General features: G+C 70.9%; 49 protein-coding genes and 8 pseudogenes (1 of these 57 cut by a window edge). 22 read left to right on the forward strand and 35 right to left on the reverse strand.

The features are described from left to right. Positions 1–6: 6 nt before the first annotated feature. Positions 7–1,171: pseudogene (locus Pflav_RS42270) on the reverse strand (cytochrome P450). Between the two features lie 219 nt (positions 1,172–1,390). On the opposite strand from Pflav_RS42270, the gene Pflav_RS42275 reads away from it, so the two are divergent. The 5 genes from Pflav_RS42275 (at position 1,391) to Pflav_RS42295 (ending at position 10,285) form a co-directional block, all read left to right on the forward strand. Beyond that, positions 1,391–1,822, forward strand: a complete 432-nt coding sequence (locus Pflav_RS42275; protein ID WP_173042065.1) for a toll/interleukin-1 receptor domain-containing protein — start codon at positions 1,391–1,393, stop codon at positions 1,820–1,822. Further along, on the forward strand, positions 1,822–2,631 hold the full coding sequence (gene fsxC, locus Pflav_RS42280) for an FxsC protein (RefSeq protein WP_173042066.1): 810 nt from the start codon (positions 1,822–1,824) through the stop codon (positions 2,629–2,631). Before Pflav_RS42275 ends, fsxC (Pflav_RS42280) begins: the two co-directional genes overlap by 1 nt. Positions 2,632–2,676: 45 nt before the next feature. Beyond that, complete coding sequence (fxsT, locus tag Pflav_RS42285; protein WP_173042067.1) at positions 2,677–6,594, forward strand: FxSxx-COOH system tetratricopeptide repeat protein; 3,918 nt, start codon at positions 2,677–2,679, stop codon at positions 6,592–6,594. Between the two features lie 344 nt (positions 6,595–6,938). Beyond that, positions 6,939–8,162, forward strand: coding sequence for an IS110 family RNA-guided transposase (locus Pflav_RS42290; RefSeq protein ID WP_173032861.1), 1,224 nt, complete (start codon positions 6,939–6,941; stop codon positions 8,160–8,162). A gap of 1,340 nt (positions 8,163–9,502) precedes the next feature. Continuing rightward, positions 9,503–10,285: an IS5 family transposase gene (locus Pflav_RS42295; RefSeq protein ID WP_173038893.1), complete on the forward strand. Its 783-nt coding sequence runs from the start codon at positions 9,503–9,505 to the stop codon at positions 10,283–10,285. 548 nt (positions 10,286–10,833) lie between these two features. On the opposite strand, the gene Pflav_RS42300 is transcribed toward Pflav_RS42295, so the two are convergent. The 10 genes and pseudogenes from Pflav_RS42300 to Pflav_RS42340 form a co-directional block, all read right to left on the reverse strand. Next, positions 10,834–12,192 (reverse strand): aKG-HExxH-type peptide beta-hydroxylase, encoded by a 1,359-nt coding sequence (locus Pflav_RS42300; RefSeq protein ID WP_232072560.1) that lies wholly within the window; start codon positions 12,190–12,192, stop codon positions 10,834–10,836. Positions 12,193–12,502: 310 nt separating this feature from the next. Beyond that, positions 12,503–13,657 (reverse strand): FxsB family cyclophane-forming radical SAM/SPASM peptide maturase, encoded by a 1,155-nt coding sequence (locus Pflav_RS42305; protein ID WP_173042069.1) that lies wholly within the window; start codon positions 13,655–13,657, stop codon positions 12,503–12,505. A gap of 20 nt (positions 13,658–13,677) precedes the next feature. Continuing rightward, the gene (locus Pflav_RS42310; protein ID WP_173042070.1) at positions 13,678–13,878 is read right to left on the reverse strand and encodes a hypothetical protein; all 201 of its coding nucleotides are present in this window, start codon (positions 13,876–13,878) and stop codon (positions 13,678–13,680) included. Positions 13,879–13,987: 109 nt separating this feature from the next. Further along, positions 13,988–15,049, reverse strand: coding sequence for an FxSxx-COOH system tetratricopeptide repeat protein (fxsT, locus tag Pflav_RS42315; RefSeq protein ID WP_173042071.1), 1,062 nt, complete (start codon positions 15,047–15,049; stop codon positions 13,988–13,990). Next, positions 14,995–15,285: pseudogene (locus Pflav_RS48270) on the reverse strand (tetratricopeptide repeat protein); the annotation flags it as partial. The pseudogene Pflav_RS48270 and the gene fxsT (Pflav_RS42315), both read right to left, overlap by 55 nt. After that, the gene (gene fxsT / locus Pflav_RS42320; protein WP_173042072.1) at positions 15,257–17,911 is read right to left on the reverse strand and encodes an FxSxx-COOH system tetratricopeptide repeat protein; all 2,655 of its coding nucleotides are present in this window, start codon (positions 17,909–17,911) and stop codon (positions 15,257–15,259) included. The gene fxsT (Pflav_RS42320) and the pseudogene Pflav_RS48270, both read right to left, overlap by 29 nt. A 69-nt stretch (positions 17,912–17,980) precedes the next feature. Further along, positions 17,981–19,171, reverse strand: a complete 1,191-nt coding sequence (fsxC, locus tag Pflav_RS42325; protein ID WP_173042073.1) for an FxsC protein — start codon at positions 19,169–19,171, stop codon at positions 17,981–17,983. Positions 19,172–19,328: 157 nt separating this feature from the next. Further along, positions 19,329–20,492: an FxsB family cyclophane-forming radical SAM/SPASM peptide maturase gene (locus tag Pflav_RS42330; protein ID WP_173042074.1), complete on the reverse strand. Its 1,164-nt coding sequence runs from the start codon at positions 20,490–20,492 to the stop codon at positions 19,329–19,331. 14 nt (positions 20,493–20,506) lie between these two features. Then, the gene (locus Pflav_RS42335; RefSeq protein ID WP_173042075.1) at positions 20,507–20,752 is read right to left on the reverse strand and encodes a hypothetical protein; all 246 of its coding nucleotides are present in this window, start codon (positions 20,750–20,752) and stop codon (positions 20,507–20,509) included. A 50-nt stretch (positions 20,753–20,802) separates the two neighbouring features. Next, positions 20,803–21,450, reverse strand: a complete 648-nt coding sequence (locus tag Pflav_RS42340; protein WP_173042076.1) for a class I SAM-dependent methyltransferase — start codon at positions 21,448–21,450, stop codon at positions 20,803–20,805. A 105-nt stretch (positions 21,451–21,555) separates the two neighbouring features. Between Pflav_RS42340 and Pflav_RS42345 the strand changes: the two genes are divergently transcribed. Further along, on the forward strand, positions 21,556–22,695 hold the full coding sequence (locus tag Pflav_RS42345) for a Glu/Leu/Phe/Val dehydrogenase dimerization domain-containing protein (RefSeq protein WP_197938881.1): 1,140 nt from the start codon (positions 21,556–21,558) through the stop codon (positions 22,693–22,695). Here the strand turns inward: Pflav_RS42345 and Pflav_RS42350 are convergent. From Pflav_RS42350 to Pflav_RS48275, 7 genes and pseudogenes are all read right to left on the reverse strand, one after another. Next, entirely contained in the window at positions 22,684–22,980 is a 297-nt protein-coding gene (locus Pflav_RS42350) for a carbohydrate-binding protein (protein WP_173042077.1), read from the reverse strand. The genes Pflav_RS42345 and Pflav_RS42350 overlap by 12 nt on opposite strands. Positions 22,981–23,566: 586 nt before the next feature. Beyond that, positions 23,567–25,006, reverse strand: a complete 1,440-nt coding sequence (locus Pflav_RS42355; RefSeq protein ID WP_173042078.1) for a rhamnulokinase — start codon at positions 25,004–25,006, stop codon at positions 23,567–23,569. Continuing rightward, on the reverse strand, positions 25,003–27,114 hold the full coding sequence (locus Pflav_RS42360) for a bifunctional aldolase/short-chain dehydrogenase (protein WP_173042079.1): 2,112 nt from the start codon (positions 27,112–27,114) through the stop codon (positions 25,003–25,005). The genes Pflav_RS42355 and Pflav_RS42360 overlap by 4 nt, the downstream gene beginning before the upstream one ends. Before the next feature lie 4 nt (positions 27,115–27,118). Then, positions 27,119–27,604, reverse strand: coding sequence for a hypothetical protein (locus Pflav_RS46980; protein ID WP_232072562.1), 486 nt, complete (start codon positions 27,602–27,604; stop codon positions 27,119–27,121). After that, positions 27,529–28,278: a TIM barrel protein gene (locus Pflav_RS46985; protein ID WP_232072564.1), complete on the reverse strand. Its 750-nt coding sequence runs from the start codon at positions 28,276–28,278 to the stop codon at positions 27,529–27,531. The genes Pflav_RS46980 and Pflav_RS46985 overlap by 76 nt, the downstream gene beginning before the upstream one ends. After that, positions 28,271–28,615 carry an L-rhamnose mutarotase gene (locus tag Pflav_RS42370; RefSeq protein WP_173042080.1) on the reverse strand — a complete coding sequence of 115 codons (345 nt, stop codon included), beginning with the start codon at positions 28,613–28,615 and terminating at the stop codon, positions 28,271–28,273. Before Pflav_RS42370 ends, Pflav_RS46985 begins: the two co-directional genes overlap by 8 nt. An 86-nt stretch (positions 28,616–28,701) precedes the next feature. Next, positions 28,702–29,780 (reverse strand): annotated as a pseudogene (locus Pflav_RS48275) (LacI family DNA-binding transcriptional regulator). A 59-nt stretch (positions 29,781–29,839) separates the two neighbouring features. Between Pflav_RS48275 and Pflav_RS42380 the strand changes: the two are divergent. The 5 genes from Pflav_RS42380 (at position 29,840) to Pflav_RS47005 (ending at position 35,196) form a co-directional block, all read left to right on the forward strand. Then, positions 29,840–30,625 carry a DUF6807 domain-containing protein gene (locus Pflav_RS42380; RefSeq protein ID WP_332107847.1) on the forward strand — a complete coding sequence of 262 codons (786 nt, stop codon included), beginning with the start codon at positions 29,840–29,842 and terminating at the stop codon, positions 30,623–30,625. Positions 30,626–30,784: 159 nt separating this feature from the next. After that, entirely contained in the window at positions 30,785–32,176 is a 1,392-nt protein-coding gene (locus tag Pflav_RS42385; protein WP_173042082.1) for a class II 3-deoxy-7-phosphoheptulonate synthase, read from the forward strand. Beyond that, complete coding sequence (locus Pflav_RS42390; protein WP_173042083.1) at positions 32,169–33,203, forward strand: threonine aldolase family protein; 1,035 nt, start codon at positions 32,169–32,171, stop codon at positions 33,201–33,203. The genes Pflav_RS42385 and Pflav_RS42390 overlap by 8 nt, the downstream gene beginning before the upstream one ends. 1,460 nt (positions 33,204–34,663) lie before the next feature. Continuing rightward, complete coding sequence (locus Pflav_RS47000; RefSeq protein ID WP_232072568.1) at positions 34,664–35,008, forward strand: SRPBCC domain-containing protein; 345 nt, start codon at positions 34,664–34,666, stop codon at positions 35,006–35,008. A gap of 14 nt (positions 35,009–35,022) precedes the next feature. Then, positions 35,023–35,196: an SRPBCC family protein gene (locus Pflav_RS47005; protein WP_232072569.1), complete on the forward strand. Its 174-nt coding sequence runs from the start codon at positions 35,023–35,025 to the stop codon at positions 35,194–35,196. A gap of 9 nt (positions 35,197–35,205) precedes the next feature. On the opposite strand, the gene bfr is transcribed toward Pflav_RS47005, so the two are convergent. The 5 genes and pseudogenes from bfr to Pflav_RS47010 form a co-directional block, all read right to left on the reverse strand. Further along, a complete protein-coding gene (bfr, locus tag Pflav_RS42400) occupies positions 35,206–35,688 on the reverse strand; it encodes a bacterioferritin (protein WP_173042084.1) in 483 nt (160 codons plus the stop codon). Positions 35,689–35,742: 54 nt separating this feature from the next. Beyond that, entirely contained in the window at positions 35,743–35,934 is a 192-nt protein-coding gene (locus Pflav_RS42405; RefSeq protein ID WP_173042085.1) for a (2Fe-2S)-binding protein, read from the reverse strand. 57 nt (positions 35,935–35,991) lie between these two features. Next, positions 35,992–36,902: pseudogene (locus Pflav_RS42410) on the reverse strand (deoxyribonuclease IV). Next, positions 36,889–38,844, reverse strand: a complete 1,956-nt coding sequence (gene pknB, locus Pflav_RS42415) for a Stk1 family PASTA domain-containing Ser/Thr kinase (protein ID WP_173042086.1) — start codon at positions 38,842–38,844, stop codon at positions 36,889–36,891. Before pknB ends, Pflav_RS42410 begins: the two are co-directional and overlap by 14 nt. 42 nt (positions 38,845–38,886) lie before the next feature. Continuing rightward, complete coding sequence (locus Pflav_RS47010; protein ID WP_232072571.1) at positions 38,887–39,483, reverse strand: hypothetical protein; 597 nt, start codon at positions 39,481–39,483, stop codon at positions 38,887–38,889. Between the two features lie 71 nt (positions 39,484–39,554). Between Pflav_RS47010 and Pflav_RS47015 the strand changes: the two genes are divergently transcribed. The 4 genes from Pflav_RS47015 (at position 39,555) to Pflav_RS42440 (ending at position 41,183) form a co-directional block, all read left to right on the forward strand. Further along, positions 39,555–39,926, forward strand: a complete 372-nt coding sequence (locus Pflav_RS47015) for an Rv2175c family DNA-binding protein (protein ID WP_232072573.1) — start codon at positions 39,555–39,557, stop codon at positions 39,924–39,926. Positions 39,927–39,928: 2 nt separating this feature from the next. Next, entirely contained in the window at positions 39,929–40,258 is a 330-nt protein-coding gene (locus Pflav_RS42430) for a lycopene cyclase domain-containing protein (RefSeq protein WP_173042089.1), read from the forward strand. Next, positions 40,255–40,563 (forward strand): lycopene cyclase domain-containing protein, encoded by a 309-nt coding sequence (locus Pflav_RS42435; RefSeq protein WP_173042090.1) that lies wholly within the window; start codon positions 40,255–40,257, stop codon positions 40,561–40,563. The genes Pflav_RS42430 and Pflav_RS42435 overlap by 4 nt, the downstream gene beginning before the upstream one ends. Before the next feature lie 164 nt (positions 40,564–40,727). Continuing rightward, a complete protein-coding gene (locus tag Pflav_RS42440) occupies positions 40,728–41,183 on the forward strand; it encodes a barstar family protein (RefSeq protein ID WP_232072817.1) in 456 nt (151 codons plus the stop codon). Positions 41,184–41,226: 43 nt separating this feature from the next. Here Pflav_RS42440 and Pflav_RS42445 read toward each other — a convergent pair whose 3' ends face one another. Together Pflav_RS42445 and Pflav_RS47020 are read right to left on the reverse strand one after the other, a co-directional pair. Next, the gene (locus Pflav_RS42445) at positions 41,227–42,312 is read right to left on the reverse strand and encodes a polyprenyl synthetase family protein (protein WP_173042092.1); all 1,086 of its coding nucleotides are present in this window, start codon (positions 42,310–42,312) and stop codon (positions 41,227–41,229) included. 9 nt (positions 42,313–42,321) lie between these two features. Further along, a complete protein-coding gene (locus tag Pflav_RS47020; protein ID WP_232072834.1) occupies positions 42,322–43,122 on the reverse strand; it encodes a hypothetical protein in 801 nt (266 codons plus the stop codon). A gap of 99 nt (positions 43,123–43,221) precedes the next feature. Between Pflav_RS47020 and Pflav_RS47025 the strand changes: the two genes are divergently transcribed. Then, positions 43,222–43,518, forward strand: coding sequence for a hypothetical protein (locus Pflav_RS47025; protein ID WP_232072835.1), 297 nt, complete (start codon positions 43,222–43,224; stop codon positions 43,516–43,518). Positions 43,519–43,670: 152 nt separating this feature from the next. Here the strand turns inward: Pflav_RS47025 and Pflav_RS48280 are convergent. Next, a pseudogene (locus Pflav_RS48280) lies at positions 43,671–43,877 on the reverse strand (helix-turn-helix domain-containing protein); the annotation flags it as partial. A 295-nt stretch (positions 43,878–44,172) separates the two neighbouring features. On the opposite strand from Pflav_RS48280, the gene metF reads away from it, so the two are divergent. After that, a complete protein-coding gene (metF, locus tag Pflav_RS42455; RefSeq protein ID WP_173042093.1) occupies positions 44,173–45,093 on the forward strand; it encodes a methylenetetrahydrofolate reductase [NAD(P)H] in 921 nt (306 codons plus the stop codon). 27 nt (positions 45,094–45,120) lie between these two features. Further along, positions 45,121–45,795 carry a CDP-alcohol phosphatidyltransferase family protein gene (locus Pflav_RS42460; protein WP_232072575.1) on the forward strand — a complete coding sequence of 225 codons (675 nt, stop codon included), beginning with the start codon at positions 45,121–45,123 and terminating at the stop codon, positions 45,793–45,795. Positions 45,796–45,847: 52 nt separating this feature from the next. Here the strand turns inward: Pflav_RS42460 and Pflav_RS42465 are convergent, their stop codons facing one another. The 7 genes and pseudogenes from Pflav_RS42465 to Pflav_RS42495 form a co-directional block, all read right to left on the reverse strand. Beyond that, positions 45,848–47,251, reverse strand: a complete 1,404-nt coding sequence (locus tag Pflav_RS42465; protein ID WP_415624411.1) for a phytoene desaturase family protein — start codon at positions 47,249–47,251, stop codon at positions 45,848–45,850. Continuing rightward, on the reverse strand, positions 47,242–48,318 hold the full coding sequence (locus Pflav_RS42470) for a glycosyltransferase family 2 protein (RefSeq protein ID WP_173042095.1): 1,077 nt from the start codon (positions 48,316–48,318) through the stop codon (positions 47,242–47,244). The genes Pflav_RS42465 and Pflav_RS42470 overlap by 10 nt, the downstream gene beginning before the upstream one ends. Next, a pseudogene (locus tag Pflav_RS42475) lies at positions 48,315–49,093 on the reverse strand (carotenoid biosynthesis protein). The gene Pflav_RS42470 and the pseudogene Pflav_RS42475 overlap by 4 nt, the downstream one beginning before the upstream one ends. 4 nt (positions 49,094–49,097) lie before the next feature. Next, positions 49,098–49,640 (reverse strand): GNAT family N-acetyltransferase, encoded by a 543-nt coding sequence (locus Pflav_RS42480; RefSeq protein ID WP_173042096.1) that lies wholly within the window; start codon positions 49,638–49,640, stop codon positions 49,098–49,100. After that, positions 49,637–50,346, reverse strand: a pseudogene (locus Pflav_RS42485) (monooxygenase). Before Pflav_RS42485 ends, Pflav_RS42480 begins: the two are co-directional and overlap by 4 nt. Then, a complete protein-coding gene (locus tag Pflav_RS42490; RefSeq protein WP_173042097.1) occupies positions 50,343–50,831 on the reverse strand; it encodes a YbaK/EbsC family protein in 489 nt (162 codons plus the stop codon). The pseudogene Pflav_RS42485 and the gene Pflav_RS42490 overlap by 4 nt, the downstream one beginning before the upstream one ends. Before the next feature lie 17 nt (positions 50,832–50,848). Then, positions 50,849–51,817, reverse strand: a complete 969-nt coding sequence (locus tag Pflav_RS42495; protein ID WP_197938882.1) for an EamA family transporter — start codon at positions 51,815–51,817, stop codon at positions 50,849–50,851. A 375-nt stretch (positions 51,818–52,192) separates the two neighbouring features. On the opposite strand from Pflav_RS42495, the gene Pflav_RS42500 reads away from it, so the two are divergent. Beyond that, positions 52,193–52,645: an SAV_6107 family HEPN domain-containing protein gene (locus Pflav_RS42500; RefSeq protein ID WP_173042098.1), complete on the forward strand. Its 453-nt coding sequence runs from the start codon at positions 52,193–52,195 to the stop codon at positions 52,643–52,645. Positions 52,646–52,714: 69 nt separating this feature from the next. Continuing rightward, positions 52,715–53,464 carry a hypothetical protein gene (locus tag Pflav_RS42505; RefSeq protein WP_332107848.1) on the forward strand — a complete coding sequence of 250 codons (750 nt, stop codon included), beginning with the start codon at positions 52,715–52,717 and terminating at the stop codon, positions 53,462–53,464. A gap of 30 nt (positions 53,465–53,494) precedes the next feature. Here Pflav_RS42505 and Pflav_RS42510 read toward each other — a convergent pair whose 3' ends face one another. After that, entirely contained in the window at positions 53,495–53,818 is a 324-nt protein-coding gene (locus tag Pflav_RS42510; protein WP_197938883.1) for a hypothetical protein, read from the reverse strand. Positions 53,819–54,137: 319 nt separating this feature from the next. Beyond that, a complete protein-coding gene (locus Pflav_RS42515) occupies positions 54,138–55,559 on the reverse strand; it encodes an AAA family ATPase (protein WP_173042099.1) in 1,422 nt (473 codons plus the stop codon). A gap of 79 nt (positions 55,560–55,638) precedes the next feature. Here Pflav_RS42515 and Pflav_RS42520 point away from each other — a divergent pair, with 79 nt between their 5' ends. Continuing rightward, positions 55,639–57,177: a DNA polymerase Y family protein gene (locus tag Pflav_RS42520; protein ID WP_173042100.1), complete on the forward strand. Its 1,539-nt coding sequence runs from the start codon at positions 55,639–55,641 to the stop codon at positions 57,175–57,177. 11 nt (positions 57,178–57,188) lie between these two features. Beyond that, positions 57,189–57,671 (forward strand): annotated as a pseudogene (locus Pflav_RS42525) (error-prone DNA polymerase); it runs 2,844 nt beyond the window's last position.

Consider the following 57,671-nt stretch of genomic DNA (forward strand, 5'->3'; position numbering starts at 1 on the left):
CCCTGATCAACCAGCACGGATCACGAAGGCGTCCGGCATGCGGAAGGAGAGGTTGTCGGGGCACCACGGGGGCGGACTACCTCGGTGTCTCGTAGCAGGGGGTGGTTTCGGCCACCACTACCGCGGCTTCCATGCGGGAGAGCTGGGCGCCTACGCACCGGTGAGCTCCTGCGCCGAAGGCGAGATGCCGCCGCGAACCCCGCTGACCCGGGCGGAACTCGTCCGGATCCGGCACGATCGACCCGTCGCGCCCGGCCTGCGCCAGCCACAGCACGATGCTCGTACCGCGCGCGACCGGTGTGTCGCCGAGCACCGTGTCTCGCGCGGCCACCCGCCGCCACGTCACGATCGGCGGCACCAGGCGCAGCCCCTCCTCGACCACGTCGTCCACGGCGACGCTGCCGTCCCGTAGCCCGTCGAGCACCGCCGGCTCACCGGCCAGCCGGTGCAGCAGCAGCGTGAGGAACTGCGAGGTGGTCTCCTGCCCGGCGACGAGGAGGAAGAAGAGCGCGCCCACCACGACGTCGAGGCTGTCCGCGCCCGCCCGGAGGTCGGCGGTAAGCCCCGGCCCGTCCTTCGCGAACTCCCGCAGTACGGCGTGGAAGCGTCCCACGATCTCGGCCAGGGCGAGCTGGCGGTCGAGCGCCACCGGTGCCCAGAAGAGCTCCAGTGCCGCCCGGGTGAACTCCTTGACCACCGCGGCCTCGGCGTCGGGGAGCGCGACGAGCCGGGCGAGTACCAGCAGCGGCAGGTCGGCGGCGAGTTCCGCGTACAGGTCGACGGACAGCCCGCGCTCGAGATCGCCGGCCAGCCGCCCGACCCGCTCCCGTACCACGCCGGTCAGCCACGCCCGCTGCTCCTCCACCCGCCGCGGGTGCAGCGCCTCGGCGACCGTCGCCCGGATCGCGGGGTGGCTCGGATGCCCGTTGTTGGCCAGCGTGGGCGGCAGCCGGAAGCCGTGGCTCGTGAGGATCCGCAGGGCGGCCACGGGGATCGGGGTGAGCGCGTCGAGCGCGTTGTCCGGCCGGAAGGTCTCCTGGTCGGCCAGCACCTGCCGGACCAGGGCGTGCCGCGTCACGACGAGGTGCTCGACCCCGACGTGGTCAGCGACGGTCGCGACGTCGGGCCACTCCCGCGTCGTCTCCCAGGTCCGGAACAGCACGCCGGCCACGCTACCCCGCACCGCACGGGGAAGATCCCACTGGTGTCGACCTCACCTGGGGCGGCACGTCGAATTGCGGACACGTCGCGTTGTGTCGGCGCCTATATACTCGCCGCAAGCGATTTCGTACCGGCTGTTCGTACGGGCAACCCAGAGTCGTGTCTGCCTCCTTCCACATCGGACCTCCGGGGCGAGTCTCGACGATGCGACGCTGCCGGGAGGGCGGGTTTGCTCTACTTTTTCCTCAGCTATGCCCGGGGTGACGACGATCTCTCCGTCCAGAAGTTTTTCCATGACCTGTCCGCCGAGGTCCGTGCGCACGCCGGCTTGGCGTCGGGTGAGGAAGTCGGCTTTTTCGATGTGCACAGCCTGGAGGTCGGCGCGAGCTGGTCGCCGCGGCTGGTCGACGCGCTGTCCCAATGCCAGTCGTTCATCGCGCTGGTGTCGCCGCGCTATCTGCTGAGCGAGCCGTGCGGTCGAGAGTGGGCCGTCTTCTCAGATCGAATCCGGCGCTACGAGAGGGAGGTCGGCGTCACGCCCTCGGCGCTGCTCCCGCTCCTCTGGCTGCCCCACCCCAGCTGCCCAGCGCCGTCGCCTCACTCCAGTACCACAACGACACCCTGCCCGAGGCGTATGCGCGCACCGGGCTGCGCCAGCTGATGCGGCTCCAGCGCAACCAGGACAGCTACTACGACCTCATCGTCGAGCTGGCCCGGCAGATCGTGCAGACGGCCGACGCGCACCAGGTGCCGCACGCGGCGATGGACGTCGACTTCGAGGGCATCCCGAGCGCGTTCCACTCGGCGGAAACCAGCCCCGTGAAGGTGCCGAGCCAGCCGGGCCAGTCGCGACACGTGCAGTTCGTCGTGGCGGCGCCGGCACGGGGCGAGCTCACCTACGACGACCTCGCCACGGTCGAGCGCGACATCCGGTACTACGGCGCCACGTCGGTGGAATGGGCGCCGTACCGGCCGACGCTGGCCGTCCCGATCGCCGACTTCGCCCGCACCGTGGCCGAGCGGCGCAGCTTCCGCTCCGATGTGGCCGACACGGCCGGGCTGGCCCAGAAGATCGGCGAGGCCCGCCGGAGCAACCAGATCATCGTCCTGCTGGTCGACGTGTGGTCCACGATGCTCCGTGAGTACCGCCAGGCGCTCGCCGAGTGCAACCAGCTCGACGAAAACGTGGAGGAGCCGGTCACCGCGATCATGGTGCCGCTCAACCACGACGACCAGCAGGCACAGGTCCACCGGCGGCAGCTGACCGACTCCCTCAGGGCGATCTTCTTCCGCCGCACCGTGCACGGCGACGACGTGATGTTCCGGTCCAGCATCCTCACGCACCAGGCGTTCGACGCGGACCTCCAGGTCGTGCTCGAGGCCGCGCGCAACCGGGTCTTCTCCAGCGGCACCGTCCACAACCGACCCACCGGCCAGACCGTCAACCGCCCCATCCTGCAAGGCCCCTGACGCCCCCCGCCGTCCCCCTCGTCCCCACCCTCGGGAGCCCCCGCCATGAATGGCCGCATCCTTACGTTCTATTCGTACAAGGGCGGCACCGGCCGCACGATGGCACTGGCGAATGTCGCCTGGATCCTCGCGGCCAACGGTAAGCGCGTGCTCGCCGTCGACTGGGACCTCGAGTCGCCCGGGCTGCACCGCTACTTCCACCCGTTCCTCAGTGACAAGAAGCTGCGCAGCTCGCGCGGGGTCATCGACCTCATCCGCGACTTCGCGTCCGCGGCGGTCGACCCACACGCCTCGTTCGAAAGCGACGACTGGTACCGCCGGTACGCGGACGTGGAGCGCGAGGCTGTCTCACTGTCCTGGCACTTCCCCGACGACGGGGTGATCGACCTGCTGCCGGCCGGCCAGCAGGACCCGTCGTACTCCAGCGCGGTCAGCACCTTCGACTGGCCGGCCTTCTACGAGCGGCTCAACGGCGGCATCTTCCTCCAGGCCCTCCGGGAGAACATGCGCCAGCACTACGACTACGTGCTGATCGACAGCCGTACCGGGCTCAGCGACACCGCGGGCATCTGCACGGTCCACCTCCCCGACGTCGTCGTGGACTGCTTCACCCTCAGCGAGCAGAGCATCGACGGCGCCGCATCGGTCGCCGACTCGGTCGCCAACCAGCGCCGCGACGAGCCGATCCTGATCCGGCCCGTGCCGATGCGGGTGGAGGACGCCGAGCAGTTCAAGCTCGAGGCCGGGCGCGACTACGCGCGGCTGCGCTTCGGGCCGTACCTGGGGCTCGACGCCGAGGCGGCCGACAAGTACTGGGGTGACGTCGAGATCCCGTACAAGCCGTTCTTCGCGTACGAGGAGATCCTCGCGGTGTTCGGCGAGCGGTCCCGCCAGGAGTACTCGCTGCTCGCCTCGTTCGAGCGGCTGACCAATGCGATCACCTTGGGCGACGTCTCCGAGTTCCCGGCGCTCGACGAGCGGAAGCGCCGCCAGGTCCTGGCGCAGTACGAGCGCACGAAGCCGCCCGCGGTCACCGACGTGCTGATCAGCTACGCGTCGATCGACCGTACGTGGGCCGAGTGGGTGGGCAGCGAGCTCGGCCGGGCGGGGCTGCGCTCGGTGCTCCAGCAGGTCGACTTCTCGGTCGACTCCGGCGAGCCGGCCGGCGATCGTGAGCAGGCGAGGGCGGTCAACCGCGTCCTCGTGCTGCTCTCCCAGGACTACACGAAGGCGCCGAATTCCGCCGAGTTCTGGCGCCTGGTCGCCGCCCGCGACCCCGCTGGCGCCGGCCGGTTCCTGCTCTCCGCGCGGACGGACGGTACCCGCGTGCCGGCTCCGTACGGCGACCGGCAGCCCGCCATCGACTTCGCCAACCTGTCCGAGGAGCGGGCCCGGGAAGCGCTGCTGGCGGCCTTCGGCCTACAGGCACCCCAGACGCCACCGGACCCGGCCGCGCCGCGTTACCCGGCCGACCAGCCGCCGATCTGGAACGTCCCGCAGCGGAACGTCACGTTCACCGGCCGTACCGCGCTGCTGGAGGGCCTGCGGGACCGGCTGGCCGCCAGCGTGACCGTCGTCGTGCCGCAGGCGCTCTACGGCCTCGGCGGCGTCGGCAAGACCCAGGTGGCGATCGAGTACGCGCACCGCTTCGCCGCCGACTACGACCTGATCTGGTGGATTTCGGCCGAGCAGCCGGGCCTGGTCCGTGCCGCGCTCGCCGACCTGGCCGGCAAGCTCGGCCTGCCCGAGGTGGAGAGCGTCGCCGAGCGGGCCGACGCCGTACTGGACGCGCTGCGCCGCGGCGAGCCCACCCGGCGCTGGCTCCTCGTGTACGACAACGCGGACGACCCCAAGGCGATCCTCTCCTACCTGCCGCAGGGCACCGGCCACATCCTGCTCACCTCCCGCAACGTGGACTGGAGCCGCCAGGCAAGCGCGGTGGAGGTGGGCGCGTTCCGTCGCGAAGAGAGTATGGCCCTGCTCCGCAGCCGGGTCGGTGAGCTATCCGACCGCGAGGCCGACCAGCTCGCCGAGAAGCTCGGTGACCTGCCGCTCGCCATCGAGCAGGCGGGGGCCTGGCTGGCGACCACCGCGATGCCGGTACACAGCTATCTGAAGCTGCTGGACACCCGCCTGACCCAGGTGCTGGCCGAAAACCCGCCACCCGGGTACCCACAGACCGCCGCGGCGACCTGGCTGCTGTCGCTGGAGCGGCTGCGCGAGCAGATGCCCGCCGCGGCGAAGCTGCTGGAGCTCTGCGCGTTCTTCGGCCCCGAGCCGATCCCGATGCGCCTGATCAACAGCGAGCGCTTCGTCGAGGTGCTGCTGCCGTTCGACCCTTCGTTGAACGAGCCGCTGCTCCAGGGGCGGCTGGTGCAGGAGATCGGCCGGTACGCGCTGGCGAGCGTGGACACCGGGCACACGGCGCTCCAGCTGCACCGGCTGGTGCAGGCGGTGATCCGTGGCCAACTGTCCGAAGAGGAGCGGGTGGCCAACCGCCATCACGTCCACGAGATCCTCGCCGCGAACAACCCGAAGATCCCCGACCGCCCGGATTACTGGCCGGAGTACGCCCAGCTGCGGCTGCACCTGCGGGCCTCGGGCGCGGTGGAGTCGACCACGGCGACCGTCCGGCAGCTCATCATCGACATGGCCAACTACCTGGTGCGGATCAGCGACTACCAGGGCAGCGAGGAGCTGGCCCGGGAAGCCATCGACTCCTGGCGTGCCGCGCGCGAGGGGGACGAGGACCAGACCACGCTCTGGATGCGGGTGTACCTCGGAAACGCGCTCCGCTCGCAGGCCCGGTACGGAGAGGCGCACACCCAGCACGACGAGGCGTTCCGGCATTTGGTGGAGCAGCTCGGGACGGACCACCCGTACTCGATCGGCGCCATGAGCAGCCTCGGGGCCGACCTGCGCGGGCTCGGCCGGTACGCCGAGGCGCGCAAGCTCGACGAGCAGGGCGTCGACCGGTCGACCCGAGTGCTGGGCGCTGATGCCCAGCGCACCGTCAACGCGGTCAACAACCTGGCCCTCTCGCTGCTCTACGTCGGCGACTTCACCGGCGCGGTCCGGCTGAGCGAGGAGGCGTTCATCCGGCGTCGGGCCACTGTCGGGCCGAAGCACCCGTCGACGCTCCAGAACGCACACAACTACGCCCGCTGCCTGCGCGACGTCGGCCGCTACCAGGAGGCGCGTGACCTGCTCGTGGAGACCGTGCGCGACCTGAAGGAGGTGCGGGTGCGCAGCGAGGACGACCCGCACACGCTGCGGACCGCGAAGACCCTGGCGGTCACGCTGCGCAAGCTCGGCGAGGTGGTGAACGCCCACGGGCTGACCCAGGACACGCTGGCGCGGCTCGACCGGGTCCTGGGCCGCTCCCACACGCACACCCTCGCCTGCGTGAGCAACCTCGCCTGCGACCAGTCCGCCCTCGGCGACGACCGCGGCGCCCGGCGCACCGCGGAGGAGGCGCTCACCCGCTACCGCCAGAAGTTCGGCGTCGACCACCTCTTCTCGCTCGCCTGCGAAAACAACCTGGCGATCTTCCTGCGGCGGCTCGGCGAGGCGGAAGAGGCCGGCGAGCTCGCCGAACGGGTGGCGGAGCGGATGGAGACAGCGATGGGTCGCAACCACCCGTACTCGCTGGCCGTCCTGGTCAACCGGGCGAACGCCCTGTACGACCTCGGCCAGTACCCGGAAGCGCTCGCCATCGACGAGGACATCTACCCCCGCCTGACCAGCCCGGAAGGGCTCGGCCCGGACCACCCGGACACGATCGCCGCGGCCAACAACCTCGCGATCAGCCGCCGCATCAATGGCGACCGAGCCAGCGCGCAGGAGCTGATCCAGGAGCAGTTGGCGCGGGCGATGCGGGTGCTCGGCGCCGACCACCCCAATACCGCGGCGATCCGCAACGGTGTCCGGCTCAACTGCGACATCGACCCGCCGGAGGTCTGATCGATATTTGCCCCGGTCCGCGCCAGTCGCTGACCGTATGCTCCCGCGGGCACCGCGCAGGTCGGCGGCTCGCTGGCGCTCGCCGAGATCCCCGACCTAATAAGAGCAACCGGGTAGGGCGGCAGTCATACTCGGCTCCGGTAGCCGCCGGCGGGTGAGCACTTCCCTGACCAGGACGTTGAGTCCTCAGCGCAGATCGTGCCCCCGTTGGTGGTCGGGAGACAGGACCGCTGATGGGATGTCGTGCCTCGCTGACTGTGGCGTGAGCACTCGTTTATTAGGTCGCTGGTAGTTCTCCGCAGGCTCGCCGGAGCAGATCTGTCCGCTATGGATTGGAGTCGAGTTTGCTGTTCGTCGGAGATGACTGGGCGGAGGATCACCACGACGTCGAGTTGCAAGACGAGACGGGCCGGGTGTTGGGCCGGGCGAAGCTGCCTGAGGGTGTGGCGGGTATCGGGCGGCTGCACGCGATGATCGGCGAGCACCTGGGTGAGGACGACGAGGCGACGGTGGTGGTCGGTATCGAGACCGACCGCGGCCCGTGGGTGCAGGCGCTGATCGCGGCCGGCTACCAGGTTTATGCGATCAATCCGCTGCAGGTGGCCCGGTACCGTGAGCGTCGTGGTGTGTCGGGTGCCAAGAGCGACACCGGTGACGCACATGCCTTGGCCGACATGGTGCGCACCGACCGCCACCAGCTGCGCCCGGTCGCCGGGGACAGCGCCCAGGCCGAGGCGGTCAAGGTCCTGTCCCGTGTGCATAAGACGCTGATTTGGGACCGTACCCGGCAGATGCTGCGGCTGCGTCACGCGCTGCGTGAGTTCTTCCCGGCCGCGCTGGTCGCCTTCGACGATCTCACCGCCCCGGAGGCCCTTGAGCTGCTGGGCGCCGCGCCGGAACCGACCGCAGCCGCCGCGCTGAGCACCGAACGGATCAACGAAGCGCTCAAGCGCGCACGCCGCCACGGCAGGGCAGCCAAGGCCGAGGCCATCGCGGCCGCGTTGCGGGCCGAGCATCTGGGCCAGCCCCCAGTAGTGGCTACCGCCTTCGCCGCGACCGTGCGCGCGCACGTGGCGATCCTGGGCACCCTCAACGCCGAGATCAAGACCATGGGTAAGGAGATCGAGGCCCATTTTTCCGAGCACCCGGACGCTGAGGTCTACCTTAGCCAGCCCGGCCTTGGCGTCGTGCTCGGCGCCCGGGTGCTCGCCGAGTTCGGCGACGACAAACAGCGTTACGCCGACGCAAGAGCACGCAAGAACTACGCCGGGACCAGTCCGATCACCCGCCAGTCCGGCAAGAAGAAGGTTGTGCTGGCCCGCTACGTCCACAACGACAGGCTGGTCGACGCCCTCGGCCAGCAGGCCTTCACCGCACTGAACAACTCACCAGGCGCCCGCACCTACTACGACCAACTCCGGGCCAAAGGCGTCGGCCACCGCGCCGCGCTCCGCCAGCTCGGCAACCGTCTCGTCGGCATCCTCCACGGATGCCTCAAAACAGGCAAGCCATACAGCGAAGACATCGCCTGGGCACACCACAGAAAAGATCTTGACACTGCCGCTTGACAACAAATCCACATGGGATGTCTGCGCTGCCACGTCCGCGGTCCAAGCCCAACCCCAACCCCGACCCGGGATCGCCGTCGGACGCGGGGCAAGGAGGTGGGTGCGCCGGCGCTTCCCGAGAGTGGCCGCGCCGGCGATCAGCGGCGACCTTGCCGCCAGGTGGGCCCTCTGCGCCTGGTGATGCTGATCCCGCAGCGACCGCGCAGACCCGCTCCCTTGATCGGCGCGGTGGGGTTGGTGTAAGCGAGAGATCGTGGTACCCAACCGCCCCTCCAGAGCCTGTCGCAGAATCGCCAGATTCGCTTGAAATGAGGGTCTCGTTGACCCTCGCCGGCCGCCGTTCGGCGGCCAGCGGCGGACACAGCCGTGTTTTTCTCGACACACGCTGTAGTCGGGCAATTTTGCGACAGGCTCTCCAAGGGCAACTAGGTACCACGATCTGCCAGACGGCGGTCCGTCGTAGCGTCGATCAAAGTAAACCGAGCGCCCTTGGGCGCGTGTCTGCCTCGGATGGACCCCCGCCCAATCGCCGAGCCAGGTCAAAGGTTGGGCCGGAGTGCGGACCGGCCGCGAAGGTCGTGGTCGGTCGACGACCTGGGGTGAGCTTGCCCAACGGCGGCGGGTGAGGCTGCGCGAGCGACGGTCTGGACCCAATGCCATTCAGCATAAGTCGATCATGAAGTCAGCCCCATCCTGGGCCGTCCTGGCGCGCCCAAGAACCCGGCCGTACCTGGCACTCCACGGCTGGCATCGCCGGCGGTGAGGCCGCGACCCCCACCCATCCGCGCACCGATCAGAGCCGGCCGAATCGCGAACGCTCACCCGGACGCTATCCAGCAGATCGTGGTATTTAGCTGTGGTTATAGAGCCTGGCGCGTAATTGGCGGTGCGCTGTTCGTCAAGTCCGCCAGCTTGGTCGTTGCGGTCGGATCGAAGTAGATCTAGAACGTTTAGGGTCGATATAGTACACAAGACGTTCTAGAATCTACATTCGCAAAAGAATATATGGGGCAAACCCGGCAACCGATGGTGCCTGCGCGTCGATGCCTGGCGAATTCCAGCCGCTCGCGGCGGGATTGACATCGAGCCTGTGCCCAATTACGCGCCAGGCTCTATAGAGCCTGTGTCTGAACTGGTTTGGTGGTGGTGTGTTAGGGGTGTTCGGCGTGGCGTGGGGGGTATGGGTACGGGCTCTTGATAGGTAGACGGTTCCTACACCTACCCACCCTCAAGAGCCCGCGATGTCATTGAACCCTGCCCAGCTCACCGAGGCCAAGCCTGCCACGGCGGTGTCGTGCCAGTGCGGTTGTCTCACTCGCACCCGCCGGTATCCGACCGACATGACCGACGCCCAGTGGGCGATCCTGGAGCCGCTGCTACCGGTCCCGGCCTGCCAACTGCCCTCCGGTGGCCGACCCGAACGCCATCACCGGCGTGCGGTCCTGGACGCGATCTTCTACCTGGTCGACAACGGTGTGAAATGGCGGGCCCTGCCCGCGGACTTCCCACCCTGGCGGACCGTCTACGGCCTGTTCGCCCGCTGGTCAGACAACCTGAACACGATCGAGCTGACCGACCGACTCCGCGCCAACCTCCGCCAAGCCCTGGGCCGCAACCCACAACCATCCGCCGGCTGCATCGACTCCCAATCCGTGGCCGAAACAGCCGAAGCCACCGTCCCCACCTCCACCAGCGGCTTCGACCCCTACAAACGCGTCAACGGCCGCAAACGCCACATCACCGTCGACACCCTCGGCCTCCTACTAGGCGTCGTAGTCACCCCCGCCAACGTCCAAGACCAACACGCCGCCCGAGCCCTGCTCGCCGACGCCGACCGACACGGCATCACACACCTGTGGGCTGACAAGGGCTACCACGTCGACGCCCTGATCACCACCGCGAAAGAACTATGGGACATCACCATCGAGATCGTCCGACGCGACCCCACCATCCGCGGCCTACAAATCCTTCCCCGCCGATGGGTCGTCGAACGCACCTTCGCCTGGACCAGCCGACGACGCCGCTGCGCCCGCGACTACGAACGACTCACCGACCACCACGAAACCATGACCCACTGGGCCGCCATCCTCACCATGACCCGACGACGAGCCCGACACCCCTAACACAACCCACCCCAACAAGTTCAGACACAGGCTCTATAGCGACAGCTAAATACCGCGATCGCTGGTGTGCTCCGAGCCCGACGTGCCGATCAACGATTCTGAAGCCTGTGACATGCGGACGAACCGGACAAGCGTCATGCCCAAGGTGCTGCTGTGGCCAAGCCCGCGAGATCTAGTCGACTTCCTGTCGTCCTGACGGCAGAAAGTCGACTAGATCCAGAGTTTCCGTCGGGAGGGCGCAGACTCGGCGCCGGAAACCACTCCGGGGAACGCTATGGCCGCTCTGGCAGCAACAGATTTCCCCAAAGCCCGCACTCCGCGCAGAGCGCCCAAGTCATCGCCTTGATCAAACTAGGCTGAGTGGCATGCGGTCTGGACCACGGCGGACATCGCGGTAGCCCGACTCTCCTTGATTTTGGATCTTTATCCGCGACAAGACGCCGAGGCCACCCCTGACTCCAATGCTCTCTATTGGAGGCCGGCGGCCAGCCAGGCGGCAAGTGCGTCCGGGGGCGCCGGCCGGCCCGTCTTGCGCAGCTCGATCGACATCACCCGGACCAGGTCGGGGCGTTCCACAAGGGACCGCGCCGCGTCCGGGTCACCGGCGCGCCGGACGGCGACGGCCAGCCCGACCCAGCCCTCGGGTCTTCGGGTACGTCCGTCGCCGCGGCCCGGTACGCCGTGATCGCGTCCCCGAGCCGGCCCTCCAGATAGGCCTGGTCGCCTGGATCGGCCGGTGGCGGCGTGGTGGCGGTGAGGCGTGCCCGCACCTGCGCCGCTAGGCCGTCCACATTGGCTGGTCTGCCGTCGGCCGAGGGTGGCACGGAGGCCGCGCCGAGCGGCGGGCAGCGATGGCCGTCCTGCCACGCGGCGACAAGGCTCGCGACCGCGTCCGGCTCTGGCCGGTGATTGTCCAGTCGCCACCGTACGGCCACGGCCGTCATGAGGTCCTCGACGCCGGTGGCGAGCGTGGCGTCGAGCGGCGTGGCGGCCCAGCCGTCCAAGGTGCCGATCAGTGACCGGATGAACCGCTCGCCCACCGGCGTGAGCTCGTCGGAGCCGGCTAACTCGCGGGCCGCCATCCGGCTCTGGGCGAGCCAGTACGCGAACTCGAAGTCGGCCATCCGGGCCTGGTTGCCATCGGTCCGGGAGCGCCGTACGCGCCAGAAGTCGGCCACGCCCGCGTGGGCGTAGACGCCCTGTAGGAGCGCCCGGACCGGGCGAGGGTCGGCCCGCCACGGCGCGTGGTAGAGCCCGTCGCCCGGAACGAACAGCCGCGCGAAGTCGAGCACAGCGCCGAGCTTCACGTGCTGCGTCTCGTGGATCAGCAGGAGTGCCAGCCCGGCGGGGTCGGCGGGGGAGACCGCCACCGCGCCGAACGCGGTCTGGGCCGAGCCGCTCGTCGATCCGGTCGCTGGTCGCACTAGCGGGACGAGCGAGCGTACGCAGCGTAAGACGGCCGCCGCGTGTTCCGGATAATCCGCCGCCATGAGCCGCCATGACGCCTCCAGCGTCGATGCGAGCTCGGACGTCGCCGCCTGGTCGAGACGCGGGGTCACCGGGAGGCCGAAGCAGTTACGGTACGGGTCGAGGTCTTCGAGGGTGACGGTGAGCCGTCCCGCCGGCGATTCCACCGTCACACGACGGGACGCGCACCAGCCCGGTGTGTCCTCTGTGTACGGTGCCGGCACGGTGACGGTCGTGTCGGCGCCGGCGAAGGTGAGGTCGCCGCCGCGGAAGCGCACCGTGACCTTGCCGGGGCCGAGGCCGTACGCGAGGCCGACCGTCGGGAGGAACAGGTCCGAGGTGGACGAGGTGATCACGAGCTCGAAGTCGGTACCGGCTCGGATCGCGGCCGCCGCCGCAAGGCTGGACAGGTAATCCAGGCCCGCTCGGGAATCTTCCATGCGGCCAAGAGAGCGGGTTGCCCAGACCTCGACAAATGGGTGGTTCAGGACCTCCTCGCGGATGTCCCGCCGCCGATCGATGACGTCCAAGAGCAGGTCCCACGCGTCAGCGAGATGGGCTGCCTTCCATTCCTCGTGGCTGGACGCCGCCTCGTAGATCCCTTTTAGAAGGATCAGTCGCTTGGACGCTTCGAACGAGGAAAGGACCCCAAGCGCAGCGTCGGTGCCATATCCGCTGCCCAGGCTAATGAAATCGGCGCCGCTCAGGCGAAAAGTCGGCAGGTCGCCGGGCGCGTCCACATCGGGGAGATTAGCCTGCCGTGGTGGCGGTGCTTCCGCGGAGGGCCTCCAGATCGGCGAAGAGCCGCCGCCGGATGTGCTGGATGAGCTTGAGCTGGTCGGCGCAGAACACCGTGGGATTGAGGAAATCGCCGTCACGGTAGCGGTGGGCGTACATACCACCGCCGCACACGGAAACGATCGGGCATCGCTGGCAGCCTGGTGCTAAGCCGGACAATCCGCGGTACTGGGCTTCGATCGCGGGGTGCGCGAGTGCCTGGTCGAAGGTGTGCGTGTCGATGTCGAACCCGGTCGCGGCCATGTCCGGCGCGGTGGTCTTCAGGCTGTCGACCTGCTCTATCGAGCCGTCCGTCTCGACCACCAGCGCGGCCGACCGCTTGAGGCCGACCGCCTCGGTCCGGCTCGGCTCACCGACGAGCAGCGCCATGATCGAAGAGAACAGCCGGATGTCCACCGTCTGTGGTTCCGCGTACCAGAGATCGAATATGGGAATCAGCCAATCGGCATACGGAGTGCTGGGGCTCGCCGGCTCCTTCCCCGGCGGAGGAGTCGTCCAGTTGCCGTGGGGCAGGAGGAAGTCGATTCGCGGTGGGGCGAACGCCACGAGATCGCGGTACACGTCCAGCGGGTCATTGCGGAGATCCACTACGCACAGCAGGCCGCTGAACAGGTGCGCGAACCGCTCCTGCCGGATGAGCGTGAGTGCTTCCCGGACCTTGTCGTAGCTCCCGCCGCCGTTGCTAAAGCGCCGATGGCGGTCGTTTGCCACGCGGCCGCCGTCCAAGCTGACGCCGACCCGGAGGCCCAGCCGGTCGAACAGCTCCAGCAGATCGGCGGTGAGCAGTATCCCGTTGGTCTGGATCGTGAAGTCGACCCGCGTTTCAGGCGGTACGGCGGCGGCGATCGTGGTAACCGTGTACTCGATCAGCTCGGCGCCTGCCATGAGCGGCTCGCCGCCGTGGAGCGTGACGGTGAATCGCGGCAACCGCCGCTCTCCGGCGTGCTCGGCGATCCGCCGCGCTACAAGATCGACAGTTTGGTGCGACATCGTACGTGGCTGGCGGCGCCAGCTCTGGTCGTTATGCTCGTAAACGTAGCAGTAGGTACACGAAAGGTTGCATCTACTGTGGAGCTTGAGGACCAGTTGGCGGGCGGGCGTTGTCACGGCGCACGCCTGGCAGTCGGTTAGATGTGACTCTGGAACGGTGCGGCGAGATCGTCGCCCTGCCCCGCCCGACTCATCGCCTGCGTGATGATCTCCGCCATCACCGAAGACCGCAGCTGTGTGAGTTGCTGTAAAGAGATGCTCTCGAGGTTGAACAGGCAGCCATCGACGTCAGTATCTAGGGACGCGACTGCACTGCCCGATTCACCGGACCAGTCCACGGGCCATGACACTAGCAGGGAGTCCCGGATGGACGAAGTTGACCCGCCGTCTGGCGATGGGGCGCCGCGACCGTGCTCGACGCCCCACCGCCACACGGTGGGGTGCTTCCTATGTCTCGGCCGGCTCGATGTCGCTGTTGATCCGGGTGCCCTGCTGTATGGCGATGGTGTTGGGGTGCGTGGGCCCCAATACGCGGGCCGCTGTCTCGGCCACCTCGGCGAGCCGGGCCGCCGCCTCCTGCTGCGCACCCATCTCGCGCATCGCGACGGCGAGGTTTGCCGCGGCGGCGAGCACGGTTGGATGTTCACGCTTGAACTTCGCCGACAGATGGTGGAGGCAGTGCTCGTCGAGGCGGAGCGCCTCGCTGACCTCTTTGGCCGCGATGTGGGCATTCGCCAGGTTCATCTGGCACACCAGGGTATAGGGGTGGTCCGGCCCGAGGGCGTTGACGAACCGGCCCGCGGTGTCCTCTATCAGCGGCCGAGCCATCGCGTTGTTGCCGGCGCGCGCCCGGAAGATGGCCAGGTCGTTGGCGGCAGCGAGGGTGAACGGGTGGTCGGGGCCGAGGATCTCGTTGTACCGGGACAGCACGTCCTCGGTGAGCTGGCATGCCTCGTCGTGGTCGCCACGGGCGGAGCGGACGCAGGCGACCTCCAGACCACAGGCAAGCGCGTCGGGGTGGCGCGGACCCATGGTGCGCTCGTAGCCGTGGCTGGTCGTGGTGATCAGCTCGTACGCCTCGTCGAGCCGGCCGCGCCGCCGCCAGGTCACGACGAGGTTCTTCGCCGCGGTGAGCGTGACCCGGTGGTCGGAGCCGAAGACCTCACGCGCGGTGGCGAGCGTCTTCTCCAGCCGCTCCTGCGACCGCTCCAACTCGCCGACGTCCCGCAGATCCCGGCCGTACCGGGTGGCTACCTCCAGGGTCGAGGCCTGCGAGGAGCCGGTGTACTTGTCGCGCCGTCGCAGAGTCTCCTCGTCGAGCTCGAGGGCCTCCTGAAGGCGCCCCACGAGGCGGAAGGAAACGGCCAAGTTGTTCGCCGAGCGGAGCGTCTGGTCGTGATCTTCGCCGTACGTGATCCGCCACTCGGGAAGGTCTCGGTGTCGATGCGGTGGGCGGCGTGGTACTGGCCCTGGCCACGCAGCGCGCCGGCCAGACCGCGGCGAGCCCACAGCGTGTACGGATCCTTGTCGCCGAGCGTGCCGGCCAGCCGAGGGATGATGTCCTCGTAGGTCCGCCGGGCCTCGGCGAATCCGCCCAAGGCGAGCAACGTGCTGGCCAGCTCCCGGCGGATGACGAGCACGGAGGTGTGGTCCTCGCCGAGCCGGGGCAGCCAGCTCGCGACGGCGCGTTCGGCCAGCTCCTTGCTGCCCTGTAGGTCACCGCGAGCGCGCAGATAACGGACCATGTCCCTGATGAGCGCGTGCACCTGGGGATCGTCGGAGTCTAGGCTGCCCGACGGCTCCAAATGGGGGCGGAGCCTGTCGTAGACATTCCAGTTTTGCTGTGACTCCGGGTCGCCGCGCCGTTCGGCGGCCAACGTTATCTGCACCTGCGTCCGTCTTTCCTGTTGTATTGGCGCGGCGAGGTCGCTCCTGACTACGCTTTGAACTAGTCTGTGGATCCGAATTGCCGGAATTGCCGGATCGACCCGCGCGAGACCGAAACGATTGATATCGCGGATGAGCGCGCCGTGTAGGAGGGGGTCCCGGAGCCTGGGATCGAACGCCACAAGCGCTTCGATCATGCCCGGACTGTCGAGCAGTCGCGTTGGAATTGGTTCGGGGCGAAGAACGCGAAAAGCTCCAACAGGTACGCGGCGGCGGGGTTGGATTCTCGGAGTCTCTCCTGGGACAGCCTCCAGGTGTTGGCGGCCGGGTGGGGATAGCCGGGGGCGGGGGTTCGTTGAGGATACGCGGTAGATGCTCGTCCAGCAGTTCCAGGTAGCTGCGCGCGGTCATCGCCGTCGTTGCCAACCAGGTGGCCGCCTGTTCCACCGCGAGGGGCAGGTCGCCCAACTTCTCCGCGATCTCATTCGCGTCCGGGGGCGACAGGGTGGTGACCCGGCGGGCGAGCAGCTCCACCGACTCGGCACGCTCGAAAACGTTTACGTCCAGGGTCCAGGCCTCGCGGGCCCACTCCTGGCCGGGCGTCGTGATGATCACGTCGCCGTGTCCAGAGGGGATGAACTCGCGGATGAGATTCGGGTCGTCCGCGTTGTCGAAGACCACGATCCAGCGTGGCGAGGGTTCACCAAGGCGGAGCGCTTCAAGAACGGCCTGGACCTGCTCCGCGGCCGTGCCGGCGACCTGTAGCTGAAGCTCGCTCGCGAGGTCGGCGAGGGCGGCGCGGACAAGTGCGGGCTGGTCGGCGGAGATCCACCACACGATGTCGTAGTCGGCGGCGAACCTGTGCAGGTACTCGACGGCGATTTGTGTTTTTCCGACGCCGCCGAAGCCTTGGAGGACGACCGGCCCGGTCATGGCGGTGCTCGCGCTGAGGCGCTCGCGGAGCAGCTCCAGGACCGCGTCGCGCCCGGTGAACGACGAGTTGCGCGCCGGAGCCCGCCAGACCCGGGGCGGCTCGGCCGGGAACCGCGGACCCTGCGTGACCGTCGGCGTGGAGATCGCGAGCGCGGCGTCGCGGAGGCCGAGCTTGCCGAGCAGCGCCTCGCGCGCGTGGCCGACCGTGACGTTGAAGAGGTCGACCGGCTCCCGGTCGTCGAACGGCGTCGGTACGCGGAAGCCCTCCAGCCGTACCGGCACGACGAACCGGCCGGGCCCGGGTGTGTCCCGGGCGAGCGCGGCCTGCCAGAACCGCTGGGTGTGGGCCAGCCGCACCGACTCCCGGGACAGCAGTACGAGCGCACGCGCGGCCTTGTCCAGCAGGGCCGGGCTGTTGACGTCCTGGAGTGTGCTGCGCTGGCCCACCTGGAGCAGCTGGGACGCGATCCACTCGGCCCAGATCCGGTCCCGGGGCGCATACGCGATCATCAGCGGGTCGGACTCGGCCGAGCCGCGCTGCTCGAACTCCGCGAGCCAGGCGCGGCGCAGCGGCTCGGGCGGGGCGGCGAACTCGATCGGCTCGCCGACAAGCTCGCTGGTCAGCCGCTCGTACGCGGCGAGCAGCGAGTTTTCCAGCTGAGGGCGGTCGCCGAAGGTGGCCAGCGTCTCCTCGTACGCGTAGAACACCTTGTACGGGATCTCGACAAGGCCCCAGTACTTTTCCGGATCCGAGTGGCCGAGCAGGCGGACGAACTCTTCGAACCGCTGCCGGGCATACGTGCGGCTGCGCTCCAGCTTGCCCAGCTCACCGTCCTCGACCCGGGTTGGTACCGGGAAGAGCTGGATGCCGTCGCCGCGGTGGTGCCGGATCGAGTTGGCCACCGCGACGGCGCCGTCGATGCTCTGATTGTTCATGGTGAAGCAGCTGACGACCGCGTCAGGCAGCTGGACGGTACAGATCCCGGCGTTGTCGCTCAGGCCGGTACGGCTGTCGATCAGGGTTATGTCGTAGTGCCGGCGCATGTCCTCGCCGAGCGCGTCGAGGAAAGTCGCGCCGTCGAACCGCTCGTAGAAGTCGTCCCAGTTGAACGTGCTCACCGAATGCGAGTACGCCCGATCCTGGCGCCCGGATGGCACGAAGTCGATCGAGCCGCCGCCGGGGAAGTCGTAGCGGACCAGTGAGGAGGCATACCGCCGGATCTGCGCCGCGCTGTGCACGTCTTCCGGCCGCTGGTCCCGCGTCCGGTCGCCGACCCCGGGCTGGGTACCGCTGCGGGCGAAGTCCCGGACGGCGTCGATCACGCCGAGCGAGCTGCGCAGGTGCCGGTCGACAAGGAACGGCGCGAAGTACTTGTGGAGCCCGGGCGACTCGAGATCCCAGTCGACGGTAAGGACTCTCCGGCCGGTGCTGGCCAGGATCCAGGCGACGTTCGCCAGCGCCATGGTCCGCCCGACGCCGCCCTTGAATGAGTAGAAGGTGATGATCCGCCCGTTGCGGTGTTCCGCGGCGGTGTCGGGATTCAGTCTCATCATGTTTTCTTCACAGGTAGGAGGGGCTGCCTGTCAGAGGTGACTCAAGATCGAGGGTGACGCCATTGGTCAAGGGCCTTCGAGGATGGGTCTCGCGTTTGCCGGCCCGCTGACCGGCTGCCGGAATATGCGTCCCTTGGCAAAAATGCGGTTTTGCGCCTCCTCGAGGGTGGCCGCGAGATCGTCGTCGAACCCTGCCGGCGTTTCTATCTCGGTGCGGAAAAGCGTGTCGCGACGCTGTGCGCAGTGCGGGAACAGCTTCATGACGCCGCCGCGGAGATCGGCCCGGCGACCGCTTGTCTCGGCATCGTCCCGGCTCGCCGGGACCAGGACCGCGACCGGGGACTTGTCGGCGGAGTCGAAGCTGGCCAGCGCCTTCCGGAAGGGCTCCAGCCCGACGACCCAGGAGTCGAGCAGCACGACCACGATCTCGTTGCGCTCGCGGGCGCCGGCGATCCGCTCGCCCAGCGCGCCGATCGGGACCACCTCCGACCCGAACAAACGGTCCGCGGCGACCGCCCGTGCCCGCGCGGCCAGCGACTGGGCGGCCGACGGGCGGTACGGCGACCAGTCTTCCTGCCGCTCGCCGTAGAAGTCGACGTCCTGCCGCACCGGGCGCATCTCCTCGCGGGTACCGGCCGCGATGACGAAGTGCACGTACTGCGGGCCGCGGGCCCCGCGCCCCTGACGCTGCAAGACCTCGAACGCGTTTCTCGCCGTCCGGAGGTCCACATTGGGGGGTGCCTTGGGGATCCGATGAGCCTGGTTGGTCTCCACCACCCGCCGGGCCAGGCCGGCCACGAACTCCTCATACGCCGGGCGGTAGCTCTGTAGCCGGATCAGCACGCACACGTCTTCGAAGGGAGACGGCTGGGCCGGGGCGTTTACCCCGTCCGCGGCCTCGATGTCCGCCGGCAGGTCGCGGCTCGACCACACCACCGGGATCAGGGCCGGCGCGACCCTCCCGGTCTCGGCTTCATACGCCCGGAGGCGGTCGCTGAACACCGTCCAGACCCGGCCGCAGCGCTCGTCGAGGAAGAGCTTGGCGGAGCAGAGCACCACGAGCGTCTGGCAGGTGGCCAGCTCGTTGCGGATCTCGCTCGGCCAGCGGTCGTTGGCGGTGCCGTTATCGAGAAAACCGACCTCGCGGTCTGACGCGTCGCCCAGGAGGACGCGCACCGCGTTGGACAGGTCGCGGAAGAAGCGGGCCACGTAGAGGTCGTCGTCTCCGGGCGAGTAGCTGAGGAAGAAGTGCCGCATGTGCCCCCTTCCCAGCCGCTGCCCTGCGTGGCCGGCTCTGGTGAGAACATCCTTGCCCGGCGGCGGGCAATGCACGCACGGACACGACACTGGCCTGCGTGTCGACCCCACCCGATCTGTCTATTAGTACAGCACCTCCGCGCCGCTCGGGAACCCGTCAAAGACGCCCAACCTTCATGTCAAGGTCAGCGGCCATTCGCCCAGCGATGTAGTGGATCAAGCGAAACAGGTCCGCCGAATAGACCGAAGGGTTGAGGAAACCGTTATCTACGCGGTAGCGGTGTGCGTACAGCCCGCCTCCGCAGATCTTCACGATCGGGCAGCGCTGGCAGACCTCGGACAGGCCTTCGGCGCCGATCTGGCGGGCCTGGATCGCCGGATGCGCCAGCGCCTGGTCGAAGGAGTCGTGGACCACGTGCAGTCCCGTGGCGGCCATGCCCTGGGCGGTGGTCTTGAGCGCGTCGCCCTGCTCGATCGATCCGTCGGTCTCGATCGTCACGAGATCCACCTTGCCGAGGCCGACCGCCTCCGTACCGCTCCGGCCGCCGAGCAGCAACGACATGATCGACTCGAACAGGCGTATCCGGGTGGCTCGCTGTGGTGCGCCGTACCACCTGTCGAACACCGCTATCAGCCATTCGGCGTACGGCGTGAGGGTCTGGTCGTCGGGGCGTCCCGCCGGCGGCTTGGTCCAGTTGCCGTGTGGCAGCAGCAGGTCGATCTCGGGCGGCCGGAACTCCAGCAGGTGCTGGTACACCTCGACCGGATCGTTCTCCAGGTCCACTGTGCAGAGGATCCCGCCGTAGATCTGGCGGTAGCGGGGGCTTTGCAGCAGCTCCAGGGCGGGCACCACGCCGACGTGGCTGCCGCGCCCGTCCGCGTACCGCCGGTGGCGGTCGTTCGCCTCCGACGGCCCGTCGAGGCTCACGCCGACCGTGATGTCGTGCTGGGCGAACAGGTCCAGGAACCGGTCGTCCAGCAGCAGCCCGTTGGTCTGGAGGCCGTACATGACTCTTGTGCCGGACGGGACGGCCCGCCGGATCGCGCGGGCTGTGTAGTCGATCGTGTGGGCGCCGGCCAACAACGGCTCGCCACCGTGCAGGATCACCGTGACGGATCGCAATTGGTGGTCGTTGGCGTGCTCGCCGATCCGGGCCGCGGTCTGGTCGATGATCCGTTTGGACATCACCATCGGGCGGTGCCGCCAGCTCTGGTCCGCGTGCTGGTACATGTAGCAGTGGTCGCAGGACAGATTGCAGCGGCTATGAATCTTGAGCAGCACCTGGCGAAACGGCGTGACCTGGTGCCCCGTGGAAGTCATGCGGCTTACGCGGCTTACGGCGACATGCGGCCGCGCAAATCACCGATGTAGTTCTGGAACTGCGCCTCGGTGTCGTCCGCGAGCCTGGCGGCCGCGGCCACTTCTTCGACGACCGTGCGGAGCACTCCTGGGGGAACATCACCGAGAGAGTCGAGCGCCGGAATCCTGGAGATCACGTCCATCGTGTTGTCTGCCAACATTCGTCGCCCTCCCGGCGGAAACGTGCGAAGGGATACCACGACGGTGTCGGTATCGTGCATTCGAATGTACCTCGTATCGGCGGCCACGCATACATGCCTTCATGCTGTGCCTATACGGCCTCAATCGCCCAGACCGTGGTGTGCTTGACGTTGGCGTCCTCCAGCGTCGCCACTACCGGGACCTCGTACGCCGCCACCTCCCGCAGCGCCTCCGACCGGGGCAGGTACGCCCGTCCCGGGTCGCCGACCAGCACCGTCGCGCCGCCATCGGCGGCACGCTGGAAATACGCCATCATCCGCTGTGCCATCTCGCGGCTGTAGAAGACGTCGCCGGCCAGGACCACGTCGGCGTCGGGGGCGCTGTCGAGGATGTCTCGTTCGACCGCGGCCACCGTCACGGCGTTCGCGGAGGCGTTGGCGGCGACCGCGGCCAGCGACAGCGGGTCGATGTCGACCGCGGTCACGGTGGTGGCACCAGCCTTGGCGGCGGCGACCGCGACAAGGCCCGAGCCGGCTGCCAGGTCCAGCACGCGACGCCCGCCGACCAGCGCCGGGTTATCCAGCACGTAGCGGGCCAGGGCCTGCCCGCCGGCCCACGCGAACGCCCAGAAGGGCGGGGGCTGCCGCGTGGCTGCCTCGGTCTCCGTCTCTTCCCACAGGGCGATCGCCTCGTCCGCCTGGTAGAGGAGGATCTCGGGGACCAGTGGTACCGGAGAGAGTCGGGTGTGCGCGCGGACGAAGCCGCGAGAGTCGGTCACCCGTCGAATCCTAATATTGACCGTTTTGCTGACCAGTGTCCGACTCAGTTGACCGTTCGGTCCGGTCACGCTGACTGAGTGGCGAGTCGGGATAGCTTTCTGGAAGTGACGTGGACCGACGAGGTCACCGGCAAGCACGGCTACCTCGTCATCGACCGGCTGGTACGCGGTGCGGCCAGCGGGGGCCTGCGGATGCGCGAGGGCTGCACGCTCGACGAGGTGCGCGATCTCGCCCGCGGGATGACCCTCAAGGAGGCGGTCGTCTACTCCCCGGGCGACGCCTACGTCCCGTTCGGCGGTGGAAAGGGCGGCATCGACTGCGCGCCGCAGGACCCAGGCGCGCGAGGGGTGATGGCGCGGTACGTCGCCGCGATGAAGCCGCTGCTCCAGGCGTACTGGTCGGCGGGAGAGGACCTCGGCGTCCGGCAGGACATGCTGGAGGAGGTGGCGATCGAGGCGGGGCTGCGCTCGACCGTCGACGCCGCGCTGCGGCTTGTGCCGGACCCGGCCGCGGCGCTCGAACGGGTGCGGGCCGGCTTCGCGGTCGACCTGGACGGGGTAAGCCTCGCGGACCTTGTCGGCGGCTACGGCGTCGCGGAGGTGACGCTGGCCGCCGCCGAGCGGATGGGCCTGCGGGCCGGCGGGGCGAGGGCGGTCGTGCAGGGCTTTGGCTCGATGGGCGGCGCCACCGCGCGGTACCTGGCGCGGGCCGGCGTGCCGGTGGTGGGGATCTGCGACGTGCTCGGCGTCATGTGGCATCCAGACGGGCTCGACGTGGAGGCGCTGCTGCGCACCCGGGACCGGTACGGGCGGGTGGACCGGCGCGCGCTACGGCCCGCCGACCGGGAGCTGCCGCGGGAGGAGTGGCTGGCGGTCGAGGCGGAGATCCTTGTGCCGGCGGCGGTTTCGTACGCGCTCACCGAGGCCAACGCCGACTCGATCCGGGCGCGGCTGGTTGTGGAGGCGGCGAACATACCGACCACGCCTGGGGCCGAGGCGGCGCTCACCCACCGAGGCGTGCCGGTGATCCCCGACTTCGTGGCCAACGTGGCGACGAACGCCTGGTGGTGGTGGACCCTGTTCGGCGACATCGCGCCGACCGCGGAGGCCGCCTTCGCCAAGATCTCGACCACGCTGCGCGCGCTGCTGCACGAAATGCTCGACCGCGCGGCCGGTACCGGCGGCTCCCCCCGGGCCGCCGCGCTGGCAATGGCGAACGAACGCGCGGCCGAGCTACCCCGTTAGCGTCAGGCGGTCGAAGTCCGGCGCCCAGTTTCGCCGGTTGCCGAACTCGATCGTGTTCGCGCCGGCCCGCAGCGTCAGCGTGACCTTCACCGAGCCGATCCGGTCCCAGCTGCCCGTGGCAGGGAACTCCAGGAACTGCGCGAAGCCACCGTTCACCTCGACGGCGGCGGTACGGCGGTCGCTGGTGACGTAGTGGACCGTCACCTCGTACCGCCCGTCCGTCGCCACGGTGACGCCGGTGAACTCCAGCGTGTTGTCGCGGCCCTCGCCGACCCAGCCGACCACGGTCCCGCCCGAGGCGCCGGCCAGCTCGCGCGGTGCTGTGCGGCCCTCAGGCGATTGCCGGGCGCCTCCGCCTCGTACGACACGGGGGTGGGGGTAGGGGAGGGGGTCGGCGACGGACTTGGCGCGACCTGCTTGGAGGGAGCCTCCTCGACCGGCGGGAGTGGCGGGGGCGGCGCCACGGCCACCTCGGAGGGTGAGGGCGCGGCGGTGGTCGGTGACCACGACGTCGGCACCGCATTCGCCGCGGGTGGCCATCGGGGCGGTGCCATCTGCCCCTGCGCCGGGTCCGGCCCGTCGGACGTGGCGAACAAGGCGATCGGGATGCTCGCCAGCGCCGCGGCGGCCATCGCCAGCAGCGGCCAACGCCACCGCCGGGCCAGGCGCGGCTCGTGCGACGCGGCATCCAGGGGTACGGGCGCCATCGCCGGGATCAGCGTGGGCAGCTGCTGGGTCGGGGGATCGAGGGCGCGCAACTCCGCGGTCTCCTCGTTGCCCGCTTCCCCCACGACGCGCCCCTCAGTCCACTATGGATTAATCGAGGTCGGCCGACGCCGCCAGCGTGAGGGTACGCGAGCTGTGGTGCGGCTCAGCGGGAGGGGTGTACCCGCGCCTCGGCCGCCTGCCACGCCGCCTCCGCGCCGGCTTCCGGCTTGTAAAACCGCAGCTCCTGAGTGCGCCGCAGCAGAGCCCGCAGGTCCGCCAACCCGCCGTGTACCACGCCGAGCGCGCGCGCCTGCACGAGCGCGTTGCCGAGCGCGGTGGCCTCGACCGGGCCGGCCACCACGGGCAGCCCGCAGGCGTCGGCGGTGAGCTGGCAGAGCAACGCGTTCCGTGCGCCGCCGCCCACGATGTGTACCGCGTCGACGTCGCGTCCGGAGAGCGCGGACGCCTGCCGCACGGCGCGGCGGTGCGCGAGCGCCAGACTGTCCACAATGCACCGTGTGAACGCGGCCGGCGACACCGGCACCGGCTGCCCGCTCGCCACGCACGCGGCCGCGATCCGGCCCGGCATGTCGCCCGGCGGCAGGAAGGCCGGGTCGTCCACGTCGACGAGCGTGCCGAGTGCCGGCTCGCGGGCGGCGCCAGCCAGCAGTTTGGCCACGTCCAGGGCGCCCCACGCGCGCATCGACTCCTGGAGGACCCAGAGCCCCATCACGTTGCGCAGGTAGCGGACCGTGCCGTCGACGCCGGCTTCGTTGGTGAAGTTGGCCTCGCGGCTCGCCGCGCTGAGCACCGGCTCGGGCAGCTCGACGCCGACGAGTGACCACGTACCGCAGGAGATGTAGGCGAACCGCTCGCTCTCCGCCGGCACCGCGACCACCGCGGAGGCGGTGTCGTGCGAGCCGACCGCCGTCACGGGCAGGCCCATGTCTCGCACAACGCCGGCCGGGTCGCCAGGCCGTCGCAGCTCGCCGAGGAGACGCGCCGGCAGGCCGGCGCGGGCGACAAGTTCGGCGGACCATTCGCGGGTACGCACGTCGAGCAGCTGGGTCGTGGAGGCGTTGGTGACCTCGGTACCGGCGACGCCGGTGAGCCAGTAGGAGAGCAGGTCCGGGATCAGCAGCATCCGCTCGGCCGCCGCCACGGCCGGTGTGTCCGCGGCGGCGGCGAGCTGGAAGAGCGTGTTGAAGGGGAGCAGTTGCAGGCCGGTCGTCGCGTACAGCCACTCGGCACCGAGCTTCGCGACCACCGCGTCCATCACGCCGTCGGTACGCCCGTCCCGGTAGTGCACCGGGTTGCCGAGCAGCGCGCCGTCGCGGTCGAGCAGGCCGTAGTCCACCGCCCACGAGTCGATGCCCACGCTCGCCAGGTCGGGGTGCTCGGCCACGGCCGCGCGCAGCCCGGCCAGCACCTCCGCGTACAGCCGGAGTGCGTCCCAGTGCAGCGTGTCGAGCAGCCGTACCGGGCCGTTGCCGAAGCGGTGCGCCTCCGCCAGCGCCACGCCGTCGGGCGATACACCGGCCACCATGACCCGACCGCTCGCCGCGCCCAGGTCGACGGCCGCGACGGTGGCCCGCCGGGTCATCGCAGGAACGCGGCCGCGACGCCGGCGTCGACCGGCACGTGCAGCCCGGTGGTGTGGGTCAGGTCGCCGGCGGTGAGCGCGAAGACCGCGTTGGCCACGTGCTCGGGCAGCACCTCCAGCTTGAGCAGCGTGCGCTTGGCGTAGTACGCGCCGAGCTCCTCCTCCGGCACCCCGTACGTCGCCGCGCGCTGGGCACCCCACCCGCTGGAGAAGATGCCGGAGCCGCGTACGACGCCGTCGGGGTTGACGCCGTTGACCCGGATGCCGTGCGCGCCAAGCTCGGCGGCGAGCAGCCGTACCTGATGGGCTTGGTCTGCTTTAGCGGCGCTGTAGGCCACGTTGTTGGGGCCGGCGAAGACGCTGTTCTTGCTGGCGATGTAGACGATGTCGCCACCCATGCCCTGGTCGATCAGCGCCCGCGCGGCCTCCCGCGAGACCACGAACGAGCCGCGCGCCATCACGCCGTGCTGGATGTCCCAGTCGCCGTCGGTGGTCTCCAGCAGCGGCTTCGAGATCGAGAGCCCGGCATTGTTGACCACCAGGTCGATCCCGCCGAACGCGAGGACCGTCTGCTGTAGGGCCCGCTGGACGGCCGCCGTGTCGGTGACGTCGACTGTCACCGGTACTGCGACGTCGGTACCCCAGGTTCTGGCTGCGTCCGCCGCCGCGGCGCTCGCCCCCGATGGCGGCGCGGACGTGGCCGCGTTGAGTTCTGCGGCGACGGCGGCCGCGCCGTCGGCGTTGCGGTCCGCGACGACCACGCAGGCGCCCTCGGCGGCGAGCCGGTGCGCGATCGCCCGGCCGATGCCCGAGCCGCCGCCGGTGACCAGGGCGATCCGCGTGGCGAGGGGCTTCGGCTTGGGCATGCGCTGGAGCTTGGCCTCTTCCAGCGCCCAGTACTCGATGCGGAACTTCTCCGCCTCGTCGATCGGCCGGTAGCTGGAGATTGCCTCGGCGCCGCGCATCACGTTGACGGCGTTGACGTAGAACTCGCCGGCCACGCGGGCGGTCTGCTTGTTGGCGCCGTACGAGAACATGCCGACGCCGGGGACCAGCACGATCGCCGGGTCGGCGCCGCGCATCGGCGGGCTGTCCGGCGTCGCGTACTGCGTGTAGTAGGCGGCGTACTCGGCCCGGTACTGGGCGTGCAGCTGCCTGAGCCGGTTGATCGTCTCGTCGAGGGGCGCGGTGGGCGGCAGGTCGAGGACGAGCGGGCGGACCTTGGTGCGCAGGAAGTGGTCTGGGCAGGACGTGCCGAGCGCGGCCAGGCGGGGGTGCTCGGCGCGGGCCAGGAAGTCCAGCACCACGTCGCTGCCGGTGTAGTGGCCGACCTGCCGCCGGTCGGTGCTGGCGAGGCCGCGGATGACCGGGGCGAGCGCGGCGGCGCGGGCGTGCCGCTCGGCCTCGGGCAGCGCCTGGTACCCCTCGACGATCGGTCCGAACGGCTCGGGGCGCCCGCGTTCGTCGATGAAGGCCTGGGCGCTGCGGATGATCTCCAGCGAGTTTGCCTCGCACTCCTCGCTGGTGCCGCCCCACGCGGTGATGCCGTGACCGCCGAGGATCACGCCGATCGCGCGGGGGTTGGCTTGTTTGACGGCGGCGATGTCGAGGCCGAGCTGGAAGCCGGGGCGGCGCCAGGGCACCCACGCCACCCGGTCGCCGAAGCACTCCTTGGTCAGCGCCTCGCCGTCGGCCGCGGTCGCGAACGCGATGCCCGCGTCGGGGTGCAGGTGGTCCACGTGCGCCGCCTCCACAAGGCCGTGCATCGCGGTGTCGATCGAGGGTGCCGCCCCGCCCCGCCCGTGCAGGCAGTAGTCGAACGCGGCCACCATCTCGTCCTCGCGCTCAGGGCTCGCGACGCCGGGGCTACCCGGGTACACGTCCACCAGGGCGCGCAGCCGGTCCAGCCGCAGCACCGCGAGACCGCCCGGGGTCAGCGTCCCGAGGTCGCCGCCGGAGCCCTTGACCCACAAAAGGTCGACCGGCGCTCCGGTGACCGGGTCGGTGTCGGTGCCCTTGGCGGAGGTGTTGCCGCCGGCGTAGTTGGTGTTCCGGCGGTCGGCGCCGAGCCGGTTCGAGCGGGCGATCAGGTCGTCAACCGTGGACACGAGTTCAGGCTCCCCATCCGGCTTGCTGGCCGCCGACCCGCTCGGCGACGATCTTGTCTGCGTATCCCGACCGGCGGTACGCGGTGACCGGGTCGGGGTCCAGGCCCATCTCCTGCCGTACTTCGGCCAGCAGCGGCCGGACGTCGGTGTTGTAGGCGTCCATGAAGACGGCGTTGGCGCCGAGCACGTCACCGGCCTGCTGGGCTTCGGCGAGCGCGTCCCGGTTGACCAGCAACGCCTTGGCGGTCGCCTCTTGGACGTTCATCACCGAGCGGATCTGGGCCGGGATCTTGGGCTCGATGTTGTGGCACTGGTCGAGCATGAACGCGATCCCCGCCTCGACCTTGAGCGCGTCGGCCGAGACGATCTCGTGCATGATCCGGAACAGCTGGAACGGGTCCGCCGCCCCGACCATCAGGTCGTCGTCGGCGTAGAAGCGGGAGTTGAAGTCGAACGCGCCCAGCTTCGCCTCGCGTAGCAGCAGCGCCACGATGAACTCGATGTTGGTACCCGGGCGTGGTGGCCGGTGTCGATCACCACCTGCGCCTTAGGCCCCAGGCGCAGGCAGTGCACGTACGCGGTGCCCCAGTCCGGCACGTCGGTGGTGTAGAAAGCCGGCTCGAACAGCTTGTACTCCAGCAGCAGCCGCTGGTCCTCGCCCAACGCGTCATACGTCTGCTGGAGCGCTTCGGCCAGGCGGTCCTGGCGGGCGCGGATGCTGTCCTGGCCGGGGTAGTTGGTGCCGTCGGAGAACCACAGCTTCACATCCCGCACCCCGACCGCGGCGGCGATGTCCACGCATTCGAGCAGGTGGTCGGTGGCCTTGCGGCGCACGTCCGGGTCCGGGTTGGTGACCGAGCCGAGCATGTAGTCGTTGTCCTGGAACACGTTCGCGTTGATCGTGCCCAGCCCGACGCCATGCTCCTTGGCGAACGCCGCCAGGTGGGTGTAGTCGTCGACCTTGTCCCACGGGATGTGCAACGCGACCGTCGGCGCGACACCCGTGTACCGGTGCACCTGGGCCGCGTCCTCGATCTTCTCGTACGGGGTCCGGGGCACCCCTGCCTGCGCGAACACCTTGAACCGCGTCCCGGAGTTGCCAAAGGCCCACGACGGCAACTCGATCCGCTGGGCTCGCAACGCCGCGCGTACCGCATCAGTCATGGAGGGCCTCCAGTTGGGCTTTGAGGTTGAAGATCTCGTCCAGTTCGGTGAAGCCCTCGTCCGGCCGGCGGCCGCCGAGGTCTTCGAAGAACGGCGCCATCTCGGCCTGCCAGCGCGCGTTGACGGCGGTGCGCTCCATCGCGGCGAGCGAGGCCGCGAGGTCTTCGGTGTGGAAGTGGCCGACGAGCAGGCCGTCGTCGTGCAGGAAGAGCGAGTAGTCGTGCCAGCCGGCGTCGCGGAGGGCGCGGAGCATGTCCGGCCACACGGCGGCGTGGCGCTCCCGGTACTCCGCGAGCCGGTCCGGCTTGACCCGAAGGATGAAGCAGACACGTCGCACGTTCGCTACTCCCGTTCGCTGCTTCCGGGTGGTTTGTGAACCGTTTCAAGCGGTGGCCTCAACATACGAGCGCCGTTGTGCGCATGTCAAGGACGGGTGAACTGGCTCGACTCCCGTACGACGAGTTCGGGTTCGAAGATGACTTGTTGGTGTTGGTGGGTTTGGGGGTTGTTGGCTTCGTCGAGGAGTAGTTCTGCGGCGGTTTGGCCGAGGCGTTGGCGGGGTTGGCGTACGGAGGAGAGTGGTACGGCTGCGGCTGCGGCGAATTCGATGTCGTCGTAGCCGACGAGTGCGATGTCGTCGGGTACGCGTATTTGTTGGCGGGTGAGTACTTGGAGGACGCCGAGTGCGAGGAGGTCGTTGGCGCAGAAGACGGCGGTGGCTCGTGAGTTCTTGGGTTGGCCGAGGATGCGGGCGGCGGCGTCCCGGCCGGCCGCGACCGTGAGCGCCGGCGTCTCGTACTGCCGGAGGTGCTCGTCCTCGCTCAGGCCGGCGTCCTCGAGCGCTTGGCGGACGCCGTCGTGCCGGTCGCGGACCTGTTCGAGGCGGTGTGGTCCGGCGACGAAGGCGATGCGGCGGTGCCCGCTCTCGATGAGGTGGCGCATGGCGAGCTCGCCGCCCAACCTGTCGTCCACGGAGACCGAGCAGAGGTCGGCCTGCCGCGACCGCCGGTCGAGCAGGACCACGAGTACACCCCGGTCGCGGAGGCGGTGGAGTCGTTGGCTGGCGTCGTCGATGGGGTGATGAGGACGCCTTGGACGCGTTGTTCTTCGAGGAGGTCGAGGTAGGCGTTTTCTTTGTTTTGGTTGCCGTCGCTGTTGCAGAAGATGACGGGCATGCCGGCGGTGCTGGTGGTGTCTTCGACGCCTTTGGCGACGTCGGTGAAGAAGGGGTTGGCGACGTCGAGGACGACGAGGCCGAGGGTGCGGCCGCGGCCGCGGCGTAGTTGGCGGGCGGCGTCGTTGGGGACGAAGCCGAGTTCGGTGATGGCGGCGAGGACGCGGGTGCGGGTGGCGTTGGCGACGATGTCGGGGCGGTTGAGCACATTGGACACGGTGCCGACAGACACTCCCGCGTGATTGGCCACATCGCGGATGCTGACCGCTGGTCCGGCCACCCGTGCACTCCCCTCTGCCCGCTGCCTCTTGACACGGCAGTGTGCCATGAGCAGTCTGTCACAACCGAGGGCAAGCGCTTTCCAGGGGCGACATGGCGGATTTGCGGGTGGCCGGACGCGTTGTCGCGGACTACGTCGTCGAGCCCGACGTCGACCCGAAGCACGGGCCCCGGCCGTACCTGCACCCGGTGCGCACGCTGGGCGGGACGACCGTGACCGACGTGCTGCCCGAGGATCACCGCTGGCACCTGGGCGTGAGCGTGGCCGTGCAGGACGTGGACGGCACCAACCTCTGGGGTGGCCGCACCTACGTACGCGACGCGGGATACACCTGGCTGGATGACCATGGCCGCATCGCCCACGAGTCGTGGCTCGCGCCGGCCGACGGCGACGGGTCGCGGCTGGCGGAGCGGCTGCTGTGGCTGGATCCGGCGGGGGAGACCCTGCTGGTGGAGGAGCGCACGCTCGTGGCGTCGCCGGCGCCGCTGGGCTGGACGCTCGACTTCGCCTTCACGCTCACGGCCCCGGCTGGGGGTGACGTCAGCCTGGGCAGCCCGGCCACAAATGGTCGCCCCGGCGGCGCGGGCTACGGCGGCTTCTTCTGGCGCTTGGTCCCGGGCGAGCCCGAGGTATTCACGTCCACAGTGGAAGGCGAGGAGAAGTGCAACGGCAGTGCCGATCCGTGGCTGGCGGTGCGGGGTACGGGGTACACCCTCGTCTTCTCGGGGCTCGACGGCGATGACCGCTGGTTCGTGCGGGCGGCCGGCTATCCGGGCGTGTGCGCCGCCCTGGCGTGGGAGCGTCCGCTCGTCATCCCGGCGGGCGGCACGCTGAGCCGGCGGTACCGGGTGCTGGTCGCGGACGGCACTCTCGACCGTGAAACCATTCAATAAATCACCCTCCGTGGGACCTGGACGGCGGCGCCGGGGTCACCCGTGTGGCAGGCGGCCAGCTCCTCCGGCCCGCGGCCCGCCCACGCGACGTGCGCACGGGATGGGATGACGGACTGGGTGGCTGACAGGGTGGTCAGGGTGCGCCGTAGGCTCTCAGACATGCGCCAGGAGTGGCACCAGGTACGTAATCCCGGGCTCGAAATCGGACGCCCGACCGACGACTCTCCCGAGGTCAGGGCGTTGGGCCTTGATCATTGGCGGACGCTGCCGCGAGCGCAGACGCCGCCTTGGCCGGACGTGGCCGCGGTCGACGAGGTGTGCGGCGTGCTCGACAACGTGCCGCCGATCGTCGCCCCCTACGAGGTGGACCAGTTGCGGGAGCGACTGGCGCTCGTGGCGGCCGGCGAGGCGTTCCTGTTGCAGGGTGGTGACTGTGCGGAGACGTTCGCTGACAATACGGACAGCCACCTGTCGGCGAACGCGCGCACGCTGCTCCAGATGGCGGTCGTACTCACATATGGGGCGTCGCTCCCCGTCGTGAAGGTGGCGCGCGTCGCCGGGCAGTACACCAAGCCACGGTCGGCGATGACGGATGCGCTGGGGCTGCCCTCCTACCGGGGCGACATGATCAACTCGCTTGAGGCCACGCCCGAGGCCCGAGTGGCGGATCCGCAGCGGATGATCCGGGCGTATGCGAACTCGGCCGCCGCGATGAACATGCTCCGGGCGTACCTGAACGGCGGTCTGGCCGACCTGCACGCCGTCCACGACTGGAACAAGGACTTCGTCCGGGCCTCGCCGGCCGGTGAGCGGTACGAGGCGATCGCCCGCGAGATCGACCGGGCGCTCGCCTTCATCCAGGCGTGCGGGATGACCGACGACGACGCGCTGCGCACCGTCACGCTCTACTGCTCGCACGAGGCGCTGGCGCTGGAGTACGACCGGGCGCTCACCCGGGTCGCCAGCGGCCAGGCGTACGGGCTGTCCGCGCACTTCCTGTGGGTGGGCGAGCGCACCCGGCAGCTCGACGGGGCGCACGTCGACTTCGTGTCGCGGCTGGCCAACCCGATCGGCGTCAAGCTCGGCCCGACCACCACGCCGGAGCAGGCGATCGAGCTGTGCGAGAAGCTCAACCCGGAAAACATTCCGGGCCGCCTCACGCTCGTCTCCCGGATGGGCAACCACAAGGTGCGCGACGCGCTCCCGCCGATCGTGGAAAAGGTGACCGCGAGCGGCGCCAAGGTGGTGTGGCAGTGCGATCCGATGCACGGCAACACGGTGGAGTCGTCCAACGGGTACAAGACGCGCCACTTCGACCGGATCGTGGACGAGGTGCTCGGCTACTTCGAGGTGCACCGCAACCTCAACACCCACCCGGGCGGCATGCACATCGAGCTGACCGGCGAGGACGTCACCGAGTGCCTCGGCGGTGCGCAGGCGATCGAGGACGTGCACCTGCCCGACCGGTACGAGACGGCATGTGACCCCCGCCTCAACACCCAGCAGTCGCTGGAGCTGGCCTTCCTCGTGGCGGAGATGCTCCGTGGCTGAGACGAAGCCGGTCGACCTGCGGTCGGACACCGTTACGAAGCCCACGCCCGGGATGTGGCAGGCCATCACCGAGGCCGAGCTGGGCGACGACGTGTATGGCGAGGACCCGAGCGTCAACGCGCTGGAGGCCGAGGTCGCCGCGCTCTTCGGGCACGAGGCCGCGCTCTTCGCGCCGACCGGCTCGATGGCCAACCAGATCGCGCTCCAGCTGGTCGCCCCGCGCGCCAGCGAGCTGCTGTGCGACGCCGACGCGCACATCGTGACGTACGAGATGGGGGCCGCCGCCGCGCTCGGCGGCATCTCCACCCGCACCTGGCCGGCCGCCGGCGGCAGCCTCGACCCGGACGTGGTCGCCGCGATGATCCGTCCGCGCGGACCCTACGTGGTGGCCACCGAGGCGATCGCCGTCGAGCAGACGCACAACCGCGCGGGCGGCGAGGTCATCCCGCTCGCCACGCTCGAGCGGCTGCGGCAGATCGCCGACGAGGCCGGCTTGGCCCTGCACTGCGACGGCGCCCGCATCTGGAACGCGCACGTGGCCGATGGGGTGCCGCTGTCCAGCTACGGCGCGCTCTTCGAGACGCTCTCGGTCTGCCTCTCCAAGGGCCTCGGCACGCCGGCGGGCTCGCTGGTCGTGGGCAGCGCCGAGCGGATCGCCGAGGGGCGGGTCATCCGCAAGCGGCTGGGCGGCGGCATGCGCCAGGCCGGGGTGCTCGGCGCGGCCGGCCGGTACGCGATCGCCAACCACATCGAGCGCCTCGCCGACGACCACGCGCGGGCGGCCCGGCTCGCGGACGCCCTGGCGCCGTTCGGCGTGGTGAGCGGCTCCGTCCGTACCAACATGGTGGTCCTCGATCTGACCAACGCCCCGCTCGACGCACCCGCACTCGACGCGGCAGCCCGCGACGGCGGCGTCCTCGTCTCCGTGCTGAGCGCCCGCCGCGTGCGCCTGGTCACCCACCTAGACCTCGACGACGCCAGCATCGACCGCGCCATCGACGTCCTGGTCCGCATCCTCAAGGGCTGAAACAAGAGAGAGACAGCCCCGAGCTACCGCGACGCCCGTCGTGGTCCAGACCGCTGCTCCCGCGGCCTCACCCTCCGCTGTTTCACAACCCCACCCCGCCCGCGGGCATCCGCCAGCCCGGCGGCGGGCCGGCGGGGCTCTGGAGCTGGGCGCACTGATGCGCCTGCCTCGACCGATCGGGGCGGCACCCCGCCTGCGGGCATCCGCCAGACCGGCGGTGGGCCTTCGGGCCTGCGGGGCTCTGGAGCTGGGCGCACTGATGCGCCCGCCTCGACCGATCGGGGCGGCACCCCGCCTGCGGGCATCCGCCAGACCGGCGGTGGGCCTTCGGGCCTGCGGGGCTCTGGAGCTGGGCGCACTGATGCGCCCGCCCCGACCGACCGGGGCGGGCACCGTGCTGTGGTTCCGGCACTGCCTACTCACCCGGCCGCTGACCAGACGGGGCCGCCGCGTGGTCGCCTCGGCGCCTCAGCACCGCGATCAGGTCCGATTTTCGCCGCCCGTGTCGCGGCATTGCCGCAGAGTTCTGGATCTAGTCGACTTTCTGCCGCCAGGACGACAGGAAGTCGACTAGATCTCGCGGGCTTGGCCACAGCGACACGTCAGGTTGGGCGCTTTAGCTGGTTTGTCCGCATGTCAGTCGGAGCGCGCCAGCGATCGTGGTATTTAGCTGTCGCTATAGAGCCTGGCGCGTAATTGGCGGTGCGCTGTTCGTCAAGTCCGCCAGCTTGGTCGTTGCGGTCGGATCGAAGTAGATCTAGAACGTTTAGGGTCGATATAGCACACAAGACGTTCTAGATCTACATTCGCAAAAGAATATATGGGGCAAACCCGGCAACCGATGGTGCCTGCGCGTCGATGCCTGGCGAATTCCAGCCGCTCGCGGCGGGATTGACATCGAGCCTGTGCCCAATTACGCGCCAGGCTCTATAACCACAGCTAAATACCACGATCTGCCGGATAGCGTCCGGGTGCGGCGCCGGTCGAGCGTTCACGATTCGACTGGCTCTGATCGGCGCGGATGGGTCGAGGCCTCACCGCTGGCGATGCCAGCCGAGGGTTTGGGTTGTGGAACCGCGGGGGGCGAGGCTGCGGGAGCGGCGGTCTTGACCCAATGCCACTTGGCCTAAGTGATCAAGGCGATGACCTGGGCATTCTCCGAGGCCGCACCGAGTGTCAGGTACGGCCGGGTCCTTGGGGCGCATCAGGGCGGCCAGGATGGGCCTGATTCATGATCGACTTAAGCGGAGGGTGAGGCCGCGGGAGCGGCGGTCTGGACCACCGCGGACATCGCGGTAGCTCAATGTCTCTGGAGGGTGTGGCGCATCGCGACGCGGCGGCCGGTCGGTGGTGGTGGTGGCGGCCGGGGCGTCTTGGTGGTCTGTGTTGACCGGGCGCGCCTTCGGGTGCGGCGGTGCGCTTGCCTTGACAGGTATATGCCGCGTGGGGAATATGGGCTTATGGAGAGAGCCGACTACAAGCCTGGACCGCCGGTCGACGCTGCCGCCGAGCGGGGTGAGGGCGACCGCTGGACGCTTGTGTTCATCCGTGACTTCCGGCACCCGCGGGAGAAGGTGTGGGGTGCGCTCGTGGAGCCGGAGCAGTTGCGCGAGTGGGCGCCGTTCGTGCCGGACCGTGACCTCGGGGGCGCGGGTGCCGCTACGTTCACGATGCTGGGCGGGGAGCGGCCCGAGGATGGGCCGGCTGAGGTGCTGCGGGTCGAGCCGCCGGCGCTGCTGGTCTACGACTGGGGTGGTGACCTGCTGCGCTGGGAGCTGGAGCCGACCGGGGAGGGACCCGGCTGACGCTGCGGCACACCGTGCGCGACCGCACCTGGCTGTCCATGGTCGCGGCCGGCTGGCACATCTGCCTCGACGTGGCCGACCTGCTGCTCGACGGTCGCCCGATCGGATCGATCGTGGCTGACGAGGCGAAGGAGTTCGGCTGGGAGGAGCTGCGCGACGGCTACGCGGAGCGGCTCGACCTGGACTGAGCGGGGGACCTACGAGGGGTCGGGGTGCTCGGTCACGTTTTGCAGGTAGAGCGCCTCGCCCATCGTCTCGAGGAGTCCGAGCTGGGTCTCAAGGTAGTCGATGTGGTGCTCCTCGTCGGCGAGGATGCCCTCGAAGATGTTCGCCGAGGTCACGTCGCCGATCGACCGCATGTACTCGATGCCCCGGCGGAGCCGGTCGACCGCCTCCAGCTCGACCTTCATGTCGCAGTCGAACTGCTCCTTGACGGTCTCGCCGATCCGGAGCGCGAAGAGCTTCTGGTAGTTGGGCAGGCCCTCCAGGAAGAGGATCCGCTCGGTCAGCACCTCGGCATGCCGCATCTCGTCGATCGACTCGTGCTTGGTGTGCTTGGCGAGCTTCGTGTACCCCCAGTTTTCCTGCATCTTGGCGTGCAGGAAGTACTGGTTGATCGCGGTCAGCTCCGCGGTCAACTGCTCATTGAGAAACTCGATGACGCGAGCGTCGCCTTGCATGCTCGAAGACCCCCACTGATGATTCTGTGGGGTGAGCCTACGCCCCTGCGCAGGTCAGGCAGCCAGCGGTAGGAGCGTGTCGGCGGAGTTCTCCTCGTCGATCAGGTCACAGATGCGGTCGAGGCAGGTGCCACAGCCAGTGCCGGCGCCGCACGCGTCGCCCACGGACTCCTCGGAGCATGCCCCCAGCCGGATGGCGGCGCGGACCTCGCCCTCGCGGACACGGGCGCAGATGCAGACGTACATAGACAGCCCTTACTGTGGTTAGCCTGACCTCAGTAAGGTTGCCCTAAAAATGAAGGGTCACGCAAGGGGGCGCAGGCTCTTGAGGGCCGCGATGTCCGAGGCGTGGCCCACATATCCCTCGGTGGGCGTTTCCACGACGACGGGCACTCCCGCGGTCGCCGGGTGGCGCATCAGCTCGCCGAATGCGGCCTCGCCGATCATGCCCTTGCCGATCGTCTCGTGCCGGTCGCGGGTGGAGCCGCACGCGTCGCGTGAGTCGTTGGCGTGTACGAGCCACAGCCGGTCCTGGCCCACCGTCGCCACCAGCGCGTCGAGCGTCGCCGTCATGCCGCCCGGCGCGGCGAGGTCGTGCCCGGCCGCCCAGGCGTGGCAGGTGTCGAAACAGACGCCGAGCCACGGGTGGTGGTCGACCGCGTCCAGGTACGGCGCCAGGTGCTCCACCCGCGAGGCCAGCGAGCGTCCGCCGCCCGCGGTCGGCTCGACCAGCAGCTTCGGCCCGCCGGTCGCGGCAGCCCGGTCGAGCAGGGGAGCAGCACCTCGCGGACCTGCTTCATCGCCACCTCGGCGTGGCCCTCGTCGACCGCGCTGCCGGAGTGGAAGACAACCCCGGTGGCGCCGATGGCCGCGCCCCGGGTCAGTGCGTGCGCCAGCGTGTCCGCCGACCGCTCGACCGTGGCGGCCGTCGGCGAGCCGAGGTTGACCAGCAGGGACGCGTGGATGTACGCGGACAGCCCGCGCACGGCGCACCCGGCCAGGAACGCCTCGTCCTGCGCCGGGTCACCAGGCGGCAGCGCCCAGCCCCGCGAGTTGGAGACGTACACCTGGGCGACCTCGGACTCGGCGCCGTCCACGTACGGCAGGGCGGCCTTGGCCAGCCCACCGGCGGTGGGAGTGTGCGAGCCGACCGGCCGCCGCGCGCTGGGCGCGGACCCGGCGGCCGCACCACCACGCCGCCTAGAAGCAGCCAATGACGACCTCGGTGCCGGGCGCGACAGGGGTGTTCTCCGCCGGGTTCTGGACCTTCACGAAGCCGTTCGGGTTGAAGTCGACGCGTACCCGCAGGCCCTGCGCCTCAAGCTGCTGCTTGCCCTGCTGGCACGGGAGGTCGATGACCCGGGAGACGATGACCTGCGGCGGGCCCTTGCTGACCTCGAGCTTGATCTCCGCACCCTGCTCCACGCCGGAGCCGCTGGCCGGGGTCTGCCCGATCACCTCGTCCTTGGCCCGGTTGTCGTCCTTGTACTGCTCGACGACCACCAGGCCGAGCCCCTGGAGCTGGGCGCGGGCGTCGTTGATGTTCTTGCCGACGACCTCGGGCACGGTGATGGGTGCGCGGCCCTTGCTGACCGTCACGGTCACCGTGGTCCCGGGCTTGACCTCCGTGCCGGGCTTCGGGTCGGCGGCCAGGACGATGCCCTTGGGAAGCCGGTCGTCGAACCTGGCCGGGCCCTCCTTGAGGACCAGCTTGGCACCCTCCAGGTCGGCCGTGGCCTGGGCGAGGTCCTTGCCGACCACGTCGGGGACCTCGTAGCGCTCCGCGCCGAGCGAGAGGGTCAGCGTGAGCACGCCGCCCTTGACGATCCGTGACGTCGACGGCGGGTCCTGGGCGAGCACGACGTCCTTGGCGATCTCTTCGTCGTACCTGCCGTCCGCGTACCGGATCTCGAAACCGCCGCTCGTGGCCCGCGCCTCCGCCTCGGCCTTGGTCATGCTGACGAGTTCCGGGGCGACGGTGTACCGACCGAAGCCGGCCCACCAGATGCCGATCACCGCGAGCAGCAACAGGACCGCCGCGGCGGCCACGACCGCCAGCCGGGCGCGGGGATCGCCGAGCAGCCGCTGGCGGGCGCTGCCCAGCCGCCCCCCGGTGCCGTCGTCGGGTGGCTCGGCGGCGCGGCGGCGGCGCGGCGGCGGGGTCTTCTGGTCGGGCAGCCGGGCCCAGGAGGGGCGCTCGGCCGGCGAGACCGAGGCGACGACCTGGGTCGGCTGGGCCACCTGGTGCAGGACGGCGGTGCTCGCGTTGGCGGAGTTGCCCAGGTCGTCGCGGACCTGCTGCACCTCGGCGAGCAGCGCGCCGGCGTCGGTCGGCCGGGCGCCCGGGTCGCGCCGGGTGGCTCGGGCGACAAGGTCGTCGAGCGCCTCGGGCAGGTTGTGGACGATGGTCGAGGGCGGCGGCACGTCCCGGTCGACGTGCTGCCAGGCGACCTCGACCGGCTTGTCCCCGTCGTACGGCACGCGGCCGGTCAGCATCTCGAAGAGCACGATGCCCGCCGAGTACACATCCGTGCGGGCGTCGGCGTGACCGTTGGTGACGAGTTCGGGCGCCACGTACGCCACCGTGGCCATCAGCTGGCCGCCGGCCTCGTCGTCGGCGCTCGCCTCCACCGCCCGGGCCAGCCCGAAGTCGGCGACCTTGACGACACTGTCGACAAGATTGCCGGAGCCGCCGCTCGGCGCCTCGGCGACGAGCACGTTTTCCGGCTTGACGTCACGGTGCACGAGACCGGCCCGGTGCGCGGCGGCGATCGCGGAGAGCATCTGCTCAAGGATGGCCAGCGCCTCGCCGGGGTTGAGCCGGCGGCGCTCGGCCAGCACGTCGCGCAGGGTGCGGCCCCGCACGTACTCCATCACGAGGTACGGCAGGCCGCCATGAGTGCCCTGGTCATAGACGGCCACCACGTTGGGGTGGGTGAGCAGCGCGATGGTCTTGGCTTCGTCGGTGAACCGTTCGACGAACCGTGACTCCCGTACCTGGGCGGGGTTGATGATCTTGAGAGCGACCGTGCGCTCCAGACGCTCGTCGACGCCCATGTATACGGTCGCCATGCCACCACGGGCGACTCGACCGCGGATGCGGTAGCGCCCGTCGACCAGCGTGCCCAATAGCGTGTCGGCGACCTGTATCTCCATCGGCAGGCAGTCTATGTCTTCCTTCGGCTTGGTGGCAGGAGCCTATCCACCTGCGGGCGGCGGGTCACTCAGTTCGGGTGTGGGCTCGGGCGATGCGGAGGCCGTCGGCGCAGGTGGACTACTGCTCACGGGGGGATCCGGAGTCTCCGCGACCGGCGGCGGCGACGTGCGCGTGGGCACCGGCGGGGTCACGCAGGCGCAGGTCGGGCTCGGTGCCGGCCGTACCGGCGCGCGGCCGAGGCGGGCCCGCCCACTCGGGCTCGGCCCGGCACCGCCGCCCGCTTGCACCGGCACGCTCCGGCTCGGCGTCGGGCTCGGCACGGGCGACCCGCCCTGCGCGGTCGGTGTCGGCGATCCGACCGCGGCCACCACCGGGAGCCGGTCCGGCGGCGCATTGTCCGCACCGGCCAGCGCGCCGAGGCCGGTCACCACCGCGAAGTACGTGCCGGCCGCGCCGAGCAGCGAGAGCGTGCCCAATGTGGTCGCGGCGACGACCAGGCGCCGCGGCCGGGTCGCCGGCTCGTACTCCGGGTAGATCACGGCGGTCGGTGCGTTCTCGGCCGGCCGCGCCGGTCGCCGAGCGAGGTCGTACCGGAACGAGCGCCAGGCGCCCGACAGCTCAGGGCCTACCTTCCTCACGACAAGGTCCTTCCGGCGGCTGGTTCAGGGGGTGCTGGTGTGTGCCGGGTACGTCATGGGAGGGTGAGCGGGTGACCGATTCCGCACCGGCCTCTGCGTCACCGGCAGACGGTGGACCCGCCGTCTGGCTGACCCTGCCTGAGGTCGCCGAGCGCCTCGAGGTACCGGTCAACAAGGTCAACCAGATGATCCGCGACCACGCGTTGCTCGCCGTGCGGCGGGACGGCGTGCTGCGGGTGCCGAGTGAGCTCGTGGTTAACCGCACCGTGCTCAAGCACCTCCCCGGCGTCCTTACGCTGCTGCACGACGCTGGGTACAACGACGAAGAGGCGCTGCGGTGGCTCTACGAACCGGACGAGACCCTTCCGGGTAAGCCGGCGGACGCGCTCAGCACCGGCCGGGCGACCGAGGTCAAGCGGCGGGCGCAGGCGCTCGGCTTCTGACCGTGCCGCACCTGACCTACCTGGCCGTGCTCGCCGGCTGCCTCGCCGGGGCGCTGTGGCTGGAGCCGGTGCTGCGGGTGGGCGTCCTTCGGCAGTGGCGGCGCCTGCTGCTCACGCTCGTACCGGTCGTGGCCGTCTTCGTGGTGTGGGACCTGCTCGCGATCGCCGCCGGGCACTGGACCTTCGACCCGGCGCAGACCACCGGCGTGGTGTTCCCCGGCGGGCTGCCCCTGGACGAGCTGCTCTTCTTCGTCGTGGTGCCGATCTGCGCAATCCTAGGCTTCGAGGCGGTACGCAAGGTCGGCTCGCAGCGGACCCGGGGCGACCGATGACGTACACGGCGGCCGCACTGTTGGGCGTGGCGGGTGCGGTGGCCGTCGACGTCTTCGTGCTGCGTACGCGCCTGCTGCGGCGGTGGGTCTTCTGGGCGACGTACCCGATCATCGTGTTCTTCCAGCTGATCTCCAACGGGATCCTGACCGGGCGGGGGATCGTCCGGTACAACCCGGACGCGATCCTCGGGCCGCGCCTGGTCTACGCCCCGGTAGAGGACCTGCTGTTCGGTTTCGCCCTCGTGCTCCTGACGCTTTCGCTGTGGACCTGGTGGGGCCGCCGTGACCGGAGCGTGCCCGAATAGGGGCTTCGTGCCTCCGTGACCTGCCCCGACGGGCAGTGGACGGGGTTGCCTGTACGAGGCGCGCCGGGGACACTTCGCCAACAGGCGCGCGCGCCGGTGGGTCGGGGGGCCCGCGATCCGGCGTGGCGCGGGGGTGAAGGCTCAGGAGGGGGAGCCTGGTGACGATGGCGCGGCTCGCCGCGGTCCTTTCGGGCGGGCGCCCGCCGGGGATCTACCGCTGGCTGTCCCGGGCGCACCCGAGTGCCGTGCGGCGGGAGCTCACGGCCGCCGGCTGGGCGGTGCACCCGCTCGACGGGCGGGTGCTGGGCGGCCGGCTGGACCTGTTCGACCGCTGCGCGGAGGAGCTGGCGTTTCCCGGGTGGTTCGGGCGCAACTGGGACGCCTTCTTCGACTGCCTCCGCGACATGTCCTGGCTGGCCGGGCAGGGACACGTACTGCTGTGGGAGCAGTACGGCGGGCTGGCCCGGTCGGACCCGAAGGCGTGGCGCCAGGCGTACCAGGTCTTCGGCGAGGCGATCGCGGCCCGGCAGGAGGGCGCGGCGCCACCGCTGTACGTGCTGCTGCGCGGCGTCGGGCCGATCGAGGAGCCGGACGGCGACGGGACGATCCCGACGCTCTGACCCGGCGCCGCCGCGCGCCGGGCCTGCACGTCCTCGGGACGGCTTACCCGGTACGCGCGGTCGCCGCCGCGGCCAGGTCGGCGAGCACCTCGCGGGCCGCGGGGTCGATGTCGGCGGCGGCCAGCGCGTCAAGGGCGACCGTGGTCAGCTCGGTGATCCGGGCCTCGGTGCGGTCGAGCGCCCCGGTCGACGTGATCACCTCGCGGAGCGCGGCCACGCCCGCCTGGTCGAGCGCCGGGTCGCCGAGGCGCGCCTCGAGCACCGTCCGCTCCGCGTCGCCGGCCGCCTCGAAGGCCGCCACCACCAGGAAGGTGCGCTTGCCCTCGCGCAGGTCGTCACCGGCTGGCTTGCCGGTCTGCGCCGGGTCGCCGAACACGCCGAGCACGTCGTCCCGGAGCTGGAACGCCTCGCCGAGCGGCAGCCCGTACGCCGACAGGCCGCTGTGGACCTCCGGCAGCGCCCCGGCCAGCGCGGCGCCGAGCAGCAGCGGGCGCTCCACGGTGTACTTCGCCGCCTTGTACCGCGCGACCTTGCCGGCCAGCTCGATCGAGGTGTGCGCGGTGGCCTGGGCGAAGACGTCCAGGTACTGCCCGACCGTGACCTCGGTGCGCATCTCGTCGAAGACCGGTCGGGCCCGGACCAATGTCGTGGGCGGCAGGCCGCCGGCGTGCAGCATCTCGTCGGACCAGACCAGGCACAGGTCGCCGAGCAGGATCGCGGCCGAGTCGCCGAAGGTGTCCGGGTCGCCCCGCCACCCCTCCGCGCGGTGCCGCGCCGCGAACCGCCGGTGCACGGAAGGCTCGCCCCGCCGGGTGTCCGAGCGATCCATGAGGTCGTCGTGGATCAGCGCGCTGGCCTGCACGAACTCCAGCGCGGCCACGGTCGCCACGACCGGGTCGGAGTCGACGCCGCCGGCCGCGCGGTAGCCCCAGTAGGCGAACGCGGGCCGCAGCCGCTTGCCGCCGCCGAGCACGAAGTCTTCGAGCGCGTCGGCGATTGGTAGGACCGCGTCGTCAACTGTGGCGAGCCAGTCGCGACGGCGGGCTAGGAACTCGGTGAGCGCCTTGTCGACACGCGTACGCAGCTCGGCGCGGTCGACGGGCGACGAAGGGGGGTCGTCTTCGGCCACGTTACGACGCTAGTCGCTCCTGATCTGCGCTGCTTTAGGGGCCCCGGTCCGTGCAACTTCGGGCAGATAGGGTCGGCAGGCCGTGGCCAGCTCGGCGAACCTCCGGGCCTCGGGCACGTCGCGGTGTGCGGCCAGCCGGGGGCGCACGCCGACCACCTCGGCGGCCGCCCGCGCGGAGCCGGAGCGGACCGCGTCGAGCAGTGCGTCGCCGGCCACCTCGCCCGCCCGCTCCACCTCGCCGAGATCGAGGCAGACCCGGGCCAGCCAGGCGCCGTAGAGGGCGGCGGTGCGCGGCTGGCCGGTGCGGGACACGGCGGCGGTGAGCAGCGGCTCGGCCCGTAGCGGGCGGCCCAGCGCGGCCATGCAGCGGCCGGTCATCGCGGACAGCTCGGCCTCGTCCAGCCAGTACAGCCAGGGCGGGTCCTGTGCCGGATCGCGGCGGGCGGCCGCGGTGGCGGCCTGGCCGAGCGCGTCGTGCGCGGCCCGCCGCTCGCCGCAGAGTGCCGCGGCGAACGCCACCCGGTGCAGCAGCAACGCCCGCAGCGTGGCCGGGGCCGCGCGGCCCGCACCGGCCATCCCGCTACGGGCGAGCAGCAACGCCCCGCGCGGGTCGCCGTGGCCGGCGAGCAAGTGGCTGGCCGAGCCGAGCACGTGGGCCGCGAGCGGCCGGTCGCCGGCATCGGCGGCCGCGGCGAGGGCGGTGCGGTAGGCGGCGAGCGCGCCGGCCGGGTCGCCCGCGTCGGCGACCAGCCAGCCGGTGAGCTGCGCCGCCTCGGCCAGCAGCCCGAGCAGCCGACGGCTCGCCGGCACCCCTCCGGCCGGCCGAGCGCCGCACCCAGCTCGCGTCCGGCCGGCCCGGCCAGGTCGGTGCCGCCGACCAGGTCGTCCTGCCGGCGCAGGACCGCGACCGTGGCGGCCAGCGCGTCGGGATCGGCCCCGCCGCCGCGCCGCCCACTCGCGCCACCCGCCCGGCGCCCGCCGCCGGCCCGGGCGCCCGCCAGCCACCCGGTCAGCGTGTCCATGTGGGACGGTGCCGCTCCGGCCCGGTCGCGAGCGGACGCCGAGCCCCCAGAGCCGACCTCGGCCCGTGCGCCGGCCGGCTCCCGCGCGGCTGCGGCCCGCTCCGGTGCCCCGCTCCCACCCGTCGGCGCGGCGGCGGACGTGACCCGGCCGAGCGAGCCGGCCGGATCGGCCAGCCAGGCGTGAGCCAGGCGCAGCAGGTCGGCCTGGCCCTCGACGGGTGCCGGCGCGGGCGCGGCCCGTCGGGCGGGACCGCGGCGGGCGGCCTCGGCGGCGAGCGCCAGCTCGGCACTTGGCACGTCGAGCACGACCGCGAGCCAGCCCAGCCAGAAGTCGCCGGGGACCCGCTCGCCGCGCTCCCAACGGCTGATCTCGTGCCGGCTCACGGTGTGCAGGCCGGCGGCCGCGGTCAGCTGCTCGGCCACGCGCAGCTGCGACCAGCCGCGACCCAGCCGGAGCGCGGCCAACAGGGCGCCCAGCGAAGCGGGCGCGGTGGATGGTGATGGCGTGCCGCCCGGATCCCGGGCGGTGCGTCCCTCGGACACGGCTTCTCAGCCCCCTCGAGTGTCACGACCTCCTTGACGCACGTGCCGACCCCTCGGCCGCCCGGCAGCACCCGACCCCCGGGCGCCGCCGGGCGCCCCCGTAACCCCACTCGGGCGCCGCTCCCGGCCGGTGACTCCCGCGAGGGCGGGAGCGGACACCCGTGCTGGGTTCCTATCTACCGCGCGGGTACGACGTTTTCTGGTGCGGAAGATCCGTACGCCGGCCCGGGGAAGGTCACCCCCACGCTCTGAGACAGCCCGAGTGCGACCCGGGCACAACCGATACAGTCACTGGGTGGCACTCGGTCTCCCCTCCGTCCTCCCCGGTGGCTCCCAGCCATCGATCGGCGACCTGATCGCCGGGCCCGCGCCGACCTTCTCGTTCGAGTTCTTCCCGCCCAAGACGGCCGAGGGACAGCCGCTGCTGTGGCAGGCCATCCGGGAGCTGGAGCCGCTGCGGCCCTCGTTCGTCTCGATCACTTATGGGGCGGGCGGGACCACCCGCGACACCACCGTGGCGGTGACCGAGCGGGTCGCCACCGAGACCACGCTGCTGCCGATGGCCCACCTCACCGCGGTCAACCACTCGGTCGCCGAGCTGCGCCACGTGATCGGCCGGCTGGCCGGCGTCGGCGTGCGTAACGTGCTCGCGGTGCGCGGCGACCCGCCGGGCAACCCGATGGGCGAGTGGGTGCGGCACCCCGAGGGCGTGCTCTACGCGGCTGACCTGGTCCGGCTGCTCAAGGAGTCCGGCGACTTCTGCGTGGGCGTGGCCGCGTTTCCGTACAAGCACCCCCGCTCGCCCGACATCGCCAGCGACACCGCCCGGTTCATCGAAAAGTGCCGGGCCGGCGCCGACTTCGCGGTCACCCAGATGTTCTTCGACGCCGAGGAGTACCTGCGGCTGCGCGACCGGGTGGCCGCCGCCGGCTGCGACACCCCGATCGTGCCCGGCGTCATGCCGGTCACCCGGATGGCCACGATCGAGCGCTCCGAGCAGCTTTCCGGCGCACCGTTTCCGCCCGCGCTGCTGGAGCAGTTCGAGCGGGTCGCCGACGACGCGGACGCGGTGCGGCGGCTCGGCATCGAGCAGTGCAGCGAGATGTGCGCGCGGCTGCTCGACGAGGGCGTGCCCGGGATCCACTTCATCACGCTCAACCGCTCGACGGCGACCCGTGAGGTGTGGCAGAACCTTCCGGCCGGCGCCCGCGTCTGATCGGCCAGCCGGGCGGTTGATCAGAAAGTGGGACGGGGCCGCGGGCTGAGCTGGAACGACTACGCGGACAGGTGGGCCCAGCTGCACGGCGGGTTCGACCCGCGCAAGGCCGGGCCGCTGGTGCGTGGCTGGCTGCGCGTGTCGTACCTGATCGGCAAAGGGCTGGCCCGCATCGGCATCTCACCGGGCGGCGTCACGTTCGGCGGGCTGCTGCTCTGCGTCGCGGTGCCACTGCTCGTCCACCGTCCCGCCCTCGCCTCCGTGTTCGTGGTGCTGGCCGCGATGGCGGACAGTGTCGACGGTGCCACGGCAGTGGTCACCAACCGCGCCACCCGGCTCGGCTACCTCTACGACTCCCTCGTCGACCGCCTGGGCGAGGCGGCCTGGCTGATCGCCTTCTACCTGGTCGGGGCACCGGCCGTGCTGGTGGTCGCCGCCGGCGCGCTGTCCTGGCTGCACGAGTACGTCCGCGCCCGGGTGACCGCCGCCGGCATGCGCGACATCGGCGTGGTCACGGTCGGCGAGCGCCCGACCCGGGTGGCGATGGCGTTCGTGGGGCTGCTGCTGGCCGGTCTGGTCGACCCCGTACAAACCGAACTCCCAGCCGGCACGATCACGGTCGTCTCGGCCGTCTGGGTCCTCCTATCCCTGGTAGGCCTGCTCCAGTTGCTGGCCGCCTCCCACCGAGCCCTGAGGGGTTGATCAGGGAGTTTGCGGACGGACGCGCCGGCCGACACGCCCACCAAGTCCCTGATCAACGGGGAGACGCGGGGCCGATGGCTCTTGCGGTGATTTCCGCGCTCAGGGTTACTAGCGGGAGGCCGCCACCTGGGTGGACTGAGCCGCCTACCAGGAACAGGCCCTTGACTGGGCCGCGGTTTTTTGGGCGGGCCAGCTTCGCGGCCGTGCCGTAGATCGGGTCGCCGGGCGGCAGCACCTCGCGGAACACAAGGCGGTCGCGGACCGGCACACCTCGGCTCTCCAGCACGTCGAGGACCTGGTCCGCGTACGCCTCCGCCAGCCCCGGGCGGCGCCAGTCCACCGCATCCGGGGCGGTGCCCTGGCGGGCGGCGTTCACCAGCACGAACCATGCCTCGTGCCCGGCCGGCCGGACGAGCGGGTCGGCGGCCACCGTCACGTACACGGTCGGATCGGGGGCTGGCCGGGCCCGCACGCCGCGGCCGGGATCGCCGAAGACCGCGTCGAACTCGGCGTCGTAGTCGTCCGGGAAGTACACGTTGTGGTGCGCGAGGCCGGACTGGCCACGCATCCCCAGCAGCAGCACGAAGCCGGCGAGGCTGCGGTCGGCCAGCCGGGCCAGCCGGCGCGGTGTCGGGAGCAGGTCGCGGTAGACGTCGGCAGCGTCCACATCGGTCACCACGACGTCGGCGGGGATGCGTTCGGCGCCGGCGCGTACCCCGTGCACCCGGCCGCCCGAGGCGTCGATCGCGGTGACCGGGGTGCCGGTGCGGACGACCACGCCGAGGTCCAGGCAGCGGGACAGCAGCGCGCTGGCGAGCAGGGCGAGGCCGCCGGGCAGGTACCAGCCGCCGAAGGCCAGCTCCGCGTACGCCACCGCGAGCAGCGCCGCGGGCGCGCGGCGGGGGTCGGCGCCGGCGTACGTCGCGTACCGGTCGACGAACATCCGCAGCCGCGCGTCGCGCACGCCGACCCCGCGCAGCGACTGGCCGGGCCGGATCGCCCACATGTCGCGCAGCCGCCAGGCCAGCCGCATCATCGACAGTGGACCGTCCAATTCGGAGCGGAGCACGTGCCGCCACGAGGACTCCCAGATCCGCCCGGCCCGCCGCCACAGCGCCGCCCACTCCGCGGCCGCGTCCGCACCGAGCACCTTGCCGATCCGCTCGGCGAAGGCGTCCGGGTCGCGGCAGGAGTCGAGCACCGTGCCGTCCGGGAAGTAGTGGCGCACGATCGGGTCGAGCGGCACCGGATGGACAAGGTCGCCGAAGACCTCCGGCAGCGTCAGCAGGCTCGGGCCGGTGTCGAAGACGAAGCCGTCCCGCGCGTACCGGGCCAGCTTGCCGCCCACCGCCTCGGACCGCTCCAGCACGGTCACCTTGTGCCCGGCGCCGGCCAGCCGCATCGCCACGGACAGCCCGCCGACGCCCGCGCCCACCACGACCACCTTCACGGCCACACCCTCCGCCCGCGCCAGAGCAGCCGACCCCGCCGCCGCTCGCGGTAGGACCGCATCACCAGCCATGCGAACACCACGGTCGAGACCGGGTGGGCCACCGCGTCAGGCCAGGCCCGACCCCCGGTCGCCCGGGCCGCCACCACACGACCCAAAACGCCCAGGAGGTACGCGCACAGCCCGGCCGCCGGCGTGACCGCGACCAGGATAGGCGGGGCGGTGTACAGGAGCAGAAGCAGGAGCACGACGGCGGCCGCGCCCAGCGGGGAGCCGAATGCGGCCCACAGCGACTTGGTGTACCCGGCCACGAGCTCGCCCCACGAGCCGTACATGCGGCAGGTCGCCAGCGCGGAACCGTCGGCGAGCGCGATCCGCCCGCCGGCCCCTTTGACCGCGCGGGCGAGGGCCACGTCCTCCAGCACCTGGTCGCGTACGCCCGCGTGGCCGCCCGCCCGGTCGTACCCCGCCCGATCCACGACCAGGAACTGCCCGCCCGCCGCGGCCAGGGAGGGGCGCGGCGAGCGTTCCATCGCGCGCAGCGGCAGGAACGTCAGCCACGACCACTGCAACAGCGGCTGCACGAGCCGCTCGCCGACCGTCTGGGCCACGATCTTCGGGTACGGCGAGAGCAGGTCCACCCCGGCCGCCCGGAGCTCGGTGACGGCGGCCGCCACGGCGTGCGGGGCGAGCACCACGTCGGCGTCCACGAAGACGAGCGCGGTGGCGTCCGGCGCGAGGGCGGCGAGCTGATGGCAGGCGTACGGCTTGCCGAGCCAGCCCGGTGGCAGGGGAGCGCCTTCCTCGACGCGGAGGCCGTGCGCGCGGACCAGGTCGGCGGTGCCGTCGGTGGAGCCGTCGTCCAGCACGATCACCTCCAGCCGGGGCACGCCCCGCTGGGCCCTCAGCCCGCGCAGGCACGGCTCCACCCGATCGGCCTCGTCCCGCGCCGGCAGGAGGAGGGCGACGTGCTCATCCACTGTGGATCCCGCCGTGGGGCGCCGGAGCAGCCGCGCGTTGACCACGGTGTGCGCGGTGAGCGCCGCGACCACCGCCACGAGCAGCCAGGTCACGCCGGCTCCCGCCGCAACTCCGGCTCCTGCCGCGACGGCGGCTTCTGCCGCAGCGACAAGGCCAGGGGCGCGGCGAGCAGGCCCATGCCGAGCATGCCCCACAGTGCCGAGCCGGGCAGGTCCAGGAAGACCGCGTGGGCCAGGGTGCTGGCGGCGTACGTCCAGAGGTAGAGCGCGTACATCGGCGCGTCGTCCGGGCCGGGTCCGGCCGCGGCGGTGCGGACGAGGGCGGCCATCACAAGTGCAACCGCGAGCCAGCCGAGGTAGTTGCCGGCCGGTACGCCGGGGACGCCGGGCAGGGTGGGGTGCGGGTGGGCCCAGGTCCAGTACCCCTCGGCGACCATCTGCGGGTCGAGGAAGAGGTCCCAGGCGGCGAGCCCGACCGCGGCGAGCACCACCCGGGCCGGCGTGGAGCGGGTGACCCGTACCGCCGCGAGCCAGGCCGGCCAGGCCATCCAGGTCCAGGCGAGCGGCACGACAAGGGATACGCCGGCCAGCCGGGGCCGAGGTCGGTGGAGTAGGCGTACTCGCCGAACGGGAAGCCGGTCGCCACGCCGAGCGCCTCGACCGCGAAGCCGCCGCCGGTGGTCACCGCGACGAGCCGAGCGGTCGCGCGCGGGCCGCGGGTGAGCAGCGCGTGGCTCACCGATGCCGTGTACCCGAGCACGACGGTGGCCACGGTGACCGCCGCGCGGGCGCCGCCGCCCGTGAGCGGGTAACTGACCTGGACGAGGACCAGCCCGCCCAGCAGGGCCCAGGGCAGGCGGCGTCTCACCGGGTCACGTGGGCAGGGGGAGCTGCCGCCCCAGCACCGCGAACGCCCGCTCGTCGCCGGGGAAACGGAAGTCGCGCAGCACGTCGACGAAGTCGAAGCGCCGGTACAGCCGCCAGGCCCGCGACTCCGACTCGTCGGCCTCCGGTGTGGAGAGCAGCGTTGTCGCGCCGGTGGCCATGCGCAGCAGCGTACGCAGCTGGCGGGCGCCCACGCCGTGCCCCTGCGCGGCCGGGCGGACGTGCAGCTCGACCACCTCGAAGCAGTCGGTGAGCCAGGTCTTGCGTGCCTCCTCGGTCAGCGCGCCCCGCACCTGGTCGTGCCACCACTGCCCGGTCGCGGACGTGTACCCGTAGCCGAAGCCCACCAGGTGGCCGTCGCGGGTGAGCGTGGCGACCGCCCGGAACCCGGGTCGCCGGGCGTGGGTGGCGATGTAGCCGCGCCGCGCCTCCAGCAGCTCGGCACGGTAGCCCATCGCCTCGCCGTACACCGCGACGACGTCGTCCAGCCGCCTGGTGAGGTCGTCCGGCATCCACGGCACCAACCTCATGCGCGCCCGCGCTCCCCTCCGTCGCTCCAGCCCACGACCTTACGGTCGCCCATGACGTCCAGTACGGCGAACCGAGCGAACAGGTCCTCCGCGTACCACCCTTCGGTCGGTGTACGGAGGATCGCCGTCCGGTGCTCGGGGTGACGGTACGCGAACTCGACCAGGTCTGCGGTGTTCCGCCACACGCTGACCGTGCCCTGCCAGCCGATCGGCGCCTCACCGATGCCGAAGCGGGTGAGCAGTCCCGGCGCGGCGCCCACTGCGGCGGCGACCGGCGGGATCGCGCGCCAGAACGTGACCGCCCGGCGTGGACGGAGCCGGGCGCGGGTGAGCGCGAGTACGGTCCCCTCGGCGGTGCCCCTGGGCGTCCCGAACGGCTCGATCCCCGACCACCGCCCCGGCTGGCGAGCGGGCGCAGGTCGATCCGCACCTGGCCGGTGGCGAGGCGGGCCCAGGCGCGGGCCACGGGCGAGCCGGCGAAGTCGTCCGCCGCCGCGGCGCCGGCCCACACCACGAGCGCGGCGTATCGGGTCAGGTCGGCGTCCGTGGGCCCGAAGCTCTGGCCGGTACCTGTGCCGAGGAGCTTGGCGAAGCGGACGCCGGGCGTGGCGCGCAGCCGGCCCCGGTCGAGGGCCATCCGGGCCAGCGCGCGCGGCACCGCGCGGCGGGGGACCCGCCACGCGTGCAGCGTCACGAACGGCGTCACTCGACCTCGGCCGGGCTCCCTGCGGTGATCCGGACCAGCTCGGCGTACGTGGTGGGGAAGACCGCCTGGGGTACGCCGCCGGCGGCCCAGATCTCGCCGTACTGCTCCAAGGCGGTGTCGACGAGCGTGCGGAGCGGCTTGGGGTGGCCGAGCGGCGCGACCCCGCCGATGACCTGGCCGGTGTGCGTACGGACGAAGTCGGGCGTGGCCCGCTTGAGCTTGCCCATGCCCAGGTCGGCGGCGACCTTGGCGGTGTCCACCCGGTGCGCGCCCGAGGTCAGTACCAGCAGCGGCTCGCCATCCGCGTCGAAGATCAGGGAGTTGGCGATCTGCCCCACCTCGATGCCCAGGGCGGCCGCGGCCGCCGCCGCGGTGTGTACGGCCTCGGGCAGCAGCCGCACCTCGCTGGGCCGGCCGGAGCCGTCGCGGGCGTCCGCGCCGAGCAGGGCGTCTTGTACGGCCTGCACGTTCGGGTGTGTGGACATGCCGACCATCTTGCTGCCTAACCCGTCGGGACGGCGACGGCTTTCTCCTCGGCGGCGGCCTGTTTCGGAGGCGGTGGGGCGACCCGGGCGGTCTCGGCGAGCGCCACGCCGGCCAGGACGAGCGCGCCGCCGGACAGCTGGGCCGTGTTGAGTGCCTCGCTCCCGCCGAGCGTGATCCATGCCACAGCCGAGGCGATCACCGGCTCGACCATGCCGATGATGCCGACGCTGGTCGCCGGCAGGTGCCGGAGCGCGGCGGCGAGCAGCAGGTACGGCGCGATCGAGCCGAGCACCACCACGTACCCGAGAAGCAGCGCGACCGGCACCCCGCCGGAGGTGGTCTCCGCCAGCGGCGCCCAGCCACCCCGCGTCGGGGCGACGGCCTGCGTGAGCAGGCCGGCCACGGCGGCGGCCCCGAACGCCCACGTGGTGAGCGACAGCGTGTCCCGGCGTGCCACCCCGTGCGCGCCGAGCAGGTAGTAGGCCGCGAGGAGCACGGCCGCGCAGAGGCCGGCGAGCACGCCCAGCCCGTCGAGGCTGAGCTCGCCCCACACCTCGGCCACGCAGGCGAGCCCGACGAGGCTGAGCGCGAGCCCGCCCCACAGCCGCGGCCGTACGGGCTGGCGCTGGCCGAAGCGCACCCAGAGCGCCACGAAGAGCGGCGCGGTGTACTCGAACAGCAGTCCGATGCCCACCGGCAGCCGGGAGATCGAGATGAAGTAGAGCATCGGGACGAGGAAGAAGCCGGCCAGCCCGTATCCGGCCAGGAGCGGCAGGTCGTGGCGGGTGACCGCGAGGCGCCGGCCGCGGCCGAGCAACAGCGTGATCGCCAGCAGGCCGAGGAGGGCACCGGCGGCCCGGAGGAAGGCCAGCTGGGGCGGCTCGATGCCGGCGCGCAGCACCACCTTGGAGACGGTGCCGTTGACCGCGAACAGCGTGCCGGAGACGACCACCATGGCCACTCCCAGCGCGGGCTTCCTCGTCACGGAGGTGACGCTACCGGCCGACTGTCAGGAGTGGAATCGCATTGTGGTCGTTACCTCTCGGGAACGCCCGACGGCATGCCGCCGGACGTTGCGTTTTTGTCGTAGGGGAGGTGTACTGTCCTTGGTAGTTCGAACGACTGTTCGAATGACTCGGGTGGAGCGGTTCGCGACGCACCTCCCGAGGGCGGTTCGCGGAGACCGCGTGCGGGTCCTGGACATTCGCGGGTCCAGGCCCTCAGGCAGGACGTTGCTCGCCTCCCCCGACCCCCGGGCGGCGAGCAGCGGCCTCGCCGGCCGAGCCGGCCGGGTGTGAGGAGGGGAAGCGTTCACGCCCGGCCGGCGCCGTCGACAGGACATCGCCGAGGAGAGAGTCCCATGCCGACCAGTACTGCTCAGGCACCCACCGTGCCCGCTGGCGTGCTGCCGCACCGCACTCCCGCCGAGCTGCTCGTCCTTGCCCGGCACGGGCTGGAGGAAGCGGCACAGACCCGCCCTGACGGCCTGCGGTATGCCGCGGCCCACCTGTCCGCCCTGCGCGCCGCGGCCGCCATGCTCGCCGCCCGCGCGCAGCCGGCGCCCGTCCGGCGCAACCGCGTCACCAGCGTCTGGACGCTTCTGCTGATGGTGGCGCCCGAGCTGCGTGAGTGGGCCACCTACTTCGCCGCCGGGGCCAGCAAGCGCGCCGCGGCACAGGCCGGCATCCCGCGCGTGGTCACCAGCCGCGAGGCCGACGACCTGCTGCGCGCCGCCGAGCAGTTCGTGGCGGTGGTCGAGGTCGCCCTCGGCCTGGCGCACCAGCCCGCCCTGGACGGTCTGGCCGCTGCCTGACCTGTCGCACGTTCGTCTGTAAGCCGCATACCAGGAAGTAAGCCGCGTACCAGGAAAGCGAGTAAGGCCATGGCGGGCCAGGCGACTCTCCGGTCCGCCACGGTCGCCGGGCTGGTCCGGCCGGCCAGCGACCCGGACGTCACGGGACGGCACCGTGTGCTGCCGGTGGCGTCCCCGCTGGGCGTGCTCCTGCCCGGCGGCGGCCTGCGCCGGGGCACCACCGTCGCGGCCGGCGGCCTCCCCGATGGCGGGCTGCCCGCCGGCGGCGCGCTGGGCGGCAGCTCCGCCCTGGTGCTCGCGCTGATCGCGGAGGCGTCCCGGACCGGCTCGTGGTGCGCGATGGTCGGCATCCCCACCTTCGGCGCGGTCGCCGCCGCCGACGCCGGCATCGCACTCGACCGCCTGGCTCTGGTGCCCAACCCCGGCCCGGAGTGGGCCGCGGTGGTCGCCGCCCTGATCGACGGCATCGACGTGGTGGTCATCGCCGTCCCCGGCACGGTGCCCGCCGCCATCGCCGGCCGCCTGGCCGCCCGCGCGCGGCAGCGGGGGAGCGTGCTCGTGCCGTATGGGCGGTGGGACGGCGCCGACGTGACGCTCCAGGTGGTCCGCAGCGACTGGGAGGGCCTGGGCGAGGGCCGCGGCCGCCTCCGCCAGCGCCGCGTGACGATCGTCGCCCGCGGCAGGGGCGCGGCCGCCCGCCCCAAGGAGATCACCGTCTGGATGCCCGGCTCCGACGGCCAACCAGTGGTCGCGGTCGTCGACGTCGAGACCGCAACCCGCGCCGCGGCCCGCCGCGCCACGCTAACCCTGATCCGCTGACCCCTTCTCGCCGATGGCGGGCGATGTCGATTAGTCGTTACTGGTCCAGCGCGCAGTCACTGATTCAATGTCGCTCAGGAGTAGTTTCCAACTCGCGAGCTGTGTTATCGGACCGTTCCTGTCGAGGCGTTCCAGCAACTGGCGCCGATTCTGCGGAAAGCGTTTGCGAAGGCTGTCTCGGCGGCGGCCGGTCACGTTCGCGGCGGTCAACAGACACTGGTCGAGCAATTCCTTGGGGTCTGCTATCGATTCCACTTGATGTGCTTTCGGGAGGCCCAGGTCGGTCTTCCCTCGTGGATTACCGGCGACTCGCCGAATTGCTGACTCGTCGAGCAGGAGCCAGGCCTCGGTCATGCGTACAGGAATCACTGGAACTAGCGCCGAAGCTAGGTTATTGCTGCGCAACGCGCCTTCTACCTCGGTCCGCCGAGCTGCGGCCCCGCGTTGTCCGCGTCCCTGTGGACGACAACGACATCGACTTGTTCTCCTACGAGCTCACTCCCGGCGCGAATTCTGGACCCGACATCCTTGGCCACCTTCGGCAGCATGGAGAAGTCGGGCCTGCTCAGGTAAACAGAGAATCCATGGTCAAGGAATATCGACTGCACAATGTCGGCCAATGGGAGGTCCGAGGTCCCTTCGGCCACAAACAACCCTGAGTAATCGCGATGGCTCATCCGGCCAGCTCCAGAGGCAGGCGCGTCTGGGCGCCGGGCGGAGCGGCTAGATACGCCACAACGTCGGCCTCGGAGAATGTCGACCGGGCTGTTTCTGCCCGCCAGGATCCCCGGAATGGAACAAGAGACAACGCGTGGGTGATGCGACCACTCGGTGTTTTGCTAGGCCGTGACTCCGCGAGCAGAAGGTCGGATTGACGGCAAAGCTGCACCACGCCCGGCGAGTGGGTATTGACAATAACCTGCCGGAATGGATTCGTTTCGTCGGGTTCGTACCCTGGGTCGATGGCGAGGTCCTGGACCAGGCCAACCATCGCAGGGAGGTTTGCCGGATGAATACCGTTCTCCGGCTCCTCCATGCATATCAAGCCAGTAAAGGTCGGATCTTCGAGGAGGACGCACAGCGCCAGAAATCTCAACGTTCCTTCAGACAGGGCTCTTGCCGGCAGTCTGAGGTTGCCTTTTTCGTGCAAAAACAGCGTGAAGACCTCGCGTACCTGATCTAGCTCGACCTCGAGACCTTCCACTCTGATCCCGGCCAGGTCGGAGAGCCTTCCGGCGACTCTTGCATATACTGCCTCTGGGTCTGACTCTTCGCCGTCGGCGACTTCATGGGCTATCCGGTAAAGTGTCGAAGCCAGATGACGACCGTCCTGGGCCAATGTGCGCGGATCCGCGAATCCGTCAGGTGCTCTTAGCGCGGATGGCTCCAAAGCCAGGCGGCGCCAGCTCTGCATTTCTCGACGTACTGCCAGGATAGTGGGATAGTCGTTTGTGGTAACTGTGCTGAGGACCGTGCGCGCTGCCCGGCCAGCCGCCACCGGCTGTGGTCTGCCGGAACTTTCTCCGTCAGGGTGGACGTGGATTACCGTGCCAGCCTCGAGATGCTCGGTGGACAGGAAGGCTCCTCGACGCTCTCCGCGGACAACAGCCGACTTGAAGCTCGGGGCTATGTGTGGAAAGCGAAGGTGCTTCGTGGCCTCTCCGCGACGGATATGCCGCAGTTCCTCGGTAAGGAGGCTGAGGCGCCCGACGCTGCCTTGACCGGTAGGAGGTAGAAACCCAAGCTCTACCTCGTAGCGAAGGAACGTAGTGGTCGCCCTGGCGTCGGCGCCCAGGTCATCCTCGACCTCGGCAGGAACGATCATCTCGGCGGCCAGCGTTATCTTGCGTTGTTGTGTGCGGTATCCGTTCCAGAAGAGATCGCGAGGATCGCTGCCACGGACGCCGGACGCTCCCCTTATGCGCTGCGAAGCCTCAACCAGTGTGTCGCTGGCCAGGTGTGAGAGGAACTCGATCGCGTCGAACACGTTCGACTTGCCCATGCCGTTCGCTCCGGCGATACATGTGAATGGGCCGAAGTCGATACTGACGTCCAGGAGGTTCTTGAACCCCTTTACCTCAAGTCGGGTGAGCATAGGCAGAGCCTAGTACGGCAGCCCAGGCAGAACGTGCAGGACAGAGGCGACGGTTCGAACGTTTGTTCTATGATCAAGCGTGCGCACGCTGCTGGTCTGGTGTCCCGACTGGCCGGTGATCGCCCTGGACCTGGTGGAGGGCATCCCGGCGACCGGGCCTGTGGCCGTGGTGCGGGCCAACCGCGTGATCGCCTGTTCAGGGGCGGCTCGGGCCGACGGGGTTCGGCGCGGCCTGCGCAAGCGGGAGGCGCAGAGTCGCTGCCCGCGGCTGACGGTGGTCGAGCACGACCCGGACCGGGACGCGCGGGCGTTCGAGCCGGTGGTGGCGGCGGTCGAGGAGTTGGTGGTCGGCGTCGAGGCGATCCGTCCGGGGTCGTGTGCGCTGGCAGCCAAGGGGCCGGCGCGTTACTTCGGCGGCGAGGAGCGTACGGCGGAGGCGATCGTCGAGCGGATCGCCGAGGCGTGCGGGGTGGAGAGCCAGGTGGGGATCGCGGACGGGGTGTTCGCGGCCGGGCTGGCGGCCCGCACCGGGCGGATCGTGCCGCCGGGGGAGAGCCGCGAGTTCCTGGCAGAGCTTCCCGTCGAGGCGCTCGACCGTCCGCAGTTGACGGATCTGCTGCGGCGGCTCGGCATGCGTACCCTCGGGGATTTCGCGGCCCTGCCCGCCGCGGACGTCCTGTCCCGGTTCGGGTTTGACGCGGCGCTGGCGCACCGGCTGGCGGCGGGGCGCGATCACCGGCCGCTCGCAGTCCGCCGCGTGCCGCCCGACCTCGACGTCACCGACATGTACGACGACGAGCCGCTCGACCGGGTCGACGTGGCGGCGTTCGCGGCGCGGTCGCTGGCCGAGCGGCTGCACGAAAAGCTCGCCGGCCACGGGCTGGCCTGCACTCGTGTGGCGATCGAGGCGGTGACCGCGGACGGGCAGGAGCTGCACCGGGTGTGGCGGCACGACGGACTGCTCACCGCGGTGGCCATCGCCGACCGGGTGCGGTGGCAGCTCGACGGGTGGATCTCCGGGCGCCGGGAGCGGCCGGTGTCCGGGATCGTACGGCTGCGGCTGGTCCCCGAAGGGGTGCTGACCCACGTCGGGCTCCAGCCGGGGCTGTGGGGCGAGACGGGCGAGGAGCGCGATCGGGCGCACCGGGCGCTGCACCGGGTACAGGGCATCCTCGGGCCGGAGGCGGTGCTCACGGCGGTGCTCGGCGGTGGGCGCTCGCCGGACGACCAGGTGCGGATGGTCCCGTGGGGCGACGAGCGGACCCCGGATCGGCCCGGCCAGCCGCCCTGGCCCGGCCGCCTCCCGGCCCCGGCGCCCGCGAAGGTGCTGCCGGCGTCCGCGCGGGTCATGGTGTACGACGCGGACGGTGCGCCGGTCGAGGTGAGCGGCCGGCTGGAGGTCAGCGCGCCGCCGGCCCGCATCGTGATCGGCTCCGCACGGCGGGAGCGAACGGTCGAAGTGGTCGGCTGGGTCGGGCCGTGGCCGGTGGACGAGCGCTGGTGGGCGCCGGAGGAGTCGCGCCGCCGGGCCCGCTTCCAGGTCGCCCTCCCCGGCGGCTGGGGCCTGCTGCTCTCCCTGGCCGGCGGCATCTGGTCGGTGGAGGCGGTCTATGACTGAGGAGGCCTCGCGTGGGCTTTGACAACCCCGTCCGCTTGTGGGCGGAGATGGAACGGGTGCTCTCCGGAAGGCCCGTGGTGGACCCGCTGGCCGTGGACGCCGACGGCGGCGACTCGCCGGCCTGGAGCCGCAAGCGGCCGCCGTACGAGGGGCCCGCGCTCATCCGTGCCGAGGGCACCGTGCCGTACGCGGAGCTGCACTGCCACACCAACTTCAGCTTCCTCGACGGGGCGAGCCACCCGGAGGAGCTGGCCCAGGAGGCGGCCCGGCTGGGGCTGACCGCCCTCGCGGTGACCGACCACGACGGGTTCTACGGTGTGGTGCGTTTCGCCGAGGCGGCCCGCGCGCACCAGCTGCCCACGATCTTCGGCGCGGAGCTCTCGCTCGGCCTGCCGGGCCCGCAGAACGGCGAGCCCGACCCGGTCGGGCGGCACCTGCTGGTGCTGGCCCGCGGCCCGGAGGGGTACGCCCAGATCGCCCGCACCGTGAGCCAG

Origin of the sequence: Phytohabitans flavus (genome assembly GCF_011764545.1) — a bacterium.
Lineage (GTDB): Bacteria > Actinomycetota > Actinomycetes > Mycobacteriales > Micromonosporaceae > Phytohabitans > Phytohabitans flavus.

What these genes read in the sequence shown, in the direction of transcription:
- Pflav_RS42335 (WP_173042075.1), bottom strand. Translation starts at nt 20,752, where the DNA reads ATGCACGATACCGACACCGTCGTGGTATCCCTTCGCACGTTTCCGCCG.
- pknB (WP_173042086.1), bottom strand. Translation starts at nt 38,844, where the DNA reads ATGGAGATACAGGTCGCCGACACGCTATTGGGCACGCTGGTCGACGGG.
- fsxC (WP_173042073.1), bottom strand. Translation starts at nt 19,171, where the DNA reads ATGCGGCACTTCTTCCTCAGCTACTCGCCCGGAGACGACGACCTCTAC.
- Pflav_RS42510 (WP_197938883.1), bottom strand. Translation starts at nt 53,818, where the DNA reads ATGACCGAGGCCTGGCTCCTGCTCGACGAGTCAGCAATTCGGCGAGTC.
- Pflav_RS47000 (WP_232072568.1), top strand. Translation starts at nt 34,664, where the DNA reads ATGGAGAGAGCCGACTACAAGCCTGGACCGCCGGTCGACGCTGCCGCC.
- Pflav_RS42490 (WP_173042097.1), bottom strand. Translation starts at nt 50,831, where the DNA reads ATGTCCACACACCCGAACGTGCAGGCCGTACAAGACGCCCTGCTCGGC.
- Pflav_RS42440 (WP_232072817.1), top strand. Translation starts at nt 40,728, where the DNA reads ATGGCGCGGCTCGCCGCGGTCCTTTCGGGCGGGCGCCCGCCGGGGATC.
- Pflav_RS42300 (WP_232072560.1), bottom strand. Translation starts at nt 12,192, where the DNA reads ATGGAAGATTCCCGAGCGGGCCTGGATTACCTGTCCAGCCTTGCGGCG.
- Pflav_RS42480 (WP_173042096.1), bottom strand. Translation starts at nt 49,640, where the DNA reads ATGAGGTTGGTGCCGTGGATGCCGGACGACCTCACCAGGCGGCTGGAC.
- Pflav_RS42405 (WP_173042085.1), bottom strand. Translation starts at nt 35,934, where the DNA reads ATGTACGTCTGCATCTGCGCCCGTGTCCGCGAGGGCGAGGTCCGCGCC.
- Pflav_RS42295 (WP_173038893.1), top strand. Translation starts at nt 9,503, where the DNA reads ATGACCGACGCCCAGTGGGCGATCCTGGAGCCGCTGCTACCGGTCCCG.
- Pflav_RS42505 (WP_332107848.1), top strand. Translation starts at nt 52,715, where the DNA reads ATGGCGGGCCAGGCGACTCTCCGGTCCGCCACGGTCGCCGGGCTGGTC.
- Pflav_RS42385 (WP_173042082.1), top strand. Translation starts at nt 30,785, where the DNA reads ATGCGCCAGGAGTGGCACCAGGTACGTAATCCCGGGCTCGAAATCGGA.
- Pflav_RS46985 (WP_232072564.1), bottom strand. Translation starts at nt 28,278, where the DNA reads ATGACTGATGCGGTACGCGCGGCGTTGCGAGCCCAGCGGATCGAGTTG.
- Pflav_RS42330 (WP_173042074.1), bottom strand. Translation starts at nt 20,492, where the DNA reads ATGACTTCCACGGGGCACCAGGTCACGCCGTTTCGCCAGGTGCTGCTC.
- fxsT (WP_173042067.1), top strand. Translation starts at nt 2,677, where the DNA reads ATGAATGGCCGCATCCTTACGTTCTATTCGTACAAGGGCGGCACCGGC.
- Pflav_RS42355 (WP_173042078.1), bottom strand. Translation starts at nt 25,006, where the DNA reads ATGACCCGGCGGGCCACCGTCGCGGCCGTCGACCTGGGCGCGGCGAGC.
- Pflav_RS42435 (WP_173042090.1), top strand. Translation starts at nt 40,255, where the DNA reads ATGACGTACACGGCGGCCGCACTGTTGGGCGTGGCGGGTGCGGTGGCC.
- Pflav_RS42500 (WP_173042098.1), top strand. Translation starts at nt 52,193, where the DNA reads ATGCCGACCAGTACTGCTCAGGCACCCACCGTGCCCGCTGGCGTGCTG.
- fxsT (WP_173042072.1), bottom strand. Translation starts at nt 17,911, where the DNA reads ATGAGACTGAATCCCGACACCGCCGCGGAACACCGCAACGGGCGGATC.
- bfr (WP_173042084.1), bottom strand. Translation starts at nt 35,688, where the DNA reads ATGCAAGGCGACGCTCGCGTCATCGAGTTTCTCAATGAGCAGTTGACC.
- Pflav_RS42515 (WP_173042099.1), bottom strand. Translation starts at nt 55,559, where the DNA reads ATGCTCACCCGACTTGAGGTAAAGGGGTTCAAGAACCTCCTGGACGTC.
- fsxC (WP_173042066.1), top strand. Translation starts at nt 1,822, where the DNA reads ATGCGGCTCCAGCGCAACCAGGACAGCTACTACGACCTCATCGTCGAG.